This window comes from Novosphingobium sp. 550D (assembly GCF_057401885.1).
In genome coordinates, this window is sequence record NZ_CM171613.1 from 171727 (window position 1) to 226912 (window position 55186).

The 55186-nt window shown below is 61.8% G+C and carries 63 protein-coding genes (2 of these 63 running past the window's edge); 37 read left to right on the forward strand and 26 right to left on the reverse strand.

The features are described 5' to 3' along the window. The 4 genes from AC2S2E_RS00805 to hisS all read right to left on the reverse strand — a co-directional run. Positions 1-610: the 5' portion of a DUF4167 domain-containing protein gene (locus AC2S2E_RS00805; RefSeq protein ID WP_486523387.1), read on the reverse strand. The gene continues 305 nt to the left of window position 1, outside the view; the window shows 610 of its 915 coding nt (coding positions 1-610); it begins with the start codon at positions 608-610; its stop codon lies beyond the left edge, outside the window. Between the two features lie 236 nt (positions 611-846). After that, entirely contained in the window at positions 847-1692 is an 846-nt protein-coding gene (prmC, locus tag AC2S2E_RS00810) for a peptide chain release factor N(5)-glutamine methyltransferase (RefSeq protein WP_486523388.1), read from the reverse strand. Continuing rightward, positions 1685-2749: a peptide chain release factor 1 gene (gene prfA / locus AC2S2E_RS00815; RefSeq protein WP_486523389.1), complete on the reverse strand. Its 1065-nt coding sequence runs from the start codon at positions 2747-2749 to the stop codon at positions 1685-1687. The genes prmC and prfA overlap by 8 nt, the downstream gene beginning before the upstream one ends. A gap of 8 nt (positions 2750-2757) precedes the next feature. Continuing rightward, positions 2758-4062: a histidine--tRNA ligase gene (gene hisS / locus AC2S2E_RS00820; protein ID WP_486523390.1), complete on the reverse strand. Its 1305-nt coding sequence runs from the start codon at positions 4060-4062 to the stop codon at positions 2758-2760. Between the two features lie 155 nt (positions 4063-4217). Between hisS and AC2S2E_RS00825 the strand changes: the two genes are divergently transcribed. The 3 genes from AC2S2E_RS00825 (at position 4218) to ppa (ending at position 7529) form a co-directional block, all read left to right on the forward strand. After that, a complete protein-coding gene (locus AC2S2E_RS00825; RefSeq protein ID WP_486523391.1) occupies positions 4218-6176 on the forward strand; it encodes a M61 family metallopeptidase in 1959 nt (652 codons plus the stop codon). A gap of 18 nt (positions 6177-6194) precedes the next feature. Beyond that, positions 6195-6842 (forward strand): DUF1345 domain-containing protein, encoded by a 648-nt coding sequence (locus AC2S2E_RS00830; RefSeq protein ID WP_486523392.1) that lies wholly within the window; start codon positions 6195-6197, stop codon positions 6840-6842. A 147-nt stretch (positions 6843-6989) separates the two neighbouring features. Further along, positions 6990-7529 (forward strand): inorganic diphosphatase, encoded by a 540-nt coding sequence (ppa, locus tag AC2S2E_RS00835; RefSeq protein ID WP_476104260.1) that lies wholly within the window; start codon positions 6990-6992, stop codon positions 7527-7529. A 57-nt stretch (positions 7530-7586) separates the two neighbouring features. On the opposite strand, the gene AC2S2E_RS00840 is transcribed toward ppa, so the two are convergent. Both AC2S2E_RS00840 and AC2S2E_RS00845 read right to left on the reverse strand, forming a co-directional pair. Further along, positions 7587-8933 carry a TldD/PmbA family protein gene (locus AC2S2E_RS00840; protein WP_486523393.1) on the reverse strand — a complete coding sequence of 449 codons (1347 nt, stop codon included), beginning with the start codon at positions 8931-8933 and terminating at the stop codon, positions 7587-7589. 85 nt (positions 8934-9018) lie between these two features. Further along, entirely contained in the window at positions 9019-9432 is a 414-nt protein-coding gene (locus AC2S2E_RS00845) for a hypothetical protein (protein ID WP_486523394.1), read from the reverse strand. 211 nt (positions 9433-9643) lie between these two features. On the opposite strand from AC2S2E_RS00845, the gene lptB reads away from it, so the two are divergent. Then, complete coding sequence (gene lptB / locus AC2S2E_RS00850; RefSeq protein ID WP_476104263.1) at positions 9644-10429, forward strand: LPS export ABC transporter ATP-binding protein; 786 nt, start codon at positions 9644-9646, stop codon at positions 10427-10429. Between the two features lie 26 nt (positions 10430-10455). Next, positions 10456-11967, forward strand: coding sequence for an RNA polymerase factor sigma-54 (gene rpoN, locus AC2S2E_RS00855; protein WP_486523395.1), 1512 nt, complete (start codon positions 10456-10458; stop codon positions 11965-11967). Here the strand turns inward: rpoN and AC2S2E_RS00860 are convergent. Then, positions 11964-12632 carry an MOSC domain-containing protein gene (locus tag AC2S2E_RS00860; protein WP_486523396.1) on the reverse strand — a complete coding sequence of 223 codons (669 nt, stop codon included), beginning with the start codon at positions 12630-12632 and terminating at the stop codon, positions 11964-11966. The genes rpoN and AC2S2E_RS00860 overlap by 4 nt on opposite strands. Positions 12633-12663: 31 nt before the next feature. Then, complete coding sequence (locus AC2S2E_RS00865; RefSeq protein WP_486523397.1) at positions 12664-13272, reverse strand: HNH endonuclease; 609 nt, start codon at positions 13270-13272, stop codon at positions 12664-12666. A 119-nt stretch (positions 13273-13391) separates the two neighbouring features. Here AC2S2E_RS00865 and gluQRS point away from each other — a divergent pair, with 119 nt between their 5' ends. From gluQRS to AC2S2E_RS00890, 5 genes are all read left to right on the forward strand, one after another. Next, a complete protein-coding gene (gene gluQRS, locus AC2S2E_RS00870; protein WP_486523398.1) occupies positions 13392-14249 on the forward strand; it encodes a tRNA glutamyl-Q(34) synthetase GluQRS in 858 nt (285 codons plus the stop codon). Positions 14250-14270: 21 nt separating this feature from the next. Next, on the forward strand, positions 14271-14501 hold the full coding sequence (locus AC2S2E_RS00875) for a hypothetical protein (RefSeq protein WP_476104446.1): 231 nt from the start codon (positions 14271-14273) through the stop codon (positions 14499-14501). A gap of 19 nt (positions 14502-14520) precedes the next feature. Next, on the forward strand, positions 14521-15093 hold the full coding sequence (locus AC2S2E_RS00880) for a cob(I)yrinic acid a,c-diamide adenosyltransferase (RefSeq protein ID WP_486523399.1): 573 nt from the start codon (positions 14521-14523) through the stop codon (positions 15091-15093). Between the two features lie 19 nt (positions 15094-15112). After that, positions 15113-15982 carry a 3-hydroxyacyl-CoA dehydrogenase NAD-binding domain-containing protein gene (locus AC2S2E_RS00885; protein WP_486523400.1) on the forward strand — a complete coding sequence of 290 codons (870 nt, stop codon included), beginning with the start codon at positions 15113-15115 and terminating at the stop codon, positions 15980-15982. 84 nt (positions 15983-16066) lie between these two features. After that, positions 16067-16462 carry a hypothetical protein gene (locus AC2S2E_RS00890; protein WP_486523401.1) on the forward strand — a complete coding sequence of 132 codons (396 nt, stop codon included), beginning with the start codon at positions 16067-16069 and terminating at the stop codon, positions 16460-16462. Positions 16463-16465: 3 nt separating this feature from the next. Here AC2S2E_RS00890 and AC2S2E_RS00895 read toward each other — a convergent pair whose 3' ends face one another. Then, complete coding sequence (locus AC2S2E_RS00895; RefSeq protein ID WP_486523402.1) at positions 16466-16660, reverse strand: hypothetical protein; 195 nt, start codon at positions 16658-16660, stop codon at positions 16466-16468. Between the two features lie 48 nt (positions 16661-16708). After that, entirely contained in the window at positions 16709-19315 is a 2607-nt protein-coding gene (gene mutS / locus AC2S2E_RS00900; RefSeq protein WP_486523403.1) for a DNA mismatch repair protein MutS, read from the reverse strand. A gap of 113 nt (positions 19316-19428) precedes the next feature. Between mutS and AC2S2E_RS00905 the strand changes: the two genes are divergently transcribed. Then, positions 19429-21705 carry an NADP-dependent malic enzyme gene (locus tag AC2S2E_RS00905; RefSeq protein ID WP_486523404.1) on the forward strand — a complete coding sequence of 759 codons (2277 nt, stop codon included), beginning with the start codon at positions 19429-19431 and terminating at the stop codon, positions 21703-21705. Positions 21706-21764: 59 nt separating this feature from the next. Here AC2S2E_RS00905 and trmB read toward each other — a convergent pair whose 3' ends face one another. Further along, the gene (gene trmB / locus AC2S2E_RS00910; protein WP_486523406.1) at positions 21765-22484 is read right to left on the reverse strand and encodes a tRNA (guanine(46)-N(7))-methyltransferase TrmB; all 720 of its coding nucleotides are present in this window, start codon (positions 22482-22484) and stop codon (positions 21765-21767) included. A gap of 82 nt (positions 22485-22566) precedes the next feature. Between trmB and AC2S2E_RS00915 the strand changes: the two genes are divergently transcribed. Next, positions 22567-22743, forward strand: a complete 177-nt coding sequence (locus AC2S2E_RS00915) for a hypothetical protein (RefSeq protein ID WP_486523407.1) — start codon at positions 22567-22569, stop codon at positions 22741-22743. A gap of 69 nt (positions 22744-22812) precedes the next feature. On the opposite strand, the gene ctrA is transcribed toward AC2S2E_RS00915, so the two are convergent. The 4 genes from ctrA to dksA all read right to left on the reverse strand — a co-directional run bounded on the left by ctrA (position 22813) and on the right by dksA (position 26188). Continuing rightward, on the reverse strand, positions 22813-23508 hold the full coding sequence (gene ctrA / locus AC2S2E_RS00920) for a response regulator transcription factor CtrA (RefSeq protein ID WP_476104275.1): 696 nt from the start codon (positions 23506-23508) through the stop codon (positions 22813-22815). A gap of 148 nt (positions 23509-23656) precedes the next feature. Beyond that, positions 23657-25126 carry an ABC transporter substrate-binding protein gene (locus tag AC2S2E_RS00925; RefSeq protein WP_476104276.1) on the reverse strand — a complete coding sequence of 490 codons (1470 nt, stop codon included), beginning with the start codon at positions 25124-25126 and terminating at the stop codon, positions 23657-23659. A gap of 78 nt (positions 25127-25204) precedes the next feature. Further along, positions 25205-25588 (reverse strand): PilZ domain-containing protein, encoded by a 384-nt coding sequence (locus tag AC2S2E_RS00930; RefSeq protein ID WP_476104277.1) that lies wholly within the window; start codon positions 25586-25588, stop codon positions 25205-25207. Positions 25589-25729: 141 nt separating this feature from the next. After that, positions 25730-26188 carry an RNA polymerase-binding protein DksA gene (gene dksA, locus AC2S2E_RS00935; protein WP_486523408.1) on the reverse strand — a complete coding sequence of 153 codons (459 nt, stop codon included), beginning with the start codon at positions 26186-26188 and terminating at the stop codon, positions 25730-25732. A 261-nt stretch (positions 26189-26449) separates the two neighbouring features. On the opposite strand from dksA, the gene AC2S2E_RS00940 reads away from it, so the two are divergent. After that, entirely contained in the window at positions 26450-26806 is a 357-nt protein-coding gene (locus tag AC2S2E_RS00940; RefSeq protein WP_476104279.1) for an SEL1-like repeat protein, read from the forward strand. A 23-nt stretch (positions 26807-26829) separates the two neighbouring features. Here AC2S2E_RS00940 and AC2S2E_RS00945 read toward each other — a convergent pair whose 3' ends face one another. The 5 genes from AC2S2E_RS00945 to AC2S2E_RS00965 are packed head-to-tail and all read right to left on the reverse strand — an operon-like array spanning position 26830 to position 30101. Continuing rightward, on the reverse strand, positions 26830-27969 hold the full coding sequence (locus AC2S2E_RS00945; RefSeq protein ID WP_486523410.1) for a GNAT family N-acetyltransferase: 1140 nt from the start codon (positions 27967-27969) through the stop codon (positions 26830-26832). Beyond that, positions 27966-28718 (reverse strand): glycerophosphodiester phosphodiesterase family protein, encoded by a 753-nt coding sequence (locus AC2S2E_RS00950; RefSeq protein WP_486523411.1) that lies wholly within the window; start codon positions 28716-28718, stop codon positions 27966-27968. The genes AC2S2E_RS00945 and AC2S2E_RS00950 overlap by 4 nt, the downstream gene beginning before the upstream one ends. 3 nt (positions 28719-28721) lie before the next feature. After that, entirely contained in the window at positions 28722-29186 is a 465-nt protein-coding gene (locus AC2S2E_RS00955) for a RidA family protein (RefSeq protein WP_476104282.1), read from the reverse strand. Next, the gene (locus AC2S2E_RS00960; RefSeq protein WP_486523412.1) at positions 29179-29808 is read right to left on the reverse strand and encodes an HAD family hydrolase; all 630 of its coding nucleotides are present in this window, start codon (positions 29806-29808) and stop codon (positions 29179-29181) included. Before AC2S2E_RS00960 ends, AC2S2E_RS00955 begins: the two co-directional genes overlap by 8 nt. After that, a complete protein-coding gene (locus tag AC2S2E_RS00965; protein ID WP_486523413.1) occupies positions 29808-30101 on the reverse strand; it encodes a DUF3572 domain-containing protein in 294 nt (97 codons plus the stop codon). The genes AC2S2E_RS00960 and AC2S2E_RS00965 overlap by 1 nt, the downstream gene beginning before the upstream one ends. An 86-nt stretch (positions 30102-30187) precedes the next feature. Here AC2S2E_RS00965 and AC2S2E_RS00970 point away from each other — a divergent pair, with 86 nt between their 5' ends. The 3 genes from AC2S2E_RS00970 to spt all read left to right on the forward strand — a co-directional run bounded on the left by AC2S2E_RS00970 (position 30188) and on the right by spt (position 32088). Further along, positions 30188-30565: a response regulator gene (locus AC2S2E_RS00970; protein WP_486523414.1), complete on the forward strand. Its 378-nt coding sequence runs from the start codon at positions 30188-30190 to the stop codon at positions 30563-30565. A gap of 78 nt (positions 30566-30643) precedes the next feature. Then, positions 30644-30883: an acyl carrier protein gene (locus tag AC2S2E_RS00975; RefSeq protein ID WP_476104286.1), complete on the forward strand. Its 240-nt coding sequence runs from the start codon at positions 30644-30646 to the stop codon at positions 30881-30883. 5 nt (positions 30884-30888) lie between these two features. Next, positions 30889-32088 (forward strand): serine palmitoyltransferase, encoded by a 1200-nt coding sequence (gene spt / locus AC2S2E_RS00980; protein ID WP_486523415.1) that lies wholly within the window; start codon positions 30889-30891, stop codon positions 32086-32088. A gap of 232 nt (positions 32089-32320) precedes the next feature. On the opposite strand, the gene AC2S2E_RS00985 is transcribed toward spt, so the two are convergent. Beyond that, entirely contained in the window at positions 32321-32971 is a 651-nt protein-coding gene (locus AC2S2E_RS00985) for a YqaA family protein (protein ID WP_476104288.1), read from the reverse strand. Between the two features lie 183 nt (positions 32972-33154). Here AC2S2E_RS00985 and AC2S2E_RS00990 point away from each other — a divergent pair, with 183 nt between their 5' ends. The 20 genes from AC2S2E_RS00990 (at position 33155) to AC2S2E_RS01085 (ending at position 49772) form a co-directional block, all read left to right on the forward strand. Further along, positions 33155-33646, forward strand: coding sequence for a hypothetical protein (locus AC2S2E_RS00990; protein ID WP_486523416.1), 492 nt, complete (start codon positions 33155-33157; stop codon positions 33644-33646). Continuing rightward, positions 33636-34958, forward strand: a complete 1323-nt coding sequence (locus tag AC2S2E_RS00995; protein WP_486523417.1) for a DNA-packaging protein — start codon at positions 33636-33638, stop codon at positions 34956-34958. Before AC2S2E_RS00990 ends, AC2S2E_RS00995 begins: the two co-directional genes overlap by 11 nt. A gap of 36 nt (positions 34959-34994) precedes the next feature. Beyond that, the gene (locus AC2S2E_RS01000; RefSeq protein ID WP_476104291.1) at positions 34995-36152 is read left to right on the forward strand and encodes a phage portal protein; all 1158 of its coding nucleotides are present in this window, start codon (positions 34995-34997) and stop codon (positions 36150-36152) included. Continuing rightward, positions 36149-36457: a DUF6127 family protein gene (locus tag AC2S2E_RS01005; protein WP_476104292.1), complete on the forward strand. Its 309-nt coding sequence runs from the start codon at positions 36149-36151 to the stop codon at positions 36455-36457. Before AC2S2E_RS01000 ends, AC2S2E_RS01005 begins: the two co-directional genes overlap by 4 nt. Continuing rightward, positions 36454-36879 carry an HK97 family phage prohead protease gene (locus AC2S2E_RS01010; RefSeq protein ID WP_476104293.1) on the forward strand — a complete coding sequence of 142 codons (426 nt, stop codon included), beginning with the start codon at positions 36454-36456 and terminating at the stop codon, positions 36877-36879. Before AC2S2E_RS01005 ends, AC2S2E_RS01010 begins: the two co-directional genes overlap by 4 nt. An 85-nt stretch (positions 36880-36964) precedes the next feature. After that, entirely contained in the window at positions 36965-38089 is a 1125-nt protein-coding gene (locus tag AC2S2E_RS01015) for a phage major capsid protein (protein ID WP_476104294.1), read from the forward strand. A 128-nt stretch (positions 38090-38217) separates the two neighbouring features. Continuing rightward, complete coding sequence (locus AC2S2E_RS01020) at positions 38218-38847, forward strand: head-tail connector protein (RefSeq protein ID WP_486523418.1); 630 nt, start codon at positions 38218-38220, stop codon at positions 38845-38847. Next, positions 38844-39026 (forward strand): hypothetical protein, encoded by a 183-nt coding sequence (locus AC2S2E_RS01025; protein WP_476104296.1) that lies wholly within the window; start codon positions 38844-38846, stop codon positions 39024-39026. The genes AC2S2E_RS01020 and AC2S2E_RS01025 overlap by 4 nt, the downstream gene beginning before the upstream one ends. A gap of 5 nt (positions 39027-39031) precedes the next feature. Further along, positions 39032-39421: a DUF3168 domain-containing protein gene (locus tag AC2S2E_RS01030; RefSeq protein ID WP_476104297.1), complete on the forward strand. Its 390-nt coding sequence runs from the start codon at positions 39032-39034 to the stop codon at positions 39419-39421. A gap of 26 nt (positions 39422-39447) precedes the next feature. Next, positions 39448-39855: a phage major tail protein, TP901-1 family gene (locus AC2S2E_RS01035; RefSeq protein WP_476104298.1), complete on the forward strand. Its 408-nt coding sequence runs from the start codon at positions 39448-39450 to the stop codon at positions 39853-39855. Next, positions 39852-40166, forward strand: coding sequence for a gene transfer agent family protein (locus tag AC2S2E_RS01040; RefSeq protein ID WP_476104299.1), 315 nt, complete (start codon positions 39852-39854; stop codon positions 40164-40166). The genes AC2S2E_RS01035 and AC2S2E_RS01040 overlap by 4 nt, the downstream gene beginning before the upstream one ends. Continuing rightward, complete coding sequence (locus AC2S2E_RS01045; RefSeq protein ID WP_476104300.1) at positions 40166-40366, forward strand: phage tail assembly chaperone; 201 nt, start codon at positions 40166-40168, stop codon at positions 40364-40366. Before AC2S2E_RS01040 ends, AC2S2E_RS01045 begins: the two co-directional genes overlap by 1 nt. Further along, complete coding sequence (locus AC2S2E_RS01050; protein WP_486523419.1) at positions 40359-40955, forward strand: tail tape measure protein; 597 nt, start codon at positions 40359-40361, stop codon at positions 40953-40955. The genes AC2S2E_RS01045 and AC2S2E_RS01050 overlap by 8 nt, the downstream gene beginning before the upstream one ends. A gap of 17 nt (positions 40956-40972) precedes the next feature. Continuing rightward, on the forward strand, positions 40973-43315 hold the full coding sequence (locus AC2S2E_RS01055) for a DUF2460 domain-containing protein (RefSeq protein WP_486523420.1): 2343 nt from the start codon (positions 40973-40975) through the stop codon (positions 43313-43315). Continuing rightward, positions 43312-44133, forward strand: a complete 822-nt coding sequence (locus tag AC2S2E_RS01060) for a DUF2163 domain-containing protein (protein WP_486523421.1) — start codon at positions 43312-43314, stop codon at positions 44131-44133. The genes AC2S2E_RS01055 and AC2S2E_RS01060 overlap by 4 nt, the downstream gene beginning before the upstream one ends. Further along, complete coding sequence (locus tag AC2S2E_RS01065; protein ID WP_486523422.1) at positions 44130-44540, forward strand: C40 family peptidase; 411 nt, start codon at positions 44130-44132, stop codon at positions 44538-44540. The genes AC2S2E_RS01060 and AC2S2E_RS01065 overlap by 4 nt, the downstream gene beginning before the upstream one ends. A gap of 11 nt (positions 44541-44551) precedes the next feature. Continuing rightward, positions 44552-46735 carry a phage tail protein gene (locus AC2S2E_RS01070; RefSeq protein WP_486523423.1) on the forward strand — a complete coding sequence of 728 codons (2184 nt, stop codon included), beginning with the start codon at positions 44552-44554 and terminating at the stop codon, positions 46733-46735. Positions 46736-46777: 42 nt separating this feature from the next. Then, positions 46778-47230, forward strand: coding sequence for a DUF2793 domain-containing protein (locus AC2S2E_RS01075; RefSeq protein ID WP_486523424.1), 453 nt, complete (start codon positions 46778-46780; stop codon positions 47228-47230). 161 nt (positions 47231-47391) lie between these two features. Continuing rightward, positions 47392-48504 carry an OmpA family protein gene (locus AC2S2E_RS01080; protein ID WP_476104307.1) on the forward strand — a complete coding sequence of 371 codons (1113 nt, stop codon included), beginning with the start codon at positions 47392-47394 and terminating at the stop codon, positions 48502-48504. A 236-nt stretch (positions 48505-48740) separates the two neighbouring features. Then, the gene (locus AC2S2E_RS01085) at positions 48741-49772 is read left to right on the forward strand and encodes an IS110 family RNA-guided transposase (RefSeq protein ID WP_066531508.1); all 1032 of its coding nucleotides are present in this window, start codon (positions 48741-48743) and stop codon (positions 49770-49772) included. A 286-nt stretch (positions 49773-50058) separates the two neighbouring features. On the opposite strand, the gene queC is transcribed toward AC2S2E_RS01085, so the two are convergent. The 5 genes from queC to AC2S2E_RS01110 form a co-directional block, all read right to left on the reverse strand. Next, positions 50059-50757: a 7-cyano-7-deazaguanine synthase QueC gene (gene queC / locus AC2S2E_RS01090; RefSeq protein ID WP_486523425.1), complete on the reverse strand. Its 699-nt coding sequence runs from the start codon at positions 50755-50757 to the stop codon at positions 50059-50061. Positions 50758-50798: 41 nt separating this feature from the next. Continuing rightward, the gene (gene hslO, locus AC2S2E_RS01095) at positions 50799-51668 is read right to left on the reverse strand and encodes an Hsp33 family molecular chaperone HslO (RefSeq protein WP_476104309.1); all 870 of its coding nucleotides are present in this window, start codon (positions 51666-51668) and stop codon (positions 50799-50801) included. 8 nt (positions 51669-51676) lie between these two features. Beyond that, positions 51677-52603 carry an ornithine carbamoyltransferase gene (gene argF, locus AC2S2E_RS01100; protein ID WP_486524653.1) on the reverse strand — a complete coding sequence of 309 codons (927 nt, stop codon included), beginning with the start codon at positions 52601-52603 and terminating at the stop codon, positions 51677-51679. Further along, positions 52603-53793, reverse strand: a complete 1191-nt coding sequence (locus AC2S2E_RS01105) for an acetylornithine transaminase (RefSeq protein ID WP_486523426.1) — start codon at positions 53791-53793, stop codon at positions 52603-52605. The genes argF and AC2S2E_RS01105 overlap by 1 nt, the downstream gene beginning before the upstream one ends. Before the next feature lie 265 nt (positions 53794-54058). Further along, positions 54059-54826: a cold-shock protein gene (locus AC2S2E_RS01110; RefSeq protein WP_486523428.1), complete on the reverse strand. Its 768-nt coding sequence runs from the start codon at positions 54824-54826 to the stop codon at positions 54059-54061. 316 nt (positions 54827-55142) lie between these two features. On the opposite strand from AC2S2E_RS01110, the gene AC2S2E_RS01115 reads away from it, so the two are divergent. Further along, a protein-coding gene (locus tag AC2S2E_RS01115; RefSeq protein ID WP_486523429.1) for a protein tyrosine phosphatase family protein crosses the window boundary here: on the forward strand, positions 55143-55186 show its 5' portion. The gene runs 385 nt beyond the window's last position; only the first 44 of its 429 coding nucleotides appear in the window; the start codon lies at positions 55143-55145; the stop codon falls past the right edge of the window.

Below are 55186 nucleotides of genomic sequence, written 5' to 3' on the forward strand. Positions count from 1 at the left end.
CTTCACGCGGCGCGCGATCGTCGCGACGGGGGCGACGTTCTTCACGGCGGCCACGCGGCACGCGCGGACCACGGTTTTCGCGCAGGAACGGATTTTCCGCCGGCTCGTAAATGTTCGAGGACGATTCGCTCGAACCTTCGCCTTCACCGTCACCGGCTTCTTCGACGGGTTCTTCGACGCGGCGCTGAACCGGGGCATCCTGACGCGGTTCGCTGCGTTCTTCGCGTTCGCGGCGAGTATAGACCGGCGGCGCGTCGAAAGCGGGGAAATCGCTCTCTACGGTGAAATCGCCCTGATCGTCGCCATCGTCACGACCACCTTCGCCATTTTCCTGCCAGCGATCGTCACGGCGGGCGCGCGATTCTTCCTGACGCAGGCGGGTGTCGGCAATCACGCGAAAGTAATGGTCCGCGAATTGCAGGTAATACTCGGCCTGAACGCGATCACCGTTAAGATGGGCATCCTGGGCAAGTTTGCGATATTTTTCCAGCAATTGCGGAGCATTGCCCCGCGCCCGGCTGTCGATCCGGTTAAGCTGCTGACCACCATTTTGCGGCCGGTTGTTGTTGCCCCGGCCACGGCGGCGGTTATTCCCACGATTGTTGTTCAAGGGTGAGTATTCCTTAACCCCGGATCGCCGCTCGGCCTCTTTGCCGGCGTGCTCCTCGTCCTGTCATTATGCCGCACCGCGAAATTTCGCAGCGTAGCCCTGTTTCGTCGGGTCCGGCCCTTATCGGCCTATCCTGACGAAGATGCTGGAGTAGCACCAGCCAGAGGGGAAGATCCCATCCCTCGGCGGTCCTGTAGTTCAATTAAAAGGCCCGCCGCCAAAAGCCAAGCAGAATCTTACGCACTGCCCCCGCTTTCCTGTGAAAGAAGCAAGGCGCGGGGGCGATTGGCCAGATCAAGGCGCAATTCTACGGCAAATCCGGCCTGGCGGGCGATCTCGCTGACGGCTTCGGCCTGTTGATAGCCGATTTCCAGCACCGCGACGCCGCCGGGAAGCAACAGCCCCGGCAATTGGGGAATCAGGATGCGATAATCGTCCAGCCCCTGCGCACCGGCGAACAGCGCGCTGGCCGGTTCAAAATCACGGACACTGGGGTCCAGCGCGGCATCGCTTTCGACATAGGGCGGGTTCGACAGGATAAGGTCAAACCGGCCCAGCCCATCGGCCCAGCCCGCCTGCGTCCAATCGGCCAGCACCATCTGCACCCGCTCGCCCATGCCCAGCGCCGCCGCATTGCCCCTCGCCACGGTCAGAGCATCAGGCGAGGCGTCAATCCCCACCCCTTCGGCTCCCGGCCGTTCATGCAGGACCGAGAGCAACAAGGCCCCCGTCCCCGTCCCGCAATCCAATACGCGCGCGGGCGAGGTACACGCATTGAGCGCGGTTTCCACAATTGTCTCGCTGTCCCCCCGCGGGATCAGCGTGGCGGGCGTGACACGGAACGACAGGCCCCAGAATTCCTGCTGTCCGGTAATATGGGCAACCGGCTCATGCCGAGCGCGGCGATCAATCAAAGCGTCGAAACCATCGGGCACGGAATCGCCCATATGTCGCAACAACAGATCCGTACGCGAACATTGCAAAACATGGGCCATCAACACTTCGGCATCCAGCCTTGCGGTATCACTGGTCTGGCTCAACCTTTGCGCCGCATCGCGGATGGCCAGCGCAATATTATTCACCTAATGCCGCCAGCCTTTTGGCCTGATCCTCATGGATCAGCGCCGAGACCAGTTCGCCCAGCCCCGGCCCTTCCAAAATTTCGGGCAGACGGTGCAGCGTCAGGTTGATGCGGTGATCGGTGACGCGGCCTTGGGGGAAATTATAGGTGCGGATGCGTTCGGATCGATCCCCGCTGCCCACCATCGCCTTGCGGGCCTCGGCCTCGGCGCCCTGCGCTTCCTCGCGCTGAACCTCGAACAGGCGGGCGCGCAAGACCTGCATCGCCTTTTCCTTGTTCTTGTGCTGGCTGCGCCCGTCCTGACACGTCACCACGGTCCCGGTGGGCAGATGGGTGATGCGCACGGCCGAATCGGTGGTGTTGACGTGCTGTCCGCCCGCGCCGCTGGCGCGATAGACGTCGATCTTGAGGTCCTTGTCCTCGATCTGCACATCCACCTCGTCCGGTTCGGGCAGGATGGCGACCGTGGCCGCGCTGGTATGGATGCGCCCGCCGCTTTCGGTCACGGGCACGCGCTGAACCCGGTGAACGCCGGATTCGAATTTCAGCTTGGCGAAAACGCCCTGCCCGCTGACATGGGCGACCACTTCCTTGAAGCCGCCGATCTCGCTGGCGTTGAGGCTGACCATTTCCACGCGCCAGCCCTGCTCGGCGGCATAGCGTTCGTACATGCGGAACAGGTCGGCGGCGAAGAGGGCAGCCTCGTCTCCCCCGGTTCCGGCGCGGATTTCCAGCATGGCCGGGCGGCTGTCGGCATTGTCGCGCGGCAGCATGGCGATCGAGAGCGCGCGCTCGGCATCAGGCAGCGCGGCGCGGATGCGGGCGATCTCCTCCTCGGCGAGCTCGCGCATGTCCGGATCGTCCAGAGCGGCAAGGCTTTCCAGCTCGCCGCGCATCGTCGCCACGTCCGATGCCGCGCGGGCCACCGGCTCCAGTTCGGCGTAATCGCGACTGGCCGCGACAAATTCCGCGCCCTCCAGCGTGCCGGAGGCCAAACGCGCCTCCAGCTCGGCAAAACGCGCCGCAATCTGGGCCAGACGTGTGGAGGGGATGGTCATTTAGGCGATCAGCGATAGCCAACCATGCTCCGGGCGTTCCATTGCTGGAGCACCTCGACCGCACCTCTCCAAACCCGCTTCTGATCTTCAGTAAACAATCCATCAGGGCCGACTTGCTGTCGTTGATTCGATCTCACTTCGCCATCCACCATGTTGAGGGTGATCATCATGTTTGAAGACATCCGCGCTGCCTTATCGAACCGCTTCTTGGGCGATCCCGTTGAGACCAGATCAGCAGACAGATGGCTCGAGCGGAGCATCGCTAGCAATTGGATTGCAGAGCGTAAGCAACCATCATGCTCAACAACGACAATAACATCGGTGCGATCCTCGGCCATTAGGCCCTCGCCCGACACCAGCATCGCCAGCCGCTCAACACCCGCGGCCCAGCCGACCGCAGGCGTCGGCGCGCCGCCAAGGCTTTCCATCAGGCCATCGTAACGCCCGCCGCCCAGCACCGTGCCCTGCGCGCCCAGACGATCCGTCACAAATTCAAACGCGGTGTGGCGATAGTAATCCAGCCCGCGCACCAGCGCGCCGTTGCGCGTCCATGCCACGCCCGCCGCATCCAGTCCGCCCGTGACCGCGGCGAAGAAGTCCTGCGCCTCGGCCGAGAGATAATCGTCAATGCGCGGGGCATTGGGCAGGAAAGCCTTGTCACGCGGGTCCTTGGAATCGAGGATGCGCAGCGGGTTCTTTTCCAGACGCTCCTGCGAATCTTCCGACAATTCGCCCTTCACCGCGCGGAAATAGTCAATCAGCGCCGCGCGCCACGCTTCGCGGCTTTCCCCATCGCCCAGCGTGTTGAGCGTCAGCGTTACGCCTTCGCTGATCCCCAGTTCCTTCAGCAACTGATCGGCCATGACCAGCAGTTCAACGTCGGCGGTGGGTTCGCCCGCCCCGATCACCTCGGCATCGATCTGGTGAAACTGGCGATAGCGGCCCTTTTGCGGGCGTTCATAGCGGAACAGCGGGCCATGCGTGGCGAGCTTCACCGGCGCATATTGCTTCCAGCCATTGGTCAGATAGGCGCGCGCCAGACCGGCGGTAAATTCCGGGCGCAGGGTCAGCGATTCCCCGCCGCGATCCTCGAAAGAATACATTTCCTTCGACACCACATCGGTCGTCTCGCCAAGGCTGCGCGAAAACACCGTGGTCTTTTCAAAAACCGGCATTTCCACCCGGCGGAACCGGTACAGTTTGCGCACACGCTCGAACGTTTCCACCACAAAGGCGAAAGCGTCGGCATCGGCGCCGAAAATGTCCTGGGTGCCGCGGATGGCCTGCGGCGTTTCGATCTGGGGCTTGCTCATGTCTGGCCCCCCTATACATTGGCGCGGCCAAGGTGAAGCCCTTCCTGTCGAAAGCGAGGCGCAATCGGGCGGAAAAACGCCGATGCTGACAAAGGGGTAAATATCGTGTTCACCCCTCTTGCTGGCGGCCGATCTTCGCGCCATGAAGTGTATCCATGACAAAACGCCTGAATGTACGCGCCCGGATCACGCTGGGCCTTTCCGCCGCTCTTCTCGTTTCCACCCCGGCCATGGCGCAGCGTTCCGCCCCCACGGCCATCCCGGTGGTACAGGGCGTGCCCGATGCCAAGGATGTGCCCTATCCGGGCGGCACCATTGCGCTGGACATTGACGCTACCGACATCGCGCGCGGCATTTACCGCGTGACCCAGAATGTGCCGGTGGCGCCGGGCGCGAAAAGCCTGATCCTGCAATTGCCGCAATGGGTTCCGGGCGGGCACAATCCGCGCGGCACGATCGACCAACTGGTCGATGTGAAATTCTATGCCGATGGCAAGCTGCTGCATTGGTGGCGCGATCCGACCGAAGTCTTTGCCTTTCACATCGACGTTCCCGCAGGCGCCAAATCGGTCGTGGCCAAATTCGCCCATACCTCGCCTCTGGCCAGCAGCGAAGGGCGCATCACGATGACGCCCGAAATGCTCAACCTGCAATGGGACCGGATGAGCCTGTACCCCGCCGGCTATTACACCCGCCAGATCAAGTATAAGCCGACCGTCACCCTCCCCGAAGGATGGCAGGTGGCAACCGCTCTGGATGGCAAGCAGGTGAGCGGCAACAAGGTGACGTGGGATGTCATCGACTATGAAGCTCTGGTCGATTCGCCCATTTTCGCGGGCGTCAATTTCAAGCGTTTCGACCTTGGCCATGGGGTTGCGATGAATGTCGTGGCCGATAAACCCGAATTGCTCGACATCAAGCCCGAACATCTGGCCACCTATAAGGCGCTGGTGGACGAAGCATGGGCGACGTTCGGTTCGTTCCATTTCGACCATTACGACTTCCTGCTGGCGCTGACCGATCGGATGGGCGGGATTGGTTTGGAACATCACCGTTCTTCGGAAAACGCGATGATGCCCAAGGTCTGGACCGACTGGAAGGATCTGGACTGGGCGCGCAATGTGATTTCCCACGAATTCACCCATAGCTGGGACGGCAAATTCCGCCGCCCGGACAAGCTGTGGACCCCCGATTATCGCCAGCCGATGCAGGGCAACCTGCTGTGGGTTTACGAGGGTCAGACGCAGTTCTGGGGCTATGTTCTGGCCGCGCGTTCGGGCATTCAGACCAAAGAATCGATCCTGGGCGCCTTTGCCGCCAATGCGGGCATGTTCACCCAATGGGCGGGCCGCGATTGGCGCAGCGTCGAGGACACCGGGTTCGACCCGGTCATTTCGGGCCGCCGCGCCAAGCCCTATGCCAGCATCAACCGCAACGAGGATTATTACACCGAAGGCGCGCTGATGTGGCTGGAGGCCGATGGCATCATTCGCGAAGGCACCAAGGGCAAGAAGGGGCTGGACGATTTCGCCAAGGCCTTCTTTGGCATCAAGAACGGCGATTGGGGCGAAGTCACCTATAATTTCAAGGATGTGGCCGCCGCCCTCAACGGCGTTTATCCCTATGATTGGGAAGCCTTCCTTGACAAGCATATGAACCAGCCCGGTCAGCCCGCCCCCTTGGCGGGGATCGAAAAGGCCGGGTACAAGCTGGTGTGGAAGGACACGCCCAATCCCTATGACAAGGGCCGTTTCGGTTCGGCCAAGGTGCTCAGCCTTGCCCATTCGCTGGGCATCGTGCTGAACCGTGAAGGCGTGGTGACCTCGACCCTTTGGAACAGCCCCGCGTTCGACGCTGCGCTGGTGACGGGCACCAAGATCGTCGCCATCAATGGCGCGACCTATAGCGAGGACGCGATGAAGGCCGCGATCACCGCCGCCAAGGGCAATGACAAGCCCATCACTCTTGTCACCCAGCGCGGTGAGAAGGTGGCGACCATGGTGCTGAACTATCACGACGGCCTTCGCTATCCGTGGCTGGAAAAGGCGGTCGAAGGCAAGGAGCCTGCTGGCCTTGACCTGCTGCTCTCGGCCAAGCGTCCGGGCGCGAAGTAAATGAAAAGGCGTGCGGGTATGCGGTGGATGCTGCCCGCACGTTTTTCATGGTTTCTGGGCCTCTTTGCATTGGGCACGGGCCTGCTGGCGTTCGAAGGGTTGCGATGGGGTCAGGCGGTGCTGGGCGGGTTCGATCTGGGCGCGCTGGTGTTCATCGCCTCGCTCTGGCCGCTATCGCGCGACAATTCCCATGCCCAGATGCGCCTGCACGCGCGCCAGAATGACGCCAATCGCTTTGCCGTGCTGGTGATCAGCGCGTTGATCATGCTGGTGATCGTCACCGCGCTCTTTGTCGATCTGCCTCATGCCCGCGGCGACATCGGTTATGCCAAAGGGGTGGCGCTGGCCCTTATTCTGGCCAGTCTGGTTATCGCATGGATATTTTCGAACCTTATTTATGCGCTGCACTATGCCCATCTCTATTACGGCGGAAATAAGGAAAGCGGATTGCGCTTCCCCACAACCGAAGAGGGCGAGGCACAGCACTGTCCTAATTTTTGGGACTTTTTCTATTTTTCTCTGACCATTGGCATGGCATTTGCCACATCGGACGTTGAAATCACCACCCAACGCATGCGCCGCGTGGCAACAGTCCATGGCGCGCTGGCGTTTTTCTACAATCTGATCGTTCTGGCTTTTACGATCAATGTCACAGCGGGCAGCTGAACACTTAACCAATTGGGCGCAAGTTTACAGGTATTAAGACCGCACCGCTGTTGCAATGCAATACGCCCACCGCTAGGGCTTTCCCCGCAGATTCCTGCGCGACACCCGCAAGGGGCGGTGTTGCTCACATATAAAAATGACGGTGCCATGGACATCAGCAAAATTTCGGTCGGCAAAAGCCCGCCTGACAACCTGAACGTCATCATCGAGGTTCCCACTGGTGGCGAACCTGTGAAGTATGAGTTCGACAAGGAATCGGGCGCGCTGTTCGTGGACCGTATCCTGCATACGCCGATGCGCTATCCCGCCAATTATGGCTTTGTGCCCCACACGCTCTCGCCCGATGGCGACCCGCTTGACGCGCTGGTGGTGGCCCGTTCGCCCTTCGTGCCCGGTTCGGTTGTGCGTTGCCGCCCGATCGCGGTGCTCAACCTTGAGGACGAAGCCGGCGGCGACGAAAAGCTGCTCTGCGTTCCCGACGACAAGACCTTCCCTTACTATGCCAACGTGAAGGAAAAGGAAGACCTGCCCGACATCATCGCGCAGCAGGTTGAACACTTCTTCACCCACTACAAGGATCTGGAATCCGAAAAGTGGGTGCGCGTGGGCACCTGGGGCAATGCCGCCGAAGCGCGCCAGATCGTGACCGAAGCGATCGAACGCTATCAGGCCGGCAAGAAGGCCTGAGAATGCGAAAGGGGCGGGTCAAACCGCCCCTTTTTCTTTGTCCAGTCTCCCGCGCGCCTAATCTCCGGCAATCGTCATGCCATCGACCCGGATCGTGGGCACGTTGATCGTGCGATGCCATTCCAGATCGCTGGCCGGGGTCATCCCCTTGAACATGTCGATCAAATTGCCCGCCACGGTGAATTCGGCCACCGGCCCGGCAATCTCGCCCCGAATGATGCGATAGCCCGACGCGCCCCGGCTGTAATCGCCGGTCACGCCATTGACGCCGTGCCCGATCAACTCGGTCACATAGACGCCATCCTCGATATCCGCGATCAGTTCGGCCACTGACAGGCTGCCCGCCGCCAGATGCAGGTTGCCCGGCGCGACGCCCAGCGCCCCGCTGCCCCCGCGTGCGGCGTGGCCCGTCGGCGTCAGGCCCAATTGCCGCGCCGACGCGCATTCCATCAGCCAGCCGGTGATGCGCCCGTCACGCACCACGTCACGTGCAGCCGTCTGCAAACCTTCGCCATCGAACGGACGCGAACGAAACCCACGCGGGCGCAACGGATCATCGACAATCCGCACCGCGCTGTCGAACAGTTGCTCTTCCAATCGCCCGATCAGGAAACTGGCGCGCCGCGCAATGGACGCACCCGACATCGCGCCCAGCAGATGCCCCACCAGCGATCCGCCCACACGCGGATCCAGCACGACCGGCATCGGCCCGCTCTTCATCCGCCCCGGATTAAGTCGGGCAACGGCGCGCTCACCTGCCTGCTGACCGATTTCGGACGGAGAGATCAGATCCTCACGGTGGCGCGCCATGCGGGCGGCGTAATCGCGCTGCATATTGCTACCTTCGCCCGCCACGACGCTGGCCGAAATCGAACGGCTGGTGGCGGCATAGGCGCCCGCGAAACCATGGCTGGTCGCCAGAGCCATAACGGCCCCGCCGCTTGACGCGCCTGCGCCTTCGCTGTTGGTAACACCCGCGACGGCACGTGCGGCATCCTCGGCCTCCTCGGCAAGGGCGCGCAATGCCTGCGGGCTGGGTTCGCCACTGTCGACCAGATCGAGATCGGGGAACGGCCCCTTGAACAGCAATTCCTCCGGCGCGAGGCCCGCATAGGGATCTTCGGGCGCGCCCTGCGCCATGGCCAGCGCGCGCGCGGCCAGTTCGCTCAAAGCCTCATCCGACAGATCCGACGAGCCGATCGAGGCCGAGCGCCGCCCGACAAAGACGCGCAGGCCAATATGCTCGCTCTCGGAACGCTCAACATCCTCCAGCTTGCCCAAACGGACCGAAACGCTTTCCGAGGCATCGGCGATATAGACCGCGTCGGCGGCATCGGCCCCAGCCTTGCGCGCGCGTTCGACAAGGGCTTGCGCCCTTTCCTGAGCCTGAAGCGTGGTAAGCATGGTGTTCTGGCAAGCTCCTGAGGTGGCGCAAAGTTTCGCGCGAGGGGCAGGCTCTACAATCCCGCCCGCCCAAGAGCAACGACCATCACCCCACCATCATGGCCAGCAGGCGAAAGCCCCCGGTGACGATAAAGGGCAACCCAATGGCCGCCCCCCACACCAACGCCCGGTCGCGGTAGAAGGCCGGCGCGCGGGCCGGATCACCTGCTTCGGCATCGCTCAACCGCGTCCATCGCCGCTCCATCTGGCGACAGGCAGGGATGATCCCGGCGACCAGCACGACCAGCGCCAGCCCCGGCAAAACCGACGCGCTGCCTTCACGCAGGGCGGCAATGGTCACGAAAATCTGCAATCCGGTATAAACCAGCAGAGCATAGGCGATATGATCGCTGATCCGCTTACGCCAGTCCAGCATCGCCTCCCCCCGTCTGGTGCGGGGAATCGGGCGCGCTTTGCGCGGCGCAATACGGGCAATCGCTTCAACGCGTGCCTTGGCCATATGGCCCTCTCCCCAACTTCCACGGCCCATTAGCCTTTAGTACGAGTAAATCATCGATACCCCGATCGATCAAGCGCATTCACCCGCGCCGGGATAGGACGATTTGTCCTAGCGCCGAACCGAGGTGCATTGCATTTTGCCATGCATGAAACCTGCCAATCGGGCGCATCACCCTTGCCGATTGCCTCTGCCGCGCCTAAAATGCCAAAAGATGACGCAGACAATCGCCCCCGATGCTGGCCAGACCAGCCGACAGTCCGACCCACAAGGCTCGTTTTCCGGGCTTCAGGTGGTGTCCATCGCCAAAAGTTATGACAAGCGGGCGGTGTTGACCGACATCTCGCTGGAGGTGGCCAAGGGCGAGGTCATGGGCCTGCTTGGCCCCAATGGCGCGGGCAAGACGACGTGCTTCTATTCGATCATGGGGCTGGTGCGGCCGGATTCCGGGCGCATCCTGCTCGACGGGATCGATATTACCAATCTGCCGATGTATCGCCGCGCGATTCTGGGCCTTGGCTATCTGCCGCAGGAAACCTCGATCTTTCGCGGCTTGACGGTGGAGCAGAATATTTCGACCGTGCTCGAACTGGTCGAACCCGATCCGGCGACGCGGGCGGGCGAACTGGAACGGCTGCTCGAAGAATTCGGCCTGACGCGCCTGCGCTCCAGCCCGTCGATGGCGCTGTCGGGCGGTGAACGCCGCCGCGCCGAAATCGCCCGCGCGTTGGCGGCCAAGCCTTCGATCATGCTACTGGACGAACCTTTTGCGGGCATCGATCCGCTCTCCATCGCGGACATTCGCCATCTGGTGCATGATCTGAAACAGCGCGGCATCGGCGTGCTGATCACCGACCACAATGTGCGCGAAACGCTGGAAATCTGTGATCGCGGCTGCATCATCTATGGCGGGCAAGTGCTGTTCGCGGGCAGCCCCGAAGCGCTGGTGGCCGATGAAAACGTGCGGCGGCTCTATCTGGGCGAAGGCTTTACGCTGTAATGCCAGCAGGGGGCGCATAAAGGATCATGGCGCTGGGGCCGCGCCTCGACCTTCGCCAGACGCAATCGCTGGTGATGACGCCGCAATTGCAGCAGGCGATCAAGCTGCTCACGCTGTCCAATCTGGAAATCGAGGCGTTCATCGGCGATGCGCTGGACGCCAACCCGCTGCTCGAAATCGGCGAGGCGGCCCCGCCCCCGGTTGAAACCATCGAACCGGATCAACGCCGCACCAGCCTTGAAACATCCCCCTGCGATCAATTGATCGGCGAAGGGCGGGCCGAGGAAGATCGTCCCCTCGACATCAATGCCGAAACGCTGGACATTGACCGCGACACCGGCGACGCCCCGCCAGAACGCTATGAACAACCCTTTGAGGGCGAGGCGCAGATCTCCGGCGGCGGCGAAGCCCCCGCGATGGAGGAATATGGCGCCGGCGATGAAACACTGGCCCAGCATTTGCACGATCAGATCGGCGCGGTGGCGCGCGATGCCAAACTGGGCTTCATCGCCCGTTTCATCATCGATCAATTGGACGAGGCAGGCTATCTGGCCATGCCCCTGCGCGAAATTGCCATCGACCTTCAGGTATCGATGGACGAGGCCGAAGCCGCGCTGGCCTTGGTCCAATCGCTTGACCCCACCGGCATTGGCGCGCGCAGCCTGTCGGAATGTATTGCGCTTCAGGCCCGCGAGGCGGACCGTTACGACCCGGCCATGGCGCGCATGATCGACAATCTGGAGATGATCGGCCGCGGCGAATTGCCGCGCCTGCGCCGGATGTGCGGCGTGGATGAAGAAGATTTCGCCGACATGCTGGCCGAATTGCGGGGTTACGATCCCAAGCCGGGGCTGCGCTATGGCGGCGGGGTGGCCGCGCCTGTGGTGCCCGACATCCTGATTACGGCGCGCGCCGATGGCGGCTGGAATGTTGCGCTCAATCAGGCCACCCTGCCCAAGCTGATCCTTAACCGCAGTTATTATCTGGAAATGCGCGGGGCGTGTAAGGGCAAGAGCGCGGCCAAGGAGGATCGCGGTTGGTTGTCGGAAAAGCTGGCCGATGCCAACTGGCTGGTGAAAGCCTTGGACCAGCGGCAGAAGACGATCCTGAAAGTGGCCAGCGAATTGGTGTGCCAACAGGAAGGCTTTTTCCGCCAAGGGGTCAGCCAGTTGAAGCCGCTGACCCTGCGCGCCGTGGCCGAAACGGTGGGATTGCACGAATCGACCGTCAGCCGCGTCACCAGCAACAAATATCTGATGTGCGAGCGCGGCACCTTTGAACTCAAATATTTCTTCACCAGCGGCGTTTCGGGTTCCGATGGCGAAGGCGTTTCGGCCGAGGCGGTCAAGGCCGCAATCAAGCAATTGATCGACAATGAGGATCCCAAAAAGATCCTGTCGGATGACACGCTGGTCGATCTGCTGAAAGAAAAGGGCTTTGAACTGGCCCGCCGCACGGTGGCCAAATATCGCGAGGCGATCGGGCTTGGCTCCTCGGTTCAGCGGCGGCGCCAAAAGGCCCTGAGCGGGAAGCGTTAAGCGGAAAGTTCCGCCGCACGCCCCCGCCACGCCTGCGCCAGCGCCGGCATCGCGGCCAGGTCAGGCAGGACCGAAGGATCCGCCTTGTGCCCCCCGCCGATCAGCACATGGAACAGGCGCGACACCGGCCAGTCTGCCAACCCGCGTTCGACCAGAACCAGTTGATCGCCCGCCTGCACCACGCCTTCCTCGATCACGCGATAGTACCAGCCGGAACGCAGGTTCTTGACGATCTTGGCCGCCAGTGGCGCGTGGCCGAAACGATGGCCCAGTTTCCAGCACGGCTGACGGCCATGGCTGACCTCGATCAAGGCGCTGCCCAAACGGAAACGGTCGCCCAGCAGAACCTGATCCTCGGTCAGGCCCAGCGTCGAGATATTTTCGCCAAACCCGCCCGGCGCATTCAACAGATCGTGGTCGCCCAGATCGCCCTTCCACGCCGGATAATGGTCAAAGGCATAGTGGTGGATCGCCTTGTCCGGGCCGCCATGATGTTTGCGGTCGGCCTGTTCATCGCCCTCAATCCCCAGAAAGCCCACGCGAACCGGGCCGTCGACCGGGCGCTTCGCAATCGCGCTATGTTCATCGGCGTCGCGGAAACGGGTGGCGGTGCCTGTCATCACGGCAAGGATGGGGGTGGAAAAGCTGTTCATCGTCAAAGTCATGAGGCAAGCTCCAGCCCTCGTCAATGGCCGTTCACGCCTCCAGTTCGACATCCCAATAGAGCCAGTCGCGCCATGTTTCGTGCAGGTAATTGGGAGGGAAGGCCCGCCCCCTTTCCTGCAATTGCCAACTGGTCGGGCGGATAGGGTGGGTCAGAAGCGGCATATGCGCCTCACGCGGGGTTCGCCCGCCTTTTTTGAGATTACACGGCGAACAGGCCGCCACGATATTTTCCCAACTGGTGCGGCCGCCAAGCCGCCGGGGCAGCACATGGTCAAAGGTCAATTGATGCGGATTGCCGCAATATTGGCAGGAAAACCGATCCCGCAGGAAAACGTTGAAACGGGTAAAAGCGGGAAATTCCGAAGGCCGCACATATTGCCGCAGCGCGATGACCGAGGGCAATTGCATCGCCGAATTCTGGGAATGCACCTCGCGCTCGTAACTGGCGATAATGTCCACTCTTTCCAGAAACACCGCCTTGATCGCGGTCTGCCATGGCCAGAGGCTTAAGGGGTAATAAGAGAGCGGAGTAAAGTCCGCGTTCAACACCAATGCGGGACAATCGCTCAAATGGCGGGAGGGATCCTCCCCGGCGCTGCGGAACCGGGCCGCGCGCTCTATCAGCTCCGCGTTGAGCATGGCTCCTGATAACAAGCATGAATGACGGTTTGGCGACAAATCATGGGCGTAATCAACACCGTCTTTTCGCCAAGGTCAAGCCTTGCCAGAGGGCAATATCCACATACATGTTGCGCGCGATGATCCGAACCCGTTTTGCCCCCAGCCCCAATGGCCTGCTGCATCTTGGCCATGCCTATGCCGCCATCGTCGCGCATGATCTGGCCCACGGCGCCAAGGCCCATGGCGGCGGCGAATTCCTGCTGCGGATAGAGGATATTGACGCCGCGCGTTCACGCCCCGAACTGGCGCAGGAAATGCTGACGGATCTGCAATGGCTGGGGCTGGATTGGGATGGTCCGGTGGTGTGGCAATCTTCGCGCCTGTCATCCTATGGCGTGGCGGCGGATCATTTGCGGGGGCTGGGCCTGCTCTATCCCTGTCGATGCACGCGGGCGGAAATTGCGGCTGCGGCGACGCGGCATGGGCCGGACGGGCTGATCTATCCGGGCACATGCCGGGGGCGTGATGTCGATCCCGAAGGCGCGGCTTGGCGATTGGACATGGCGCGGGCGGCGGCGATGGCAGGGCCATTGGTGTGGGAGGATGAACTGGCCGGGCCTCAGGCCGCAACGCCCGAAATCTTTGGCGACATCGTGTTGCTGCGGAAAGAGGCTCCGGCATCCTATCATCTGGCCGCGACGATGGATGATGCGGCCGATGGCATCACATTGGTCACGCGCGGGGCCGATCTGTTCGCGGCCAGCCATGTGCATCGCCTGCTTCAGGCGCTGCTCGATCTGCCCGTGCCGCGATGGTATCACCACGGCCTGATTGTTGAAGGCGACGGGCGCAAACTGGCCAAACGGCGGGGCAGCCCTTCGCTGTCCGACATGCGCCGGGACGGGGTGGACGGGCGCAAACTGGTCGATGATCTGCGGCGCCACCATCTGCCCGCTGGCCTTTCGCTGGCAACAGGCATAGGCTGCGCCCCATAACAAGGTGGGAGAAGGGCGATGCTGAAATATGTTCTCATTCCGGTGATTGTGGTGGCCATGGGTTTCGTGCTGGTCAGCCTGGTCAAGGGCATCGTCGCCTTTTTGAACACCACGCGCAGCGATCTGGAAAGCGGGTCGGGCATTGGCCCCAGCCCGATGCAGTTAAAGCAGAACGAAATGATGTTCGCCCGCATCAAATATCAGGCTCTGGCGGTGATCGTGGTTGCGGTGCTATTGGCCACGGCCCGGTAATCGCAAACAGGACAAGACTTTGGTCAAGCTGAACAAGATTTACACCCGCACCGGCGACAAGGGCACGACCGGGCTGGTGGATGGATCGCGCGTCGACAAACATGCCGCCAGAATGGAAGCCATCGGCAGCGTGGACGAGGCCAATAGCGCGCTGGGGCTTGCCGTGGTGGCGGTCGATGGGGCGCATCGCGACGCTTTGCTGCGGATTCAGAATGACCTGTTCGATCTGGGCGCGGATCTGGCCACACCGGGGGAAGATTTCGCGCCGGGACCGATGGTGCTGCGCATTGTCGGGGCACAGGTCGACTGGCTGGAAGGCGCGATCGATGCGGTGAATGAGGCGCTCAATCCCCTGACCAGCTTCATCCTGCCCGGCGGATCGGAAGGCGCGGCGCGCACCCATATTGCGCGGGCCGCCGTGCGCCGTGCCGAGCGCGCCTGTACCGCGCTGGCCGCCGCCGAGCCGGTTAATCCAGCCGCTCTGGCCTATATCAACCGGTTGTCGGATTATCTGTTTGTTCTGGCGCGCGCTCTGAATAACAATGGCGCCGATGATATTTTGTGGGTGCCGGGCGCCAGCCGCAGCGCCTGAACGCAAAGGGGTTGATGCGATGACGATTGTGGGTGTGATCGGCGCGGGCCAGATGGGCTCGGGCATTGCGCAGACGGCTGCCGCTTTTGGCCATGGCGTCTTGCTGGCCGATGTGTCGGTGGAATTGGCGCAAAAGGCCAAGGCGAAGATCGGCAAGGGGCTGGAACGCCTTGTCGCCAAGGAAAAGATCACCGCGCAGGACGCCGCAGACACGCTTTCGCGCATCACGCCGGTGGGCGATTATGCGCCGATGGGCGAGGCCGGTTTCATCATCGAGGCCGCCACCGAGCGCGAAGACATCAAGGCCAAAATCTTTGAAGCGGCTGGTAAGGTGCTGGGCGCGGACGCGATTCTGGCCAGCAACACCTCCTCGATCCCGATCACCCGTATGGCGGCCCAATCGCCCGATCCGGCCCGCTTCATCGGGCTGCATTTCTTCAATCCCGTGCCGGTGATGAAGCTGATCGAAATCATCCCCGGCCTTGCCACCAGCCCCGAAACCATTGCCACCACCCGCGAATTCGCCACCGGATTGGGCAAAACGGTCGTGCTGTCGCAGGATGAACCCGGCTTTATCGTCAACCGCATCCTGATGCCGCTGATCAACGAGGCGGCCTTTACGCTGGGCGCGGGCACGGCCAATGTGGTTGATATCGACACCGGGGCGAAACTGGGGCTGAACCATCCGATGGGGCCGCTCGAACTGGCCGATTTTATCGGGCTGGACACCTGCCTTGAAATCACCCGCATCCTGTTGAACAGCACGGGCGACAGCAAATATCGCCCCGCCCCGCTGCTGGCAAAATATGTCGAGGCCGGATGGCTGGGCCGCAAGACCGGGCGCGGTTTCTATGACTACAGCGGCGAAACGCCCGTCCCCACGCGCTGAATTGCATCGCGGCAAGGGAACCTCTGATGGCCCCGGCGGCTTTACTGTTGGCAACGTCCTTTCGGGCGCAACAGGAGAGACGCCATGGCCAGCACACCGGAAAACCCCGTTCCCAACACGCCCTCGCCCGAGATCCCGCCCGCCATCGAGCCGCAGGTGCCCCAGCCGCCCCAGACCCAGCCCGATTTGCCCGACCTGACCGACGTGCCCCCGCCCGAGACCAACAATGTCTCGCAGGATGATGAGCCCGCGCAGGCGCAGGAATATGGCGAGGCCGCGCTCCATCTTGCCGATGACAAATATGTGCTGGATGACAGCCGGAAGGTGACGAGCGGCGACATGGAGGACGACGTTCAGGATCTGGTCGACCACATGCACGATATGACAGCATCGGGCCGGATCGACATGGATGCCTATCGCGGCGAGCGCAATGATGACGACGAGGAAGGCTCGCTCGGCCCCGCCGCCGCGCGCGAATAGGGCCTATTTGGCCCAGGGCGAGGTTGAATTGCCACTCGCCGATGCTTGCTCCACCGGGGCGGTGGCACTGTCGGCGCGGCCGTCATGCCGCGCCTCGCTGGCCGTGAAATAGGCCGTCACCATCACCCCGGCCGCCCAGAACAAAGCCTTCCAGCGACTGGCAAAAACAGTGGTCAGGCGGGGGCCGAAAGGAAGCATGCGGGAGGTTTACACAGGTTACGGTTAAACCTCCCGCCGCAAAACTGGTTAACCGATCTCGCGCTTTAATTCATAAAGCCAGCCCAAAGCATCGCGCGGCGAAAGCGCATCAATATCCAGCGCGGCCAGCTTTTCGCGCAAGGGATCGCCCTTGGGCTCCTCCTCCACCACATTGGCGAACAGCGGCAGATCGCCAAGCCCAGCAGCAATCCCCCCGGTTTCTGCCCGCCCCTTTTCCAGTTTCGCCAGCACCGATTTGGCGCGGGACACCACCGGCCCCGGAACGCCCGCCAAACGCGCCACGGCCAAACCGAAAGAGCTTTCCGCAGGGCCAGTCGTCACCTCGTGCAGCAGGACCAGATCACCCTTCCATTCTCTCGCGCGGACATGGTGGAGCGTCAAGGCCTCACACGAATCGGCCAACCGCGCCAGTTCATGGTAATGCGTGGCAAACAGGCAGCGGCAGCGATTGACCCCATGCACCGCCTCGGCCACCGCCCATGCCAGAGCAAGGCCGTCATAGGTGCTGGTGCCGCGCCCCACTTCGTCAAGGATGACAAAGCTGCGCGGGGTGGCCTGTTGCAGGATGGCAGCGGTTTCGACCATTTCAACCATGAAGGTCGAGCGCCCCCGCGCCAGATTGTCCGAGGCGCCCACACGGCTGAACAGGCGGTCGACCAAGCCGATCGTGGCGGCGCGTGCGGGCACAAACCCGCCCGCCTGCGCCAACAGGACGATCAGCGCATTCTGACGAAGAAAAGTCGATTTACCGCCCATGTTCGGCCCGCCCAGCAGCCACAATCGGTCGAACTGGCTGAGCGTGCAATCATTGGCGACGAAGCGCTCACCCTGCGCGCCCAAAGCGTTTTCGACGACAGGATGGCGGCCTTCGACAATGGCCAATTCGCATTTTTCGCTGATTACCGGGCGGCACCAATTGCCCTCGGCGGCGCGCTCGGCCTGCCCTGCGGCCACGTCGATGCGGGCAAGGGCGGCGGCGGTTTGGGCGATTTCATTGCGCGCGGCAATCGCGGCGGCGGTCAATTCCTCAAAATGCGCTTCCTCGGCCGCCAAGGCATGGCCGCCCGCCTCGGCAATCCGGCTCGCTTCCTCATGCAGGGCCAGAGCGTTGAAACGCATCGCCCCCGCCATGGTCTGGCGATGGGTAAAACCGCTGTCGGGCGCCATCAACTGGTCGCCGTAACGCACAGGCACTTCGATGAAATAGCCCAGAACGCCATTATATTTGATTTTCAGCGCCGTAATGCCGGTCTGTTCGCGATATTTGGCTTCCAGCTTGGAAATGGCGTCGCGGGCGTCCTTTGACGTGCTGCGCAATTCATCAAGGTCCGCGTCATAGCCCTCGGCGATGAAGCCCCCTTGCGACCGCTCGGTCGGCGGCGCGGGCACCAATGCGCGCATGAACAGATCAATCAGTCGATCATGGCCGACCAGCGCAGGCAGCAAGGCATCCAGCATCGTCGGACGATCCGCCACACGCGCCAGACGCCCCGCCAGCCGCGCCGCGCCCGCCAGACCATCGCGCAATTGCCCCAGGTCACGCGGGGAACCGCGCCCCGCCACCACGCGGCCCAGCGCCCGCCCGGCATCAGGCAGGCTGCGCAACTGCCCGCGCAGATCCTCACGCAGCAGCGCATCGTCATAAAGCCACTGGACCAGTTCGAGCCGTTCCTCAATCGCGGCGCGGTCGAGCAAAGGCGCCGAGAGATCCTCGGCCAGTTGCCGCGCACCCGCGCCCGTGACACAGCGGTCCACCGCCTCGATCAAACTGCCCGCGCGATTGCCGGTGGAGGAACGCAGGATTTCCAGACTGGCCCGCGTTGCCTCGTCCATCGCCATATGCGCCTCGCCGTGGCGGGCGACCGGGGGCAGCAGCAACGGTAATTTACCCCGCCCTACATGGTCGAGATAGGCCAGCAAGCCGCAGGCCGCCGCCAGCATGGGCCGCGTGAATGTGCCGAACCCGTCCAGCGTTGCCACGCCGTGAATGCCGCAAAGACGCTCGGCCCCGCCCTCGCTGGAAAATTCATGGGGTTCACGCGGGATCGAATCGAACGGCGCCTCGCCCCAATTTTCGGGCGCGATGATTTCACTGGCCCCCAGACGGGCCAGAGCCGCACCCATGTTTTCGGGATCGCATTCTTCCAATTCCATCCGCCCGGTCGAAATATCGACCGCCGCCACGCCCACCTTTTCACGCAGCAGACACGCCGCCGCCAGCACATTGGCGCGGCGCGGTTCCAGCAAGGCTTCCTCGGTCAACGTCCCCGCCGTCACGAATCGCACGATGTCGCGCATGACCAGCGCCTTGTATCCGCCGCGCTTTTTGGCCTGTTCGGGGGTTTCGACCTGTTCGGCGATGGCGACGCGGCACCCGGCCTTGATCAGCCGCGCCAGATAGGATTCGGCGGCATGGACCGGCACACCGCACATCGGAATCGGCGCCCCGCCATGTTCGCCCCGGCTGGTCAGCGCAATGTCGAGAATCTGCGCCGCCAATTTCGCATCCTCGAAAAACAGCTCGAAGAAATCGCCCATGCGATAAAACAGCAGGCATCCGTCGGCCTTATCCTTTAGGCCAAGATATTGCGCCATCATCGGCGTCACGGTCTGGGGGGTGTTCTTCTCACTCATGATGATGGGTTAGCCGTAGAATCGTTGCATTGGAATGCATTCAACCCACGCTTTCCCCTATCGCTGTGCGATCACATTGGTTAGGGCAGCCTTGCAAGAAGGAGAAAGTGTCGGTGTCCGAGGAAAGCCCCGAGCAAGCCAACGTCAGGTTTACCGAGCGCGAAGCGCTGTTCTACCACAACACAATCCGCCCCGGCAAAATCGAGATCATCGCATCCAAGCCGATGGCAACCCAGCGAGACCTCAGCCTCGCCTATTCGCCCGGCGTTGCGGTTCCCGTCGAAGCCATCGCCAAGGATCCTGCCGCCGCCTATGATTACACCGCCAAGGGCAACCTGGTTGCGGTGATTTCGAACGGCACGGCCATTCTGGGTCTGGGCAATCTGGGCGCTCTGGCGTCAAAGCCCGTGATGGAGGGCAAGGCGGTCCTCTTCAAGCGCTTTGCCGACGTCGATTCGATCGACATCGAATTGAATTCCGAAGACCCCGAAGCGCTGATCGAAGCCATCGCGCTGATGGAACCCAGCTTTGGCGGGATCAACCTTGAAGACATCAAGGCCCCCGAATGTTTCGTGATCGAACAGGCCCTGCGTGAACGGATGAAGATCCCGGTCATGCATGACGACCAGCACGGGACCGCGATCATTTCGGCCGCCGGCCTGATCAACGCCTGCATGATCACCAACCGCAAGCTGGAAGACATCAAGGTCGTGGTCAATGGCGCGGGCGCGGCGGCGCTGGCCTGTACATCGCTGATCAAATCGATGGGCGTGCGTCACGAAAACGTGATCGTGTGCGACCGCGACGGGCCGATCTATCGCGGCCGCGAAAAGCCGGTAAACCAGTGGCAGAGCGCCCATGCGATCGACACCGATGCGCGCACGCTCGAACAGGCGCTGAAGGGCGCGGACGTGTTTCTTGGCCTGTCGGCGGCGGGCGCTTTGCCGGCTGAATATGTCAAGGAAATGGCACCCGAACCGATCATCTTTGCGATGGCCAACCCGGTGCCCGAAATCACCCCGCCCGAGGCCAAGGCCGCTCGCCCCGACTGCATCATCGCCACCGGCCGTTCGGATTTCCCGAATCAGGTGAACAATGTGCTGGGCTTCCCCTTCATCTTCCGCGGGGCGCTGGACGTGCGCGCCACCGCCATCAACGAAGAGATGAAGATTGCCGCGGCCAATGCCATCGCCGAACTGGCGCGCGAACAGGTGCCCGAAGAAGTCGCGCTGGCCTATGGCAAGAACCATAGCTTTGGCCGCGATTACATCATCCCGGCTCCCTTCGACCCGCGCCTGATGGAAGTGGTGTCGATGGCCGTTGCCAAGGCCGCCATGGACAGCGGCGTGGCCCAGCAGCCGATCGAGGATTTCAACGCCTATCGCAATCAGCTCAAGGGCCGTTTGAACCCGACGACTTCGGTGCTGACCAATGTCTATGAACAGGTCAAGGCCAACCCGAAGCGCGTGATCTTTGCCGAGGCCGAGAATGAAGTGGTGCTGCGCGCCGCAATCCAGTTCAAGGATTTCGGTTATGGCACGCCGGTTCTGGTCGGCCGCACGCAGGCCGTGCGCGAAAAGCTGATTGAACTGGGCGTGGGCAAGCCGGAATCTTTCGAGATCCACAATGCCGCCGACAGCGAACATGTCGAAGCCATGGGCAAGATGCTGTATGAACGTCTGCAGCGTCGCGGCTATCTGGAACGCGATATCAAGCGCATGGTCAATCAGGACCGCAACGGTTTTGCCGCCGCGCTGCTCAAGCTGGGCGTGGGCGATGCGCTGGTGACGGGCGCCACCCGTCCCTTTGGCCAGACGATGCGCGAAGTGCGCCATGTGCTGGATCCGCGTCCGGGCCATCTGCCCTTTGGCATCCACGTCATGGTGGGCAAAAATGCCACGACATTTCTGGCCGACACGACCTGTAACGAACGCCCGACGTCGGAAGAGCTGGCGGTCATCGCCAAGGAAACGGCGGCTGTGGCGCGTCGTCTGGGGCATGAACCGCGCGTGGCGTTCCTGTCCTTCTCGACATTTGGCAACCCGATGGGCAAGTGGGTCGAACCCATTCGCGGGGCGATCTCGATCCTTGATTCAGAGCCGCAGAACTTTGAATATGAAGGTGAAATGACGCCTGACGCGGCGCTGAACCCGGCGGTGATGAAGCATTATCCTTTCAGCCGCCTGACGGCTCCGGCCAATGTGCTGATCTTCCCCGGCCTGCAATCGGCCAATATCGCGGCCAAGCTGCTGCGCGAACTGGGCGGCAACACGGCCATCGGCCCGATCCAGATCGGCATGGAAAAGCCGGTGCAGATCGTGCCCATGACCGCGATTGCCCCTGATGTGCTGACGCTGGCCGTGCTGGCCGCGGCCGGCATCTCGGGCTGATGAAAAAAGGCCGGTAAGCTTGTGGGCTTACCGGCCTTTTCTTTGATTATGTCCGCGCCTCACGCCTTGCGGCGATAGCGGAAATACCAGACCTCGTGGCCGTAAACCGTGCGCGCTTTGTGTTCATAGCGCGTTTGCGGCCAGCCGCCGGGGCGGACCTGAAAATCCTTGGCTTCCTTGGCCAACCACTCGAACTTGTCGGTGTGGCGCTGCATCACCATCAAGGCATGGCGGACATAGATCGCGTGATCGGTGCCGAATCGGAATTCGCCGCCGGGCTTCAGCTTGCGGGCGAACATTTCCACCGGGCCATCATTCATCATGCGACGCTTGGCATGGCGCGCCTTGGGCCATGGGTCGGGATGCAGCAGATAGAGCATCGTGAGCGAACTATCGGGAATGCGCGAGAGCACCTCCAACGCGTCGCCGTGATGGATGCGGACGTTCGGGATCGGGGCATGCGCTCCATTGTCGCCCGACAGATGGGTCAGGGCCTGCGCCACGCCGTTGATGAAGGGTTCGGCGCCGATAAAGCCGTGATCGGGCAGCATGTCGGCGCGAAAGGCCATATGCTCACCCCCGCCAAAGCCGATTTCGAAATGCAGCGGGCGATCTTCGCCAAACAGGCGCTGGGCCGTCACTTCGCCTTCGAGCGGCACGGCGATCTGGGGCAGCAGCGTGTCCACCAGACCTTGCTGTCCGGCGCGCAGGGGCTTACCCTTTGAACGGCCATAGAGCCGGTTGAGCGTGGTGGGATCGCCTTCTTTATGCGCGGTCATATCTGTGCCTTCAAGTTTTCGCCGGGCGCGATGGCAGGCCGTTAAGGCAGGGTCAAGGGCCAGAGGGCCAAGAATGCCCGCGATGTTTGCCCTTGGATGCCTTGCCCTGATCGTTCTGCCGCTCATCGGCTTTATCGGCGGATTGTTTTTCGGCGGCGAAGGAGCAGGGCTTTGGGGCGCGGCCATTGGCCTGATTGCCGCCATAATGATGAGCGGGACCGCTGCCCTCGCCCTGGTCAAGGCCAGCCGAAAACGATGATCCCAATGAAAAGCCCGCCATCCTTGCGGAGGCGGGCTTTCAGGTCGGGCTTCAGGAAATAGGTCCGTCTCAGGCTGCGACTGCATCCTCGTTCGGATCGCGCAGCACATAGCCGCGGCCCCAAACCGTTTCGATGTAATTTTCACCGCCACACGCATGCGCCAGCTTCTTGCGCAGCTTGCAGATGAACACGTCGATGATCTTGAGTTCAGGCTCGTCCATACCGCCATACAGGTGGTTGAGGAACATTTCCTTGGTCAGCGTGGTGCCCTTGCGCAGCGAAAGCAGCTCGAGCATCGCATATTCCTTGCCGGTCAGATGGACGCGCGCGGCATCCACTTCGACCGTCTTGGCGTCAAGGTTGACCGAAAGCTTGCCGGTGCGGATGACCGACTGCGAATGGCCCTTGGAACGGCGGACCACAGCGTGAATGCGGGCGATCAGCTCTTCGCGATGGAAAGGCTTGGTCACGTAATCGTCGGCGCCAAAGCCGAAAGAGCGCACCTTGCTGTCCATTTCGGAAATGCCCGAAAGGATCAGCACCGGGGTCTGCACCTTGGCCACGCGCAGCTTTTTCAGCACGTCATAGCCGTGCATGTCCGGTAGGTTGAGGTCCAGAAGGATGATGTCGTAATCATAGAGCTTGCCGAGATCGAGGCCTTCTTCCCCGAGATCGGTCGAATAGACGTTGAAGCCCTCTGTGGTGAGCATCAACTCAATCGCTCTTGCCGTAGTCGGCTCGTCTTCGATCAACAACACGCGCATATGGGTGAACCCCCTTGCCCCGAAACCCGAAGAAGCATCTCAATCGGATGCATCCGCTATTAACCATAGGAGAAATGAACGCGAAAGGTTAATTTTATGTAAACCCACAGGCAAACCGCCATTTTTTTGGGCAAACTCGTAAATGCCCCTAACGCGGTCCCTGCGAGAATGGGTAAAGAGGGTGTATGCCATAAGGATTGGGTGTCAATCCGCGTATTCCATTAGCCGACAGAGACCAGCGGACGGGCTGACCTATCGGAATAAAAACATTATTATCAATCATTTCTCGCTCCGCCTCGGCGTAAAGCGCGGGCACGAGCGGGGCCTCGACATTCATGGTCTGGGCCACCAGTTGATCGGCGTCGGGGGTGCAAATTTTATGCACGCCGCAATGCAACTGGTTAAAAAACCAATTAGGCGCAGGATAACGGGCAACCTCGTCCAATATGCGCAAATCGGCCGAATCGCCCAAAGAAACCCGGCGTAGGCGTAACCCGATTGCGGCCATATCCTGTGCCAGTCGGGTGAAAATGATGTCGCTGCCGGCGCCTTTGGGCATGGCCAGCGTCAAATCGAGTCCATCGCTGATCAATTCACCCGGCTTGGCCGCGGCTTTGCGCAGCTTGACCCATGCCGCGACCCGATCACGCGCGACATTGCGGCGCTGTTCCATATCCATGTCGGCCCAGCGTTCGGGGACCTGCACCTCGCCAATGCCCGCCGAGATCAGCCGAGTCGTGGTCACCCATCCCGGCACCCCCAGCGCCCCGGCCAGCCCCGCCCGATCAATCGCCATGGCCAGCGCCGAGCGATTCGTCTGAAGCGCAAGAAAGCCGCTGTCACTTTCGACCAGCAGGCCGAACAGGCCGGGTGCAATATCGAACTTGGCCCCGCGTTGGCCCAAAAGGCCGCGCTGAACCGGCGCAAGGTCGGTCAACCGCCCGCCCAGCACCACATCAACCTTGCCCGCCAACAGGTCGGGCACGGCCTGTTGCGCCCCCATGCGCCGAACGGCCAACGGGCGCACGCTCGATGCCCAGCCCTCCGGCATGGGCAGGCCCTGCGCATCGGGCGAAATCGGCGTCAGCCAATCCAGCCCATCGACATGTTTGAGATTCATCGGCCCCGCGCCCTGCCCGCGATGCTGCAGGCCCAGTTCGGGCTGGGCCAGCAATTGCAGGAAATTGGGCATGGGATTGGCCAGCCGGATCTCGATCACCCGCCCGGCCATCGCGCGTATATCCTCGATGACCGTCAGATCCTGCCCCAGCGCCGTCCCCTTTTGCGCGGCAATCGCCCGGCGCAGCGCCAACCTTGCGGTTTCCCCGCTCAACCTTGTGCCATCTTTCCACGTGCTGTCGCGCAGGCGGAAGATATAGCCACGCCCCTCGTCCGCCACGATCCAGCGTTCGGCCAGACCGGGCACAACCTTGCCCTCCTCATCCAGGCTGACCAGCCCTTCGCTGGTGGCGGCGCGCAGCCAGATGTCAAAGGAAGCCGGACTGTCACCCGATTCGCCCAGCACCACAACCCGCAGCGGTTGCTGCTCGCTTGAGCCATGGCAGGCCCCGACCAGCAGGGCGGCCATCAGTATGGAGATGCGATTTTTGCGCAGCATGATTGCGACAAGCCTAGAGCAATTTGCCGCGCAGGGAAACGCCCGCCAGATGTTGTTTTAGCAAGCGTTTGGAAAATTTCAGATCTTGCGCAACTGGCCCGGCTCGACCTGTGTCACCGCGGCCAGAGGGCGCATCGGGACGAAATCGGTGTTAGCGGGCGATTGCGCGGCGCGAACGCTCTTGGCGTCAATATCCTCGTGAAAGGCGACGCCAAAACGGCTTTCCTGAACCCAAGCCACCACGCCCGAAACCCAGCCGACATTGCGCAATTCGACCTCAACCGGGGTTCCGGCCACCACGCGCATGTCGCCTTCGGCCATCAGACCGCCGCTCGACAGATTGCGGATTTTGACGCGGCGCACCGGATCGCGGCCGTCCACGCGCAAACCTGCCAACATAAACAGGCTGTCGCGGTTGATCTGGCGTTGCTCGTTACCGGCCATCGTTGGCTCACTTCCCATTACTGAGGCGCCTGCTTAGGTAAACAGGCCTATGAAACCAGCCACCCTATGCCAAGGGAAGGGCTGGAAATTCACAGAAAAGTGTTAACGCGCAATGGCAAAGAAAGCGTAAACGACGCCCGGTAAGTTACGTAATCGGGATCAATCGTCGCGCGAAACGCGTTCACGACGTTCGTGGGCTTCCTGCGCCTCAACCGTCATGGTCGCGATCGGGCGGGCGATCAAACGGCCAAGGCCGATCGGCTCCCCGGTCACTTCGCAATAGCCATATTCGCCTTCCTCGATCCGGCGAAGCGCCGAGTCGATCTTGGAGATCAATTTGCGCTGACGATCGCGGGTGCGCAGTTCGATGCCCCAATCCGTTTCCGACGACGCACGATCGTTCAGATCAGGCTCGCGCAGCGGGCCTTCCTGCAACTGGCTGAGCGTATCGGCCGCCGCGCTCAGGATCAGCTTTTTCCACTGCTGCAACAGACGGCGGAAGTAGTCCAACTGCTCGGCATTCATGTATTCTTCGGCATCGGACGGGACATAATCACCGGCCAGCGATCGCCTCGCCTTGACGAGGACATCGATTTCGTCCGCCAGACCACTTGCCATTATAACCCTCCGAATTCCATCCGCGGGACTGGTAATCGTCCCATTCTATGGCTTGGCCTATAGTTTGGCCCATAAGGCTCCACAAGCGACAAAGCCAAAATCGAACAGGTTAAACCACCGCTAAATTGCGAATAGGGCGGGGCTAAAACGTTTGAAGGTGACACCGTCATGACACGCGGCAAAATTCTGCCGATGGTTTACGACTTGTTAGTCATCTTCCGACAGCTTCATCCTCATGAACAGGACATGGGGAACTTCGACATGGGATACAACCGGCCACAATCACAAGACCTCCTCTTAGGCGCATCGACGCCGGCGACAGAGAGCGCGATTTCGGGCCTCATCGCCAATTGCCTGCTGGCCGCCAGCCAGGGCTGCATCGATGCCTATTTCGATCTGGGCGTCGCCTTTTCCACCGGCAGCCATGGCGCTGTCTGTGATCTGATCGAGGCGCATAAATGGTTCAATCTGGCCGCAGTTGGTGGCCATGAAGAAGCCCAGCATTGCCGCGCCGAAGTCTCCGATGAAATGACCGTCCGCGACATTGCCGAGGCCCAACGCCGCGCCCGCGCATGGATTTTGGCCACCAAAGCGCCCATGGACCGCCACGCGGCCTGAAACGCCCTGATCCAAACGGGGTCTTATCCGCCCCGCTTGAACGGGGTACGCGTTTCCAGAAAATTCTGATCGGCGGCAATGCCTTCGCGCTCTCGGCGCAGGAAATCGGCCACCGCGTTGCGAAAGCCCGCATGGGCAATGTAATGCGCCGATGTCGTGCGTACCGGGGCATATCCACGCGCCAGCTTATGCCCACCTTGCGCCCCGGCCTCGACTCGGTTCAGGCCCATGGCGATGGCGGCATCGATTGCCTGATAATAGCACAGCTCGAAATGCAGGAAGGGCTTGTCCACGGTCGCCCCCCAATAGCGGCCATAAAGGCAATCGCCCCCGATGAAATTGAGCGCCCCGGCCACAGGACGATCATCGATAAAGGCCATGACCAGCAGGATCCGGTCCGCCATCCTTTCGCCCAACAGATCAAATGCCGCCCGCGTCAGATAGGGATTGCCCCATTTGCGGCTGCCCGTGTCCTGATAGAATCGCCAAAACGCGTCCCAATGTTCGGGACGAATCGAGTCGCTTGTCAGTTGGCGAATCACCACGCCATCCTGCGCCGCGCGCCGCTCCTTGCGCAAATTCTTACGTTTGTCCGAGGACAGCGCGCCCAGAAAATCGTCAAACCCGCTATATCCGGCATTGGCCCAGTGGAACTGGATATCGTGCCGGATCAACCAGCCCGCTTTTTCAAAGGCGGCCACCTGCTCCGACTCGATGAAAGTGGCATGGGCGCTGGACAGGCCCGCATCGCGGCACATGGTTTCGGCGGTGCGAATCAGCGCCGGCATCAGATCTTCGTGGCGGGTCAGCAGACGCGGGCCGGTCGCCGGGGTAAAGGGCACCGCGATTTGCAATTTGGGATAATAATCGCCCCCCGCCCTCTCCCACGCATCGGCCCAGCTATGGTCAAAGACATACTCGCCCTGGCTATGCGTCTTGACATAGGCGGGCAAGGCCGCGGCCAGCCGACCGGCGGGATCATGGATCGTGATGGGCGCGGGTTGCCACCCGGTGCCATCGCCCACGCTATGCGAATCCTCCAACGCCGATAGAAAAGCGTGCGAGACAAAGGGGTTGGCCCCATCGGTCAACGCATCCCAATCCGCCGCGGACAGCTGGGCGACGCCGGGCTGCACATGGGCGGTATATTGGGCTTCGCTCACGCCAGACCATCTCCTTCGGCAATCAGGGCATCGGCATGGGCGATCGCCACATCCCGCTGAACCGCACGGCGCACGGTCCATGTGGCGATGGGCCAGTTTTCGCGCCATTGCGCAACTGTCTGATTGGGCAAGGCGCGAATGTCTACGGCCAAAAACTCTGTTTCTGCGGCCAGAAGAGTGCGCCGCGTCAACCACTTGGCGCGCCAGCCGGTCATGTCGCGCGCGTCCAGCACCATGCCGCGCGGCACGTCGGGCGCATGGGCGGCAAACCATCGCGGCGCGCGCGAATCGAAACTCATGATCGCCACCGGCCCGGCATAATCGGCCAGCGCATGCGCCACACCTTCGCAAAGCGGCGCGGGATCCTCACGCTTGTCCAGCTTGATCTCGATCAGCAGCGGCACCTGCCCCCGCACCAGATCGAGCAATTGCGCAAGCGTTGGAATGACATCGCGCGTGCCCGCAATCGGCAGGCGCGAGAGAACCTCCATGCCATGGGCCTTCACCGGCCCTGTGGCATGGGTCAATCGGTCCAGCGTATCGTCGTGAAAGACCACCACCGTACCATCGCCCGCCAGCCGGACATCGCATTCGATGCCATATCCGGCCGCAATCGCACAGGCGAAGGCGGAAAGCGTATTTTCCACCCAATGTGCATCAGAGCGGGCCATGTCGTGCAGCCCACGATGGGCAATCACGGCGCCGCGCAACCACGCGAGCCTGTCTTCGGCCCGCTCTGAATCACGCATGCCTCAGGCCTTTACCGCCACGATAGCATCAACCTCCACCGCCGCGCCCAGCGGCAGGACCGGCACGCCGACCGCGCTGCGGGCATGCTTGCCGGCGTCGCCAAAGACCGCAACCATCAGCTCGCTGACGCCATTGGCGACCTTGGGCTGGTCGGTGAAATCGCCGGTCGAATTGATGAAAGCGCCCAGTTTTACAATGCGCTCAACGCGGTCGAGGCTGCCGAGAGCGGCCTTCAATTGGGCCAGCAGCATCAGGCCGCAAGCCTTCGCCGCTTCATAGCCTTCTTCGGTGCTGACGTTTTCGCCAAGGCGGCCCTTGACCAGCGCGCCGTCGATAAAGGGCAACTGGCCCGAAACATGGGCAAGGCCGCCCGCCTCGACCACCGGCACATAGGCGGCAACGGGAGCCGCCGCCGCGGGCAGGGTCAGGCCCAGTTCGGCCAGACGGGCTTCAACAGAATCAGTCATTGGTATCTCCATGCAGTCGGGCCTTCAGCCAGGGCAATGCATTGGCCCAATCATCGATACGGGCATGGGCATGGCCCTGGACAAAGGCGCATTGAATATGGGGGGCCAGCAAAGGTTCGCCACAAAGATGCAGGCGGGACACATCGGGCGTCACCTCAAAAGCGGAACCGTGATGCTGGGCAATGTCGTCGATGAAAACCGCGCGGCTGGGGCGATATTCATTCAGGATGGCGCGAATCGCGGGGCCTTTGGGGCCTTGATTGGTGAACACGCGAATGTTCAAACCGTGATCGGCCAATTGCCGCGTGCGGGCCTCTTGTCGGTGGTCCTCCAGATTGGTCAGGATCACCACATCGGCATCGCGGGACAATTCGGTCATCCCCTCGATCGCGCCGGAAATTGGCGATTGGCGATGCATTTCGGTGTCGAAGAAGGCGCCCAGCAGACGCCACATCTCCGGCCCCGGCACCGCCGATCCATCGGCGCAATGCATCGAGCGCGAGAAATCATTGCCGTTCATGGTGAAGGTGACACCCTGCGTCTGGGCCAGCCAGTCGCGGAACGGGGCGATCATGTGCAACAGCACTTCATCGCAATCGGAAATGACCAGCGGGCGCGCCATTATGCCCCCCAATCCGCATCGCCCATCGGCGCGGCCAGCGCGGCATGGGCCTTTTCCAGCGCCTTTGGCGCCACGCCCAGCGCATCAGCGCAGGCGAGAAGATCCGGTTCGTGGCTCAAGACAAACTCCAATATCGCGGCCAGCACGTCGCGCTCGCCAATTCTTTCGCGCAATTCCTCCGGGCTGACCCCGGTCAGCGCCAGCAGCCGGTCGGCATGATCGTCATCCGACAGGATCCACCCCAAAGCGGCCAGAGCCAGACCTTCGGGTTCGCCATCATCCTTTTTCGCCATGCGCAGAATTGTCAGCCTCTTCGATAGGTCCTAGAGCCAGTGGCCGGAACGCAAACGACCACCCCATTACGATCACAGGCAGGCGCATGGCAAAGCGAATTATGGTTGTCGAGGACAATGACCTCAATCGCAAGCTGTTCTGCGATGTTTTGAAGAGCCAGGGCTTTACCGTCGAGCCGGTGGGCGACGGGTTGGAGGCGCTGGACAAGGCGCGCAACTTTGTCCCCAATCTGATGATCATGGACATTCAATTGCCCAATATCTCCGGGCTGGAATTGATCGAGGGGGCCAAGGCCGATCCGGTGCTGCGCTCGATCCCGGTTCTGGCCGTGACCGCCTATGCCGGAAAGGGCGACGAGGAACGCATCCGCGAAGCGGGCGCCGATGGCTATCTGGCCAAGCCTGTGTCGATTGGCCCCTTTATGGCGGCGGTGAAACGGTTGCTGGATAACACGCCCGCTTGACATTTGCCCCACACCGCCCCTTTTGCGCCGCAATTGTCGGCCAGAGGGCCTTCACCGCATTTGCATAAGGAATTCTGCATGGACCGCGCCGCCACCAGCGAAAAGATCGCCGCGCTGATCGAGCCTTTCAACAAGAAGGGCATCGCCATTTCCGACGAAACCAGCTTTGCCGGTGATCTGGAATTCGACAGCCTGACGGTGATGGATTTCGTGGCCGCCATCGAGGACGAATTCGACATCATCATCTCGATGAACCAGCAGGCCGAAATCGAAACCTATGGCCAGCTTGTCGATGCGGTCGTGAAGTTGCAGGGTTGATCACCATGACGGATCTTTTTTCCAAATTCGATCCCCTGATCCAGATGCGGACGGATCTTCTGTCCACGGGCGTGACCGATCCGTTCGGACTGGTGATGGAAAAGGTGATTTCGCCCACGGTTGCCATGTGCAACGGGCGCGAGACGATCCTGCTGGGCACCTATAACTATATGGGCATGACGTTTGACCCGGACGTAATTGCCGCGGGCAAGCAGGCGCTGGACGATTTCGGTTCGGGCACCACGGGCAGCCGCGTGCTGAACGGCACCTATGCCGGGCACAAGGCGGTCGAACAGGCGCTTTGCGATTTCTACGGCATGGATCATGCCATGGTGTTCTCGACCGGCTATCAGGCCAATCTGGGCATCATTTCCACGATCGCGGGCAAGGGTGATTACATCATCCTCGACATCGACAGCCATGCGTCCATCTGGGACGGGTGCAAGATGGGCGATGCCGAAGTCGTGCCTTTCAAGCACAATGACATCGAGGCGATGGAAAAGCGCCTGAAGCGCGTGCCCGAAGGCGCGGGCATTCTGGTCGTGCTCGAAGGCGTCTATTCGATGCTGGGCGATATTGCCCCGCTCAAGGAAATGATCGCCATCGCCAAGAAGTACGGCGCGATGGTGCTGGTGGACGAGGCGCACTCGATGGGCTTTATCGGCCCCAACGGACGCGGCGTGGCCGAGGAGCAGGGCGTGCTGGATCAGGTCGATTTCGTGATCGGCACCTTCAGCAAGTCGGTCGGCACGGTCGGCGGCTTCTGCGTTTCGAACCATCCCAAGTTCGAGATCATGCGTCTGGTCTGCCGTCCCTATGTGTTCACGGCTTCGCTGCCGCCCTCGGTTGTGGCCACCGCCGCGACGTCGGTGCGCAAGCTGATGCATGCCGCCGACAAGCGCGCCCACCTGTGGGAAAATTCGCGCGTGCTGCATGGCGGCCTGCGCGAGCGTGGGTTCAAGCTGGGCACCGAAACGCCCCAGTCGGCGATCATCTCGGTCATCATGCCCGATCTGGAACGCGGCGCGGCCATGTGGGAGGCGCTGCTGCACGAAGGTCTTTATGTAAACCTGGCGCGCCCCCCGGCAACGCCCGCCGGCATGACGCTGCTGCGCTGCTCGCTGTGCGCGGCGCATACGGCAGAGCAGGTCCAGACGATTATCGGCATGTTTGAGCGGGCCGGTAAGAAGGCTGGGATTATTTAAGGGATTATAGGTGCGAGGGACTCGTCCCTCGCGCTCCCGTTACTGTCTGCGTTGCGCCTTGGGTTCGGCGTTTTGTGTCGAACGCGGCGTTGAAATGATAAAGCCTGCGGCGCCGTTGGATGCCCGCAGGCTTTAATTTTATGAACATGACGCAGCGTCGCAATCGATACACCACCCCATTATCGGGATTGCAAAGGGATAAATCCCTTTGCCCGCCGGAGGCATAAGCCCCTTACTTCACCTGCGTCAAAGTTTCCATCGTCACCCCGGTGCATTCATCAACCTTGCCACCCTTGTGCCCGCCCAGCATCGCGGCAGCGACAAATCCGGCCACCACCAGCACGACGAACCCGGCGACGGCCATGCCAAGGTACTTGTCGATCCACGCCTTGATCGGCGCGCCGAACAGGCGGAACAGCACGCCCACGATCATGAAGCTGATCGAGCGCGAGATCACGCTGGCCAACAGGAACTTGGCGATGGGCATACCGATAAAGCCCGCCGTGATGGTGATCAGCTTGAACGGGATCGGCGTTGCGCCCTTGGCGATGATGGCGATAAAGCCCGCCTCGCCGCGCAATTTGCAGGCGGCATAGGGGAAGCTGGCCGTCAGATGCAGCGCATCGAGCAGCTTTTCCCCCACCATGGCAAAAGCGAAATGCCCGATGGCATAGCCCAGCACACCACCCGCCACAGAAGCCAATGTGGTTATAATGGCATAGCGAATGGCCCGTTCTGGCCGCGCCAGGCACATCAGCCCCAGCACCGGATGCGGCGGAATCGGGAAAAAGCTGGCCTCGACAAAGGCAAACAGCGCCAGCCAATATTCGGCAAATGGCCCGGCGGCCTTACCCATCGTCCAGTTATACAGGCGGCGCAGCATCGTAATTCCCCTAAAGTTCGACCACATGCTTAGCCAGCGCAGACCATATGGGCAAGCACGGATCATTTAACCCATATGGCACTTTATCATTGACATCGTCACGCTCAATCGGTACATATAGGGAACATCGCGAAAGACCGAGTCGCTCCGGCAGCGCCCACCTTCTAGCAATGGATCAAAGATATGGCGGACAGTCCCAAGTCCCGTCGTCAGGATGAGCTGACGGCGCCTCCGCGGCGTGGCCATGCCGATTGGAGTGCAACCTTTCTGGCCGAATTGGCCGCCACATCGAATGTCACGGCCTCGGCGGCCAAGGCGGGGGTGTCGACCCGCGTGGTTTACGACACCCGCCGCCATGACGCCGAATTTGCCCGCGCATGGCGCGCCTCGCTTTGCGAAGGATATGACGCGCTGGAAATGGCGCTGCTCTATCGCCTGCGCGTGGGCGAGTTGAAGCCCGCCACCGGCGCCAAACGCGCCACGCGCAGCTTTGACAATGCCACCGCGCTGCGCCTGCTGACCGCGCACCGCGAAACGGTCGCCCGCGAACGCGCCATTCGTGAGGAAGAGGATGCTGACGCGATCCTCGCCTCGATCAACATGAAGCTGGAAAAAATGCGCGAGCGCTGGCTCGCCGCCAAAGAAGCCAATGAGGAGGCGCCCGATGCCCAATAGCAGGATGCTGGAGTGCCTTCTGGAACAGCCCCTGGCACAAAGGCAGACTGCACTGGCGATCCTGACCCCGGCGGAACGGGCGGAATTGCGCCACCACTGGGAATTATGGGCGCGGCCCGAACAATTGCCGCCCGCTGATGACTGGCGCATCTGGCTGGTGATGGCGGGGCGCGGGTTTGGCAAGACGCGGCTGGGTTCTGAATGGATCCGCCGGGTGGCCGCCGACAATCCCGATGCGCGCATCGCTCTGGTCGGCGCGTCCCTTGGCGAAGCGCGGGCGGTGATGGTCGAGGGGGAAAGCGGCATTCTGGCCTGCTGTCCCCCACGCCGTCGCCCGCGGTTCGAACCTTCGCTGCGTCGGCTGATCTGGCCCAACGGGGCGCAGGCGACACTTTATTCGGCGGGGGAGCCCGAAAGCCTGCGCGGGCCGCAACACAGCCACGCGTGGTGCGACGAAATCGCCAAATGGGACAATGCGGCCCAGCGGTCGGAAAATGCCTGGAACAACTTGTTGCTCGGCCTGCGCCTTGGCGAAAATCCCCAAGCGCTGGCCACCACCACGCCGCGGGCGGTGCCCTTGTTGATGCAATTGCTGGGGCAAGACGATGTTTCGATCACGCGTGGACGGACACAGGACAATCTCTCGAACCTGCCCGCGCGGTTTTTGAAGGATATGCGCCGCAGCTTTGGCCGATCGGCTTTGGCGCGGCAGGAATTGGATGGCGAATTGCTGACCGATATCGAGGGCGCGCTGTGGACGCGCGCCATGTTCGAACGGTTGCGCGAACCTGTCCCTTCTGCCGCGCCGATGCGAACGGTGATCGGGGTCGATCCGCCTGCCTCGGCGGTGGGGGACGCATGCGGGATCATTGTCGCGCAATTGGGCGATGATGGTGTGGCCCGCATTCTGGCCGATGCCACGGTCATGCGTGCCAGCCCCGAAAAATGGGCGCGCGCCGTGGCCGAGGCGGCCGCCAAATGGCGCGCCGACCGCGTTGTGGCCGAGGCCAACCAGGGCGGCGCCATGGTGGAAAGCGTGCTGCGCGCGGCCAATGTCGCCCTGCCCATCCGGCTGGTTCACGCCAGCGTGGGCAAGGCGGCGCGGGCCGAGCCTGTGGCCGCGCTCTATGAAACGGGGCGGGTGCGCCATGTCGGCGCGTTCCCCGCGCTGGAGGACCAATTGTGCGGTCTGGTGGCGGGCGGTTCCTATCAGGGGCCGGGCCGGTCGCCCGACCGCGCCGATGCCGCCGTCTGGGCGCTGACGGAACTGATGCTTTCCACCCGCGCCCCGCCGCGTGTGCTCGATCTGTGACCCATTCGCCCACCATTTCATCTTGAAAGGCGACCCATGAACCTGCTTGAAACAATCGCTTCCGCCTTCAAGGGCAAGGGAGCCCGCGTGCCGCTGGCGCAATCCTATGTCTCGCCATGGTTGTTTGGCGAAAGCGGCGGCGGTCGGCTGCCGTTTGACTATCATCAGGCGGTGCGCCGCGCCTATCTGGAAAATCCGGTGGCGCATCGGGCTGTTCGGCTGGTGGCCGATGGCATTGCCGGCGCGCCGCTGGCGCCCACCGATCCTTCGCTGGCCATGCTGGTGCTGGAAACCTCGGCGGGGCAATCCTTGCTCGAAACGCTGGCCAGCCAGTTGCTGCTTCACGGCAATGCCTATGTGCAGATTTTGAAGGATGGCATGGGCTATCCGGTCGAACTCTTTGCCCTGCGCCCGGAACGGGTGACGCTGGTGTTTGGCCATGATGGCTGGCCCACGGGCATCACCTATCGCGTGGGGGATCGGTCGATGACCATCCCGATGTGCGATGCCGATGCCTCGCCCAATATCATCCATATCAAGGGCTATCATCCGGGCGATGACCATTACGGCGCGGGATGCCTTGGCGCGGCGGATCAGGCGGTGGCGACGCATAATGCGGCGGCCAACTGGAACCGGTCCTTGCTGGAAAATGCGGCGCGGCCTTCGGGGGCGCTGGTCTATGATGCGGGCAATGGCGCGGGGCTTTCGGGCGAACAGTTTGACCGGCTGCGCGAGGAATTGAACCGGGTGTTTTCCGGTTCGCCCAACGCCGGGCGGCCGATGCTGCTCGAAGGGGGCCTGAAATGGCAGTCGATGTCGATGTCGCCCGCCGACATGGATTTTGCCGCGCTGAAATCGGCCGCCGCGCGCGATATTGCGCTGGCCTTTGGCGTGCCGCCGATGCTTCTGGGCCTGCCGGGCGACAGCACCTATAACAATTACAAGGAGGCCAATAAGGCGCTCTGGCGGCTGACGCTGCTGCCTTTGGCCGACAAGCTTCTCTCCGCCATTGCCGAGGGGTTGGAGACATGGTTCCCCGATGCGCGTCTGGCCATCGACCTCGACCGCATCCCTGCTCTGGCCGAGGACCGGCAGGCGCTGTGGAGCCAGATCAATGCCGCCAATTTCCTGACCGATGCGGAAAAGCGCGAAATGCTCGGCCTTCCTGCTCTGGCCCAAGAGGTGCAGCCATGAAGCGCGAAGAGATGCTGGCCCGCCTGATGGCGCAGGAAAATGCCGAAGGGGGCGATCTGGTCACGCTGCGCGCGATTGTCGAGGAGGCCAGCGAATTGGGCGCGGCGCGGATGCTGGCGCGCATGGGGCTCAACGATGATGGCGCGCCTGATGATCTGTCCGAATTGCGCGAATTGCTGCGCGCATGGCGCGACGCCAAGCGCAGCATGTGGAAGGCCATCGTCGATTGGGCGGTGCGCGCGGGACTTGCTGCCATTCTGGTGGGCATTGCCATGCGTTCCGGGGCGGGAGGTTTGTTGAAATGACCACCGCTTCTGAAGATGGCCTGCGCTTTGCCGGATACGCCGCCCTGTTCGACAAACGCGATGCCGGGCGCGACACGATCCGTCCCGGTGCCTTTGCCCGCACATTGGCCGAACGCGACGCCCGCCGCCAAGGCCCCCTGCCCCTGTTCTGGCAGCACAATCCGGACCAGCAGATCGGCTGGATCGAAAATGCCGCCGAGGACGAGCGGGGCCTGCGCGTGATCGCCCGGATCGACAACCCGGCGGGCGGCGCGGCGGCTGCTCTGAAAGCGGGCAAGGTCACGGGCCTGAGCTTTGGCTATCGCGCCCGCGCCTTCAACCACGATGCGCAGGGGCGCGAATTGCGCGACATCGACCTGTTCGAGGTCAGCCTTGTAACCCACCCGATGCAGCATGACGCGCGGGTCCACATGGTCGCCTGAGCGCGGCCAACCATCACGATTTTCCCGTTTTTCGTCGAGCCGCCAATTTTGGGGGCGGCTTTTTTGTCAGAAAGGTAAATGCCTCATGGAACATGAAAACCTCAACGCCGGTCTCGACGCATCGTTCGACATCGTGGCGCGTCAGGAAGCTGCCGACGCCGCGCTGAACGCCCTGCGCAGCGAAATCGAGGAAGTGAAGTCGCGTTTCCGTGCCCCCGCTCGTCCGCCGCTGGCCGGTGCCATGGGTGGCAACCATGAAATGAAGGGTTTTGTCGATGGCTATCTGCGCGCCGGCCGCGACACCGAACTCAAATCGCTCAACACCGTGACGATGAGCGATGGCGGCTTTGTCGTCCCCACCGCGCTGGATCAGCAGATTGCCGAGCGCCTTCTGCGCCTCAGCCCGATCCGCGCGATTGCCCAGGTGGTTCAGACCACGACCTCGGACTATCGCAAGCTGATCGCCACCGGCGCGCCCCAGTCGGGCTGGGCCAGCCAGACCGGCGCCCGCACCGAAACCATCTCGCCCAAGTTTGCCGAAATCATCCCGCCCTCAGGTGAACTCTATGCCAACCCATCGGCCACGCAGTTCATGCTGGACGATGCCGGTTTCGATGTTGAAGCATGGCTGGCGGGCCAGATCGCGGGTGAATTCGCCCGTGCCGAAGGCGCCGCTTTCGTGTCGGGCACCGGCACAAATCAGCCGCTGGGCTTCCTGACCGGCGCGACCAGTTCGACGGCTGACGATGTCCGCAGCTTTGGCACGCTTCAGCATCTGGGTTCGGGCGATGCGGCAGGTCTGGGCACCAACCCCGATGACAAGCTGATCGATATGGTCATGGCGCTGAAACCCGGCCACCGTCAGGGCGCGGTCTGGGTGATGAACGCCGCCACCATTGCCCAGATCCGCAAGGTCAAGGATTCGACCGGCGCCTATATCTGGCAGCCCTCGGTGATCGAAGGTCAGCCCAACCGCCTGCTGGGCTATCCGGTGGTCGAAGCCTCCGACATGCCCGATGTGGCGGCCAATGCCCTGCCGATCGCCTTTGGCAATTTCCAGAACGGCTATCTGATCACCGAACGCTTTGGCACCCGCCTGCTGCGTGATCCGTACAGCAACAAGCCCTATGTCAACTTCTATGCCACCAAGCGCGTGGGTGGTCAGGTGCTCGACAGCGACGCGATCAAGCTGCTCAAGATCACCGCTTAAAGGCTCTCCCCGGCTGGTCGGGGCCTTCCATTCCTCTCCTCTCCGGCCAGCACTGCCTGGCCCCCGCGTTGTGGCGCCGCCCGCGCGCGGGGGCTCATTTTCCAATTCCTGCAAATAGGGAGACCGCCATGACGCGGGTTATCGTCACGCCCCCGGTGCTACCACCTGCGGCGCTGGCCGAGCTGAAGGATTGGCTTGGCATCACCATTTCGGCGGACGATGCGGGTCTGACCAGCCTGCTGGGCGCCGCGCTGGACGTTTGCGCCGATTATATCGGGATGGCGCCTTTGGGGGCCACCTATGAAGAAACCATCGCTGTTCCCACCGGGCGGATGGCCATTCCCGGCCCGATGGATTGGCAAAGCTGTCATTTTCCCGCCGACTGGTCGGGGCGATGTACGGGGGACGGGTGGCACCGCTTGGGTGTGCGCCCGGTTTCGGCGCTGATCTCGGTCGATGCGCTGAGCAATACCGGCACCCGCAGCGCCTTGGCGGAAAACGAATATACCACCCGCATCGACGGCGAAGGCCAATGCGCGATCCGCATCCCTGCCACCACTGGCATCGAGCGGGCGGTGATCCGCTTTACCGCGGGCCTTGCCTTGGATTGGTCCACCCTGCCCGAATCCCTGCGCCACGGCATCATGCGCCTGGCCGCGCATCAATATCGTCAACGTGAAAGCGCCGGGGCCGACGCCCTGCCCCCTGCATCGGTCACCGCGCTTTGGCGGCCTTGGCGCCGGATGCGCATGGCATGATCTCGGCCTCGTTTCAGCCCGACCCTGGCCAATTGACCGCCGCGCTGAACCGGCGAGCAGAGGCCATAGCCGAGGAAGCCGCAAGAGAGGCCCAGAACAATCGCGACAACACCGCCATGTGGCGCGATGCGCGCTTGCTCTGGCCCGCTTTCACCACCCAAGCCGCAGATCAAGGATAGACCTCATGGAAATTCCCCTGCGCGCCGGCCTGATCGGTTGGCTCAAAAGCGATGCGGCGCTGGCCGGCCTGTTGAACGCCATCACCGAGGAAGCGCCCAGTCGGACCGCCCTGCCGTGGCTGGCGATTGCCACCAGCGCCAGCGTGGACTGGAGTACGAAAACCGAACCCGGCTATGAAACCCGCATCGCCGTCGAACTTCAGCTTCGCGGGGATCGACCCGAAGATGGGGCCGCCCTGACCGGCGCGGTGCAGGCCCGCATTGCCGCCATCCCGCGCGATCAGGGCGCCTTTCGCATCGTCACGCTGCAATTCCTGCGCAGCCGCGCCGAAGCGCGCGCCAACAACACCCGCGCGATGCTGTTGGAATATCGTTTCCGCACCATCGCGGCCTGAACCCTTTCCTTATCCAGGAGATTCCCATGACCGCTCAATCCGGAGCCGCCTTTCTGCTGAAAATCACCGATGGCGGCACGCCCGCCACGTTCAACACGGTGGCGGGCCTGCGCACCACCCAAATGTCGATTGCGGGACAGGCCGTGACCATCACCACCAAGGACAGCGCGGGCTGGCGCGATCTGCTGTCGGGCGCAGGCGCGCGCACCATCTCGGTCAGCGCGGCCGGTGTGTTCATGGGATCGGCCGCCGAAACGCGCATTCGCACCAATGCGCTGTCGGGCACGCTCGACACCTATCAGCTCAGCTTTGAAGACGGCAGCAAGATGCAGGGCAAGTTCCTGGTCCAGAAGCTGGAATATTCGGGCGATTACAACAATGAGCGATCCTATACGATCCAGTTGGAAAGTTCGGGCGCGGTGGTGTCGGTATGATCGACCCCGCCAACAGCTGGCGCGGAGAGGCCAGCCTGATCATCGCGGGCGAGGCGCGGGTCCTGCGCCCCAGCTTTGCCGCGCTGGTCGCGGCCGAGGATGAGTTGGGGCCGCTGTTCGCCTTGGTGGAACGGGCCGCAGCGGGGCAATTGCGCCTTGCCGAATTGATCGGCCTGTTCTGGCACTGCCTTGCCCGGCGCGATGGGATCACCCGCGAACAACTGGGCGAAGCGGTGGTGGCTCAAGGCTTGGCAGGCGTATCGCCGCAATTGCGCTGCCTCCTTGGCCAGATCCTGCAAGGCGAAGGGTAATGGCCGACAGGGCCAGTTTTGGCGAAGGCGCGCGACGATTGTCCGGTCTGGCGGCAAGGCTGCTGGGGTGGCGCCCCGATGAATTCTGGGCCGCTACGCCTGCCGAACTGGCCGCCATTCTGGCGCCTGATGCCGCCCCCGGCACCGCCCCGCTCACCCGCGAGGAAATGAACCGCTTGATGGAGCGTGACCATGGCTAATTCTTCAAGTTCCAGCGGATCGGACACGGTCCAATCCCTGTTGATTGATGTGCGCGCCAGCACTCAGGGTTTTGCCCAGGACATTTCGGCCATGCGCAGCGGTTTTGATACGACGCTGCTGCCCGGTTTTACGCAGGCCGGATCGGCGCTCGATAACGCGCTGACGCAAGCTCTGAAACGCGGGGCCACCGGATTTGGCGATCTGCGCAACACGGCGTTAAAGGCCTTGGCCGACATTGCCGCCAGCGCTTCGACCAGCCTGTTGTCCAGCGCCTTGGGGCTGGAATCCAGTTCCAGCACGACTTCAAGCATTTCCTCATTGCTGGGATCGATCCTTGGCCTGCCGGGACGGGCGACGGGCGGCCCGGTCTCGCCGGGCCAGGCCTATCTGGTGGGCGAACGGGGACCGGAATTGTTCGTGCCCACCTCGGCCGGGTCGGTGGCACCCAACAGCGCGCTTGGCGGCGGATCGCGCGATGTCCGCGTCTCGATCCAACTGAACGGCAGCGGCAGCGACGCCCCGGCCGCCATGCAGCGATCCAGCCGTCAGGTCGCCAGTGCCGTGCGCCGCGCGCTCACCCAATCCTGATAGAATAGGAAAATCCCATGGCCTTCTGGCTTGCTTCCACCCGCGAGGGTCAGGAAACCGATTGGATCGCGCGGTTTGATCCCCGGTTCTGGACGGTGAATTTCCCCCGCCCGATGATGGCCGCGATCACCACGCCCGCACCTGACGCCTTGCGGCTGAATGCTTGTTTCCTGACGCAGGGCGATCTGGCGGGCTTGATCTGGGACAGCGAGGATACGCTGGACCATCCCTTGCTCGCCTATGCCACCAATCGCGATTATGCGGGCACGACCTTGTCCTTTCGCTGGCGCTCGGGCGGCCTTATTCCTTTGGATCAGGTCAATGGTCCGACGCTGACCATCGAAGGGCGCGATGCGACGGGCGCGGCGCGGACATGGTATGTCCGCCTGTGGAACTTTGCCATCGGATCGGGTGAAGACGCGCAGATCACCCTGCCCTTTTCCGAAGTCTTTGGCGGATGGTCGCGCGAATTGGGGATGGACCCGCTCTATCCCTCCGACATAGACCGGATGTTCATCTCGCTGGTCCCCACCGCCTATGTGGCGGGATCGACCGCGCCTTTGGCCACCGGATCGAGCGCGTGGGCAGAGATGACCAATATCCGCGCATCGGGCCAAAAGGCGATGTTGAAAACCGGCAACGTCTTTGTCCCGCCCCACGGATTGGCGATGTCGACGGCCTATGACGACAGTTTCAACCAGACTCCGGCGCGGCTGATGCGAACAATCCGCCAATTGGGCTATCGCGGCAGCGTCCTGCACTATGTTGGGATGAGCCATTTCTTTCAGCTCACCGCATCAGGCAGCGATTTTCTGGTGGGCCTTTCCAGCGATCCCTTATGCGGACCGGCGCGGGCGTGGCATGCTGAATTCTTCGCCACCTGCAAGGCTTGGGGCTATTCGCCCATTTCCTCGCTGTCCTATGAAGTTTTGGCCTCGCATTGCCCCGCGGCATGGCAACAGCGGGCCGCCAATGGCGATGCTGCGCTGACGGGCTGGTCGCCGCCCTCGACGCTGATGTCACCCGCCAACACGGCGGCGATGGCGTGGCAACAATCGGTGGCGGCCGCCTTTGCGCAATTGATGGTCGATGCGGGATGCGATGTCCGATTTCAGGTGGGCGAGCCATGGTGGTGGGTCATGGCCGATGGCCGGATCTGTATCTATGACGATGCAGCCAAGGCCAGTTTTGGCGGCAATCCGGTGGCCATTCCCGATCTGCGGGCGCCGCTGAATTCGGCCCAAACCGCGCTGCTGGATCAGGCGGGCGCGATGCTGGCGGCATCAACCATCGCGCTTGCCAATGCCGCGCAGGCCGTGGCGCAGAGCGCAGGCGCGGTTTGTGAAACGCTGCTGTTGACCTTTGTTCCGACGGTTCTGGATGCGGCCACGCCGGAGGCCAAGCGGGCCAACATGCCCGTGGGCTGGGCCAGCCCTGCCTTCGACCGGTTGCAGGTCGAGGATTACGACTGGTTGACCGCGGGGGCCGATGCACAGCGCCATGCGGCCTATCAACTGGTCAATGAACGGCTGGGCTATCCACCCGAACAACAGGATTACCTGTCCGGTTTTGTCCTGCTGTCCACGCAAACCGCCCAATGGCGTTTTATCGATCAGGGAATCGTCGAAGCGCGTGATCGGCTGGCGCATGAAATCTTCGTCTGGGCGCTGCCGCAAGTTTGCCGCGACGGTTTTGTCGCCTTGCCCTATTCCAAGGACAACAGTGATATGAACGCTTTTGACGATGTCGCCTATCCTTTGCCGCTGGGGCTGGACACCAAAATCAGCCCGTCTTTTTCGACCAGCGTAACCACGACGGCCTCCGGCTTTGAACGGCGCAACAGCTTGTGGAGCGATGCCAGGCTGAGCTTTGATGTCGGACCGGGCATCCGTTCGGAGGCGGATCTGGGCACGCTGCTTACATTCTTTCGCGCCCGGCGTGGCCCAGCGCGCGGCTTTCGCCTGTGCGATCCCAGCGATTTCAGTTCAAAGGATATGACCGGGACGCCCACCGCCAACGATCAGATCCTGGGCACCGGCAATGGCAGCAGCACAAGCTTCGCTCTGGTCAAGCGTTATGGCACGGATAACGATGCGCAATTGCGGCGAATTACACGTCCTCGCAGCGGATCGGTGCAGGTCAGCGTCAATGGCATTGCCATGGCCAGCGGTTGGACATTGGGCGCGCTGGGCGTGGTGCAGTTCGCGTCACCACCTGCCTCCGGAGCAATCGTGCGTGCCGGCTTTCTGTTCGACGTGCCGGTGCGTTTTGAACAGGATCGGCTCGATGTTTCAGGCCTGACCTTCCTTGCGGGCGAGGCGCCTTCGGTTCCTCTGATCGAAGTGCGGGAGGCAGTATGAGCCGGGTATGGTTTGCGCAAGAACTGGAAACGGTCGCAACCTATTGGCGGATCATGCGCCGCGATGGGGTAACGCTGGGTTTTTCCACGCATGATCGCGATCTTTGGTTCGACAATGTCGCCCATCTGGCCGCGCCGGGGATGATGCCCGCCGCGATCCGGCGCACTTGCGGATTGGATGACGATTCGGCCGAAATCCACGGCGCCATCAGCCATGACGCGATCAGCAGCTTTGATCTGCAATCCGGTCGGTTTGACGGCGCGCGCGTCATTGTAGGCGTCGTGGATTGGGAAACGATGGAGCATCAGGCGCTTTATCGAGGCGAGATCGGCACGCTCAGTCAGCAGGAAGTCCAAGGCTTTGTGGCCGAACTGGCATCGAGCAAGGCCGAGTTGGCGCGCGATCCCATCCCCCGCACCAGCCCGACCTGCCGGGCCGAATTTTGTGGCCGCGAATGCGCCTTGTCCGCCGCACGTTTCAGCCATGAAGCGACGCTGTTGGCGCATGATCTGGACAGCAATCTCATTCATCTGACGACCTCGCTTGACCTCGATCTTCTGCTGGGCGGGCAACTGCGATGGATCGATGGGCCTTACGCAGGCATTTCCATGACGATCACCGGTCGGTCGGGCAGTTTTCTGATGCTGGACCATCCGCTGGATCAGACGTTGACCGCAGGCCTCCGCGTCGAATTGCGTGAAGGGTGTGACCACACTTTGGCCACGTGCAGCCAACGCTTTGGCAATGCGATCAATTTCCGCGGCGAACCCTTCCTGCCCGGAAACGATCTGGTGGTCCGCTATGGTGTGTCGGGATGAGCAGGGGGCCGGATCTGGCGCAGGCCGCCGAAGGTCTGGTCGGCACGCGCTTTCGTCTGCATGGACGCCATCGCGAACATGGTCTGGACTGCCTTGGTGTGTTGGCCGCATCGCTGCGCGAGATCGGTTTACCGGGTGATTTTCCAACCGATTATGCATGGCGCAACACCAATGCGCAGCGGCCGGCTGATCTGGCCGCCCGTTGGAATTTCGTGCCCGCCCAAGGCGTGATCCAGCCCGGTGACGTCATCCTGCTGAGGATGAAGGCGGCCACGCTGCATTTCATCATCGCCGTCACCCAAGGCGCTTTCATCCATGCCCATGCGGGCCTGCGACAGGTCCTCCTCGCCCCCCTCATGCCCGAGGGGGAGATCGTGCAGCACTGGCGTCTTGATCCAAAGCTTTAAGGAACCAGAACATGGCTACTCTTTTGTTCACGGCAATCGGCACCGCCTTTGGCGGGCCTTTGGGTGGCGCTTTGGGTGCCCTGGTCGGCAGTCAGATCGACGGTTCGATTTTCGGCACCAAGAAACGACAGGGCCCGCGCCTGCAAGACATGAGCGTCACGACGTCCACATATGGCGCAACCTTGCCGCGCCATTATGGTCAAATGCGCGTTGGCGGCACCATCATCTGGGCAACCGATTTAAGCGAGCATGCATCGACCACCGGCGGGGGCAAGGGCCAGCCATCGACCACAAGCTATAGCTATACGTCATCCTTCGCCGTTGCTTTGGCCAGTCGGCCCATTCAGGGTATCGGTCGGATCTGGGCTGATGGCAAATTGCTGCGCGGGGCTTCGGGTGATCTGAAGGTCGGGGGAACATTGCGTATCCACACGGGTGCCGATGATCAACCCGTCGACCCGCTGATGGCTGCGGTCTTGGGGGCGGCCAACTGTCCGGCGTTTCGAGGCACGGCCTATGTCGTGTTTGAAAGCCTCCAACTGGGCGAATTCGGCAATCGGTTGCCCAGCCTCAATTTTGAAATTTTCTGCGATGAAGGAACGCTCAATCTGGGCGCTCTTGTTCACGATTCGGTCGATGAGGCGCGGGCTGACTTGCCGGTTGAAGGCATCCTTGGCTTTTCATGCAGCGACCCGTTGGCCGACACATTGGCGACCTGGATGCCGGTTGTCCCCATCACTTGCGATGCAGACGGCGGCGGATTGACCATCGCCCATCAAAATGGCTCGGTTACACGAAGCCTGGGTGAGCCGGTGGCAGCCACTACGTCGGGTGACTTCGGCGGCAAAGCAGGATTTAGCTGGAAGCGCACCCCGCCCAGCAAGTCGCCCCCGCGAACGCTGCGCTATTACGATCTGGACCTTGATTACCAACCCGGCTCCCAACGCGCGCCGGGCGCGACCTTGCCCGGTCAACCCAAAACGATCGACCTGCCGGTTTGCACCACCAGCGGTCAGGCCTTTCGCCTGATCTGCAGCGTGGCACAGAACGAAGGCTGGGCACAGGAAACCATTCAGTGGCGATGTGCGGAGCTCGATCCCGCGATCACTCCGGGTACATGCGTCACACTGCCCGATATCTCTGGTGTCTGGCGGGTGGATGACTGGGAATGGCGTGATACCGGTATTGAACTGGGACTGTCGCGTATCGCGCCAACCCAAACGCTGACACTTGGCACAACGACGTCGGGCCAAGCCAATCTGGCTTCCGATCTTATACTGGGTCCGACGCAGATCGTGGCGTTTGAATTGCCGTCTGATGGCACAAATGCCGGTGACAGCGGCCTGATCTATGCCGCGCTTTCGACATCGGGCAACACATGGAAGGGAGCCACCATCTATGTGGATGACGGCACGGGCGCGCTGATCCAAATCGGCAACAGCAGCCGCCAGATGGCCACCATTGGCAAGACCGCAACGGCTCTGGCCAGTGGGCCTACTCATCGGCTGGATCGGCAAAACACGGTCGAAATAGAATTGGCAAATGATCATTTGGCACTGGTCGATGTCACCATGGCCGAATTGGCCGCGGGCAAAAATCGTGCCTTGCTTGGCCGCGAGATCATCCAGTTTGGCCGTGCGGTCCCGCTGGGCGGGACACGATGGAGGCTTGAACAATTGCTTCGCGGCCGAGGTGGCACAGAAGCCCAAACCGACGGTCATGCAATTGATGAAGACTTCAGCCTTATCGACGACACGATCACGGAACTGGACAAAAGCAGGATTGGCACCGCGCCAAACGTGTTGATCGCCGCCATGGGCCTTGGTGATGCCAGCCCGGCGGAATCGTCCATCGCATGCCGAGGTATCGCAACCCGTCCTCTTACCCCAGTCCACGGTGCGGCAGTATTCCAGACCGATGGCAATTTGGCGCTCGCTTGGACCAGGCGCGCGCGGGGCTGCTGGACTTGGTCGGATGACGTGGACGTACCGCTTAAAGAGGAAAAAGAGGCCTATATAGTGGGCTACGGCCCGACGGCTGCGCCCTATGCCTATTGGCAGGTAGGCACACCCGAGCTGACACTTTCTCCAGAGGCGCAGGCGACGCTGGTCACCAGTCATGGACACGCTTCGATCTGGGTCAAGCAAAGTGGGACCTATCAGTCATCCGACGCCCTGTACCTCTGCGCCCTGTGAATTTCCGAATGAAACAACCGAATAATCCTAAGGAGAGTTTTCATGAGCGACCCGCTGACCTTTGAAAATTCCAGCCCGCGTTTCGGCTTGCCCTTCCTCTATGTCGGACAGGCGCAAAAGGAGTTCTACGTCAACGAAGCCTTGGCGCGCGCGGACACTCTATTGCACTGTGCCATCGAAGGCACAGCTGCTACGCCACCTGCAACACCGGCCAATGGAGACGCATGGCATATTGCATCAGCGCCCACTGGTGAATGGAGCGGGCAGTCAGGCAAAATTGCCAGCTGGCAAAGCGGGGCTTGGACATACATCACCCCTCAAGATGGCATGCGCATTTTCAATCGAGCAACCGGCCAATCTTGGCTTTACTTTTCCGAGTGGAAAATTCCGCAAGAAGTAACCACACCCACAGGCGGAGGGAATGTCGATTCGGAAGCAAGGGCGGCCTTAAATCAACTGATTGCAGCATTAAAGTTGGCAGGTATTTTACCCTAAGAGGTTCATCGCGCAGAAAAGCGCCAAAGCCAGCATTCCGAATTGTCGCACATGTGCCCAATATGCAACAGTCTTTGGAATTTCTCGGCTTGCACCCCTGTTAGCGAGGCGGTAGACCTGCGACCAATTGGTAGCCTCTCACTCGCACAAGGGGAAAACACATGCGCAAGATTGCCTTGGGCTTGGCGTTGGCATCGACTGCCCTCGCTACGCCGGCACTGGCCAAAGACAAGACCTGGTACGTCGAAGGCGACGCCGGTGGTGTCATCGTAGAATCCAACCCCGTCGCCAACGTCACCGCTGGTGGCACGGCTCTGGGTAACATCAAGTCGAAGCTCGGCTACGACTTCGGCGGTATCGTCGGTTATGACTTCGGTCCCTTCCGTCTGGAAACCGAAGCCAGCTATCGTCGCGTGAAGACCAAGTCGTTCGAAGCTGCGAACGGCACCACCTACACCTACTCCAACGGTCAGGTCGCAGGTAGCACCAGCGCACTGAGCTTCATGGCCAACGGCCTGCTCGACTTCGGTCCCGACAACGGCCTTCAGGGCTTCATTGGCGGCGGTGTCGGCGTTGCTCGCGTCAAGAGCTTCAACGCAACCTCGGTTGCTGCTTATAACGTTAACGATTCGGCCACCGGCTTTGCTTGGCAGGCCATTGCTGGCGTTCGCGCTCCCATCAGCAAGAACTGGGATCTGGGCCTGAAGTATCGCTACTTCAACGCTCCGGGTGCTGACCGCTTTGTGGGCTTCACCGGCAACACGCTGTCGGAAAAGTTCCACTCGCACTCGCTGCTGGCGACGCTGACCTACAACTTCGGTGCTGAACCGGCTCCGGTTGCTCCGCCTCCGCCTCCGCCGCCCCCGCCGCCGCCTCCGCCGCCTCCGCCGCCTCCGCCGCCTCCGCCGCCCCCGGCTCCGGTGTGCAACAAGGGTCCCTACATCGTGTTCTTCGATTGGGATAAGGCCGACATCACCCCTGAAGCAGCGTCGATCCTCGACAGCGCTATTCAGGCCTATGGCAACTGCGCTTCGGTTCCCGTCGTTCTGGCTGGCTATGCCGACCGCTCGGGTACGCCCAAGTACAACGTGGCCCTCTCGGCTCGTCGTAACGCTTCGGTCCGCGGCTACTTCACCTCGCACGGCATCGCTGACTCGGCGATCTCGAGCCAGGCCTTTGGTGAAGCCAACCCCCGCGTTCCGACCGCCGACGGCGTTCGCGAACTTCAGAACCGTCGCGTGGAAATCACCTACGGTCCGGGTTCGGGCAACTAAGTCCAGCCTTTCAGGCAGACACGGAAGGGGCAGCGAAAGCTGCCCCTTCTTTTTTGCCAGCCAGCCTGACGCTTAGCAATCCAGTCATTTGCCGCTTACGGCCAAAACCAACACGCGAAACAAACCAAAAAAACAGGCTGGAACTCATAATCGAGCCCAGCCTTTATGGGATGGCCCGCCCCTTTTCCCCGGCATCGGATATGATGCTGGTGCTTGAAGAGGAAAGGAGCGGACCGATGTCTATTGTGATCCTTGGCGTTGATTTGGGCAAGAATGCCTGCAGTGTGGTTGGCGTGGATGCGGCGGGAGCTGTCGTCGTACGCAGGTCGATGCGCCGCCAGACGCTGGTCGACTACGTTGCCAAGCTTCCTGTGTGCGTGGTCGCGATGGAGGCATGTTGCGGTGCCCATTATCTGGGGCGCCTGTTCGCCGCGCACGGACATGAGATCCGGCTGATGTCGCCGGAGTACGTACGGCCGTATGTCAAAGCACAGAAGAACGATGACCGCGACGCCGAGGGGATCGCGGAGGCCGCCTCGCGTCCAACGATGCGCTTCGTCGAACTCAAGACCCAGGAGCAGTTGGACATCCAGACGCTCCACCGGGTTCGCTCGCGCCTGGTGGCTGAGCGCAGGAGCCTGACCAACCAGTTGCGGGCGATCCTGCTGGAGCGCGGGACCATTTTCCCGGTTGGGCGGCGCAAGCTGGAACTCGGCATCGATGCCCTGCTGGCCGATGAGGATACGACCTTGTCACCGCGTCTGCGCCAGTTGGTGGCCGAACTGCGTGCCGAATGGCGCGAACTCGATACCAGGGTGGAAGCGCTGAACGGCGAGTTTGTCGAGCTGGCGCGCAATGACGCGGCTGCCCGGCGGCTCACATCCATCCCCGGCGTCGGGGTGCTGAACGCAACTGCCCTGATTGCAGCCGTGGGCGATGCCAGCAGCTTTGCCAAAGCCCGAGACCTGGGTGCCTGGCTCGGTCTGGTGCCCCGTCAGCATACTACCGGCGGCAAGCCGCGGCTGCTCGGCATCTCCAAGCGAGGCAACACCTACTTGCGCACCTTGCTCATCCACGGTGCCCGAGCAGCATTGCCGTCGCTGGCGCGAAGCGAGACCCCGTTGGGGCGCTGGTTGACAGGAATGATCGAGCGAGGAGTCCACCGCAATGCTATCGTCGTCGCGCTGGCCAACAAGCTGGCGCGGATCGCATGGGCGGCCTTGCGCAAGGACGCGACGTTCGAACGCGGCTACCCAGTCGCGGCATAACCGGATCGGCCGCACGCATCTTCGTGCATAGGCCAACGATGTTTGCAGGAAGGATCGTGAAGATGGCCTGACAGTCGATCGGCGTCTGGAAAGCCCGGCCAAAAAAATGGCACTCGTTGCCGGCGTCTTTATTGTGGCTCCAGACGTGCGGATGTCCATCTTGGCCATGGGGTCACCCATGAGACCGCATACGTTGACGCAGACTGATCAGAACACTTCAAAATCCCCCTTGCAGACGGGGCGGGCCATACGTTTTTTGGGTCTATAAATCTGAAATGGCCAACTTCTACTTCACAGCGTAGCGAACCTTATCCTCAAGGCCTGCTTCGGCAAAACCGGCCAAGCGCAGTCGACAGCTATCGCACAAGCCACAGGCTGCGCCATCGGGCTGCGGATCGTAACAGGACCAACTCATGCCCACATCCAGCCCAAGCCGGTCTGCTTCACGGGCAATGTCGGCCTTGCCCAAAAACTGCAGCGGAGCATGGATGGTGAACTCGCTACCCTGATCGCCCGCCTTGGTCGCCAATCGCGCAAGTTCAGTGAAACCAGAGATAAATTCCGGTCGGCAATCAGGATAGCCCGAATAATCCAGCGCGTTGACCCCGATGAAGATGTCAAGTGCCCCGACAGCCTCGGCCCACGCCAGCGTGAGCGAAAGGAACACAAGATTGCGCGCCGGGACATAGGTCACCGGAATCCCCGGCTCCAACCCATCCTTGGGCACATCAATATCATCCGTCAGCGCCGAACCGCCAAATTGGCGCAAATCAAGCGGCAAAACCACATGCCTTGCCGCGCCCAATTCCTTGGCCAGCACACGCGCAGCATCGATTTCGCAGCTATGACGCTGGTTATAGTCGATGGTCAGCGCATAAATTTCATAGCCAGCCTCGCGCGCCAGCCCAGCCGACACCATCGAATCAAGCCCACCCGAGAGCAGGACGACCGCCTTGCGGCCCGGAGAAACAGGAATTTGGGTCATATCCATCTCATTGCGGCAAGGCCGATCAGGCCCGCAACACCTTACATCGAAATCGGGAAGAGCTTAGAGCAAAAGGCACAATCGATAATGATCGCGCCATTTTCGTCTCGCATTTCCGCTAAATCGCCCTCGCCAAACCGCGACAGGATCGAACGATAGTGTTCTTCGCTGCACCGGCATCCACGCTTGAGCGGTGCATCTTCGGAAACACGCACCTCGCTCTCTTCGTGGAAAAGTCGCCAAACCAACTGATCCAGCGCCAAATCGCGATCAACCAGTTCAGCGTCCCGTGTCGAACCGGCCATCACCGCCACATGTTCCCAATGCGGATGATCGAGCTGCACATGTAAGCGAGCGCGCCCCTCCTCACCATCGGGCAAATGCTGAATCAACAGGCCGCCAGCAACACAATGCCCGCCTTCGTCCGAGGTCGCTACACGGATCAGCGTCGGGACCTGTTCCGACTGAATGAAATACGCTTGACAAGCCTCCGCCAGAGAATCGCCCTCAAGCGGCACAACTCCCTGATACCGCTGCCCCGTTACGGCCAGGTCGAAGGTAATCGCCAGATAGCCCTTGCCGAACAGATCATGCAGTGTCGGATTCGGCCCAAGCTTGGCCAGACGCTCCTCGTCATGGCGAGCATAGCCGCGCACCTCGCCATTGCGATAATCACAGACCAACAGATCGACGACGCCATCCTGCGTCTGCGCCTGCATGGTCAACTGGCTATCCTGATCCTTGAGCAAAGATCCCATCAGCGCACCCAGCACCAGCGCCTCGGCCAGCAGCTTGCGGATCGGCGGCGGATAATCATGTGCCGATTGCACGAGGTCGAGCACGGGGCCAAGGCGAACCGCCCGCCCCCGTGCATCACGCGACGGAATGGTGAAGTGCAGAACGCAATCCATGCCGTCGCTCACAACTGTCCAAAGGCCCAGCGCAGAACCGACTTCTGGGCATGAATACGGTTTTCCGCCTCATCCCAGACAACGCTTTGCGCGCTGTCGATCACGCTGTCGGTCACTTCCTCGCCGCGGTGCGCGGGCAGGCAGTGGAGGAACAAAGCCCCCGGTGCCGCCTGCGCCATCAGCGCGTCATTGACCTGATAGGGCTCCATGGCCTTGATCACGGCCTCGCCGCCCGGCTGCCCCATCGAAACCCAGGTGTCCGTCACCACCACCTGTGCGCCGCGGGCTGCTTGGGCGGCGTCCTGCGTAAAGGTAATCTTGGCGCCGCGCGCCTCGGCTTCCTTTACAAAAGCTGCATCCGGTTCAAAGCCCTTGGGCCCGCCAACGCGAATGTTGAACTTCAGCAGGCCGGCCGCCTCAATCAGCGAATGAAGCACATTGTTGCCATCGCCCAGCCAGGCCATTTCCATGCCCGGCAAAGCCGCACCGCGTTCCAGCAACGTCAGCAGATCGGCCATGATCTGGCACGGATGCGAAGCGTCAGTCAGACCGTTGATCACCGGAACATCGGCATAATGCGCCAGTTCCTCGATCTTGGCGTGATCATTGGTGCGGATCATGATTGCATCAACCATGCGGCTCAGAACACGGGCCGTATCGGCAATGGTCTCGCCCCGGCCCAGCTGCATGCCGCCCGCGTCCATGACGATCGCGCTGCCGCCCAACTGACGCATCGCCATGTCAAAGGACACCCGCGTCCGGGTCGAATTTTTTTCAAAAATCATCGCCAAAACATGCCCGGCCAAAGGCGCGTCCGCATCGGCCTGCCCCTTGGTCCAGCCAATGCGCGCCCGCTTGCGATCGAGCGCATCATTGAGCATCGCGACGACCGCGTCACCTCCCGCATCAGAAAGGTTCAGGAAATGCCGAGCCATCATGCCACCTCTTCAGGCTGATAGCTGGCCGCAGCGGCCGACAGCTTTTCCATGAATTCGTCGATATGGCTTTCATCAATGACCAACGGCGGCAGAATCCGCATGGTTTTGTCGCCCGCCGAAACGCAGAGCAATTGATGATTGTCGCGCAGATGCGCCACGAAAGGCCGCGGCTCAACCTTCATCTTCAGGCCGAGCATCAGGCCACGCCCGCGCACCAGTTCAAACAGATCGGGATAATTACCGATGAACTGTTCCAGACGGCTGGTCAGCTTGGCACCCATGTCGCGCACATGCGCCATGAATTCATCGTTGGCCACCGCGTCAAGCACCGCATTGGCTGCCGCCATCGCCAGCGGATTGCCGCCATAGGTGCTGCCATGCGTGCCTGCGACCATACCGCGCGCCGCCTTTTCGGTGGCAAGGCAAGCGCCCACGGGGAATCCACCGCCGATACCCTTGGCCGTCGCCAGAATGTCGGGCACGACGTCAAACTGTTCATAGGCATAGAAAGTACCGGTCCGCGCCACGCCGGTCTGCACTTCATCGAAAATCAGCATCAGGTCATGCTCGTCGCACAGCGCCCGCAGAGCCTGCAGGAACTCCTCGGTAGCCACCTTGACACCGCCTTCACCCTGAATCGGTTCGATCAGGATACCGCCCGTATTGGGACCGATCGCAGCCTTCACAGCTTCCAGATCACCGAAATCGACATATTTGAAGCCCGGCAGGATCGGCAGGAAATTCTTATGCATCTTTTCCTGATTCGACGCCGAAATCGTCCCCAAAGTCCGGCCATGGAAGGCTTCCTTGAAGGTGATCAGTTCATATTTGTCGAGATTACCGATCTGCTGATGATAGGCCCGCGCCGTCTTGATCGCGCATTCCACGGCTTCCGCGCCCGAATTGGTGAAAAACACCGTATCGGCAAAGGTCATTTCAACCAAGCGCTTGGCCACGCTTTCCTGATGCGGGCTGCCATACAGGTTCGACACATGCATCAGCGTTGCAGCCTGCTGCTGAATCGCTCCGATCAGGCCTTCATGGCTGTGGCCCAACAGATTCACCGCAATACCGGCCGCAAAATCGAGATATCGGCGACCGTCCTCGCCAATCAGATGGCAATGCTCACCACGCACCGGCCGAAAGGCGGTCCGCGGGTAAACAGGCATCAAAGGCGAAATGGTCATCGATATTTCCTTTGCATTCCAGACGGCTCCAAAAGCGAGGAGCCTGTTTTCATTCCAGACAATGTTCAGCAGAATTTTCCGAGGCAACCGGAATTTTCCGAAACAGCTGCAAACGCGAAATGGCGGCGGCCCGAACCGATTCGTTCGGACCTGCCGCCATTTGCGCGCGTTTATGCTGTCGCCGCCTTTGGGTCAAACCTGTCCGTAAAGGAAATCAGATTTGACCCACGAAGGCCATGCGTCCTCTATTGCAAGAGGTTCGGGATCAACCCTGACGCGGCGAGAGGTTGACCGCCGAGTACTTGCCTCGTCGATCGACTTCGATGTCGAATTCCAGACGGTCGCCTTCGTTGATTTCACGAAGACCCGAACGTTCGACCGCGCTGATGTGCACGAAAGCGTCAGGCTGGCCGTCATCACGCGTGATGAAGCCGAAGCCCTTCATCGCGTTGAAAAACTTGACCGTGCCGGTTGCCTTTTCACCGGTCAGCTGGCGCTGGGGAGCAGCGGGTTCGCGCTTGGCGACCGCGATCACATCACCCACCACCGACAGATCGCTGGCCGACACTTTGCCGCCACGATCCACCAGGGTGAATTCCAGACCCTGACCTTCGGCCAGACCTTCAAGACCGGCGCGTTCGACCGCGCTGATGTGCACGAACACATCTTCGCCGCCGTCTTCACGCTGGATGAAGCCGAAACCCTTTTGAGCGTTGAAGAACTTTACGACGCCCTTGCCCTGGCCAACAACCTGAGCAGGCATGCCGCCGCCGCCACCGCCGCCGCGCGGGCCGCCGAAGCCGCCACCGCCGCCGCCGCCGAAGCCGCCGCCACGCGGGCCGCCGCCGAAGCCACCGCGATCGCCGCCGCCGAAGCCGCCACGTTCACGACCGCCACCGAAACGGTCGCCGCCGCCAAAGCGATCACCGCCGCCAAAGCGGTCGCCACCACCCATGAACGGATCAAAGCTGTCTTCGCCGAACCCGTCGCGCTTGTCTCGGCCCCTGCCGCGACGCCCTCTATCAAAACCCATAAAACCGAAAGTACCTTCGCTTCGCCCTGATCCAAATCGCGTGGCACGTGGACGAAACGCACCAAACGACAGGGCAAGCAGCCACGCACAGCGCGTAGCCCTTTCCTCTGCACTTTAAGGCATATCCTAAATTCCAAGGCATGGCGAATAGAATCGCGTCCAAATCCAAGAATATCCGAAAAAAGTGCTGCAAGTGCGCGACTCATCCACCTCCCATAAATCCTCGCTTGTGCGATCCATTCCCGATTGGCAGAGCGATTCCAGCCAATTGGCGCGGCACATTCGCCAACGCGCCTGCCTTGAACAGGAGACATGCATGTTCCGCCAGATTTCCGAGCGCGTCTGGGCCAGCCCGCAAAT

Coding starts and splice junctions, on each gene's coding strand:
- prfA (WP_486523389.1), bottom strand. CDS start 2,749: ATGACCATCCCCTCCACACGTCTGGCCCAGATTGCGGCGCGTTTTGCC.
- hisS (WP_486523390.1), bottom strand. CDS start 4,062: ATGAGCAAGCCCCAGATCGAAACGCCGCAGGCCATCCGCGGCACCCAG.
- AC2S2E_RS00825 (WP_486523391.1), top strand. CDS start 4,218: ATGACAAAACGCCTGAATGTACGCGCCCGGATCACGCTGGGCCTTTCC.
- AC2S2E_RS00830 (WP_486523392.1), top strand. CDS start 6,195: ATGCGGTGGATGCTGCCCGCACGTTTTTCATGGTTTCTGGGCCTCTTT.
- ppa (WP_476104260.1), top strand. CDS start 6,990: ATGGACATCAGCAAAATTTCGGTCGGCAAAAGCCCGCCTGACAACCTG.
- AC2S2E_RS00840 (WP_486523393.1), bottom strand. CDS start 8,933: ATGCTTACCACGCTTCAGGCTCAGGAAAGGGCGCAAGCCCTTGTCGAA.
- AC2S2E_RS00845 (WP_486523394.1), bottom strand. CDS start 9,432: ATGGCCAAGGCACGCGTTGAAGCGATTGCCCGTATTGCGCCGCGCAAA.
- lptB (WP_476104263.1), top strand. CDS start 9,644: ATGACGCAGACAATCGCCCCCGATGCTGGCCAGACCAGCCGACAGTCC.
- rpoN (WP_486523395.1), top strand. CDS start 10,456: ATGGCGCTGGGGCCGCGCCTCGACCTTCGCCAGACGCAATCGCTGGTG.
- AC2S2E_RS00860 (WP_486523396.1), bottom strand. CDS start 12,632: ATGACTTTGACGATGAACAGCTTTTCCACCCCCATCCTTGCCGTGATG.
- AC2S2E_RS00865 (WP_486523397.1), bottom strand. CDS start 13,272: ATGCTCAACGCGGAGCTGATAGAGCGCGCGGCCCGGTTCCGCAGCGCC.
- gluQRS (WP_486523398.1), top strand. CDS start 13,392: ATGATCCGAACCCGTTTTGCCCCCAGCCCCAATGGCCTGCTGCATCTT.
- AC2S2E_RS00885 (WP_486523400.1), top strand. CDS start 15,113: ATGACGATTGTGGGTGTGATCGGCGCGGGCCAGATGGGCTCGGGCATT.
- AC2S2E_RS00890 (WP_486523401.1), top strand. CDS start 16,067: ATGGCCAGCACACCGGAAAACCCCGTTCCCAACACGCCCTCGCCCGAG.
- AC2S2E_RS00895 (WP_486523402.1), bottom strand. CDS start 16,660: ATGCTTCCTTTCGGCCCCCGCCTGACCACTGTTTTTGCCAGTCGCTGG.
- mutS (WP_486523403.1), bottom strand. CDS start 19,315: ATGAGTGAGAAGAACACCCCCCAGACCGTGACGCCGATGATGGCGCAA.
- trmB (WP_486523406.1), bottom strand. CDS start 22,484: ATGACCGCGCATAAAGAAGGCGATCCCACCACGCTCAACCGGCTCTAT.
- AC2S2E_RS00915 (WP_486523407.1), top strand. CDS start 22,567: ATGTTTGCCCTTGGATGCCTTGCCCTGATCGTTCTGCCGCTCATCGGC.
- ctrA (WP_476104275.1), bottom strand. CDS start 23,508: ATGCGCGTGTTGTTGATCGAAGACGAGCCGACTACGGCAAGAGCGATT.
- AC2S2E_RS00925 (WP_476104276.1), bottom strand. CDS start 25,126: ATGCTGCGCAAAAATCGCATCTCCATACTGATGGCCGCCCTGCTGGTC.
- AC2S2E_RS00930 (WP_476104277.1), bottom strand. CDS start 25,588: ATGGGAAGTGAGCCAACGATGGCCGGTAACGAGCAACGCCAGATCAAC.
- dksA (WP_486523408.1), bottom strand. CDS start 26,188: ATGGCAAGTGGTCTGGCGGACGAAATCGATGTCCTCGTCAAGGCGAGG.
- AC2S2E_RS00940 (WP_476104279.1), top strand. CDS start 26,450: ATGGGATACAACCGGCCACAATCACAAGACCTCCTCTTAGGCGCATCG.
- AC2S2E_RS00950 (WP_486523411.1), bottom strand. CDS start 28,718: ATGCGTGATTCAGAGCGGGCCGAAGACAGGCTCGCGTGGTTGCGCGGC.
- AC2S2E_RS00955 (WP_476104282.1), bottom strand. CDS start 29,186: ATGACTGATTCTGTTGAAGCCCGTCTGGCCGAACTGGGCCTGACCCTG.
- AC2S2E_RS00960 (WP_486523412.1), bottom strand. CDS start 29,808: ATGGCGCGCCCGCTGGTCATTTCCGATTGCGATGAAGTGCTGTTGCAC.
- AC2S2E_RS00965 (WP_486523413.1), bottom strand. CDS start 30,101: ATGGCGAAAAAGGATGATGGCGAACCCGAAGGTCTGGCTCTGGCCGCT.
- AC2S2E_RS00970 (WP_486523414.1), top strand. CDS start 30,188: ATGGCAAAGCGAATTATGGTTGTCGAGGACAATGACCTCAATCGCAAG.
- AC2S2E_RS00975 (WP_476104286.1), top strand. CDS start 30,644: ATGGACCGCGCCGCCACCAGCGAAAAGATCGCCGCGCTGATCGAGCCT.
- spt (WP_486523415.1), top strand. CDS start 30,889: ATGACGGATCTTTTTTCCAAATTCGATCCCCTGATCCAGATGCGGACG.
- AC2S2E_RS00985 (WP_476104288.1), bottom strand. CDS start 32,971: ATGCTGCGCCGCCTGTATAACTGGACGATGGGTAAGGCCGCCGGGCCA.
- AC2S2E_RS00990 (WP_486523416.1), top strand. CDS start 33,155: ATGGCGGACAGTCCCAAGTCCCGTCGTCAGGATGAGCTGACGGCGCCT.
- AC2S2E_RS00995 (WP_486523417.1), top strand. CDS start 33,636: ATGCCCAATAGCAGGATGCTGGAGTGCCTTCTGGAACAGCCCCTGGCA.
- AC2S2E_RS01000 (WP_476104291.1), top strand. CDS start 34,995: ATGAACCTGCTTGAAACAATCGCTTCCGCCTTCAAGGGCAAGGGAGCC.
- AC2S2E_RS01005 (WP_476104292.1), top strand. CDS start 36,149: ATGAAGCGCGAAGAGATGCTGGCCCGCCTGATGGCGCAGGAAAATGCC.
- AC2S2E_RS01010 (WP_476104293.1), top strand. CDS start 36,454: ATGACCACCGCTTCTGAAGATGGCCTGCGCTTTGCCGGATACGCCGCC.
- AC2S2E_RS01015 (WP_476104294.1), top strand. CDS start 36,965: ATGGAACATGAAAACCTCAACGCCGGTCTCGACGCATCGTTCGACATC.
- AC2S2E_RS01020 (WP_486523418.1), top strand. CDS start 38,218: ATGACGCGGGTTATCGTCACGCCCCCGGTGCTACCACCTGCGGCGCTG.
- AC2S2E_RS01025 (WP_476104296.1), top strand. CDS start 38,844: ATGATCTCGGCCTCGTTTCAGCCCGACCCTGGCCAATTGACCGCCGCG.
- AC2S2E_RS01030 (WP_476104297.1), top strand. CDS start 39,032: ATGGAAATTCCCCTGCGCGCCGGCCTGATCGGTTGGCTCAAAAGCGAT.
- AC2S2E_RS01035 (WP_476104298.1), top strand. CDS start 39,448: ATGACCGCTCAATCCGGAGCCGCCTTTCTGCTGAAAATCACCGATGGC.
- AC2S2E_RS01040 (WP_476104299.1), top strand. CDS start 39,852: ATGATCGACCCCGCCAACAGCTGGCGCGGAGAGGCCAGCCTGATCATC.
- AC2S2E_RS01045 (WP_476104300.1), top strand. CDS start 40,166: ATGGCCGACAGGGCCAGTTTTGGCGAAGGCGCGCGACGATTGTCCGGT.
- AC2S2E_RS01050 (WP_486523419.1), top strand. CDS start 40,359: ATGGCTAATTCTTCAAGTTCCAGCGGATCGGACACGGTCCAATCCCTG.
- AC2S2E_RS01055 (WP_486523420.1), top strand. CDS start 40,973: ATGGCCTTCTGGCTTGCTTCCACCCGCGAGGGTCAGGAAACCGATTGG.
- AC2S2E_RS01060 (WP_486523421.1), top strand. CDS start 43,312: ATGAGCCGGGTATGGTTTGCGCAAGAACTGGAAACGGTCGCAACCTAT.
- AC2S2E_RS01065 (WP_486523422.1), top strand. CDS start 44,130: ATGAGCAGGGGGCCGGATCTGGCGCAGGCCGCCGAAGGTCTGGTCGGC.
- AC2S2E_RS01070 (WP_486523423.1), top strand. CDS start 44,552: ATGGCTACTCTTTTGTTCACGGCAATCGGCACCGCCTTTGGCGGGCCT.
- AC2S2E_RS01075 (WP_486523424.1), top strand. CDS start 46,778: ATGAGCGACCCGCTGACCTTTGAAAATTCCAGCCCGCGTTTCGGCTTG.
- AC2S2E_RS01080 (WP_476104307.1), top strand. CDS start 47,392: ATGCGCAAGATTGCCTTGGGCTTGGCGTTGGCATCGACTGCCCTCGCT.
- AC2S2E_RS01085 (WP_066531508.1), top strand. CDS start 48,741: ATGTCTATTGTGATCCTTGGCGTTGATTTGGGCAAGAATGCCTGCAGT.
- queC (WP_486523425.1), bottom strand. CDS start 50,757: ATGACCCAAATTCCTGTTTCTCCGGGCCGCAAGGCGGTCGTCCTGCTC.
- hslO (WP_476104309.1), bottom strand. CDS start 51,668: ATGGATTGCGTTCTGCACTTCACCATTCCGTCGCGTGATGCACGGGGG.
- argF (WP_486524653.1), bottom strand. CDS start 52,603: ATGGCTCGGCATTTCCTGAACCTTTCTGATGCGGGAGGTGACGCGGTC.
- AC2S2E_RS01105 (WP_486523426.1), bottom strand. CDS start 53,793: ATGACCATTTCGCCTTTGATGCCTGTTTACCCGCGGACCGCCTTTCGG.
- AC2S2E_RS01110 (WP_486523428.1), bottom strand. CDS start 54,826: ATGGGTTTTGATAGAGGGCGTCGCGGCAGGGGCCGAGACAAGCGCGAC.